Source organism: Pseudomonas sp. v388, assembly GCF_003935425.1.
Classification (GTDB): Bacteria; Pseudomonadota; Gammaproteobacteria; order Pseudomonadales; family Pseudomonadaceae; genus Aquipseudomonas.
Genome location: NZ_RHQN01000004.1, coordinates 344,994 through 402,664, shown reverse-complemented (window position 1 = coordinate 402,664; position 57,671 = coordinate 344,994). Strand labels below are relative to the sequence as shown.

49 protein-coding genes and 2 pseudogenes (2 of these 51 cut by a window edge) are annotated in these 57,671 nt (G+C 60.5%); 31 read left to right on the top strand and 20 right to left on the bottom strand.

Annotated elements, in window-relative coordinates; translation table 11 throughout:
- Positions 1 to 207: the final stretch of a ferritin-like domain-containing protein gene (locus tag EGJ27_RS12450; protein WP_125831042.1), read on the top strand. The gene continues 321 nt to the left of window position 1, outside the view; the window shows 207 of its 528 coding nt (coding positions 322–528); its start codon lies off the left edge, out of view; its stop codon occupies positions 205 to 207.
- 52 nt (positions 208 to 259) lie between these two features.
- Here the strand turns inward: EGJ27_RS12450 and EGJ27_RS12445 are convergent, their stop codons facing one another.
- A complete protein-coding gene (locus EGJ27_RS12445) occupies positions 260 to 1,165 on the bottom strand; it encodes a LysR family transcriptional regulator (protein ID WP_125831041.1) in 906 nt (301 codons plus the stop codon).
- Positions 1,166 to 1,300: 135 nt separating this feature from the next.
- Here EGJ27_RS12445 and EGJ27_RS12440 point away from each other — a divergent pair, with 135 nt between their 5' ends.
- The 3 genes from EGJ27_RS12440 to EGJ27_RS12430 are packed head-to-tail and all read left to right on the top strand — an operon-like array spanning position 1,301 to position 4,875.
- Positions 1,301 to 2,191: an NAD(P)-dependent oxidoreductase gene (locus EGJ27_RS12440; RefSeq protein WP_125831040.1), complete on the top strand. Its 891-nt coding sequence runs from the start codon at positions 1,301 to 1,303 to the stop codon at positions 2,189 to 2,191.
- Positions 2,192 to 2,194: 3 nt separating this feature from the next.
- The gene (locus EGJ27_RS12435; RefSeq protein WP_125831039.1) at positions 2,195 to 3,712 is read left to right on the top strand and encodes an aldehyde dehydrogenase family protein; all 1,518 of its coding nucleotides are present in this window, start codon (positions 2,195 to 2,197) and stop codon (positions 3,710 to 3,712) included.
- Positions 3,713 to 3,717: 5 nt separating this feature from the next.
- A complete protein-coding gene (locus tag EGJ27_RS12430) occupies positions 3,718 to 4,875 on the top strand; it encodes a M20 aminoacylase family protein (RefSeq protein ID WP_125831038.1) in 1,158 nt (385 codons plus the stop codon).
- Between the two features lie 173 nt (positions 4,876 to 5,048).
- Here EGJ27_RS12430 and EGJ27_RS12425 read toward each other — a convergent pair whose 3' ends face one another.
- Entirely contained in the window at positions 5,049 to 6,425 is a 1,377-nt protein-coding gene (locus EGJ27_RS12425) for an L-serine ammonia-lyase (protein ID WP_125831037.1), read from the bottom strand.
- 127 nt (positions 6,426 to 6,552) lie between these two features.
- Between EGJ27_RS12425 and EGJ27_RS12420 the strand changes: the two genes are divergently transcribed.
- Positions 6,553 to 7,470 carry a LysR substrate-binding domain-containing protein gene (locus EGJ27_RS12420; RefSeq protein WP_125831036.1) on the top strand — a complete coding sequence of 306 codons (918 nt, stop codon included), beginning with the start codon at positions 6,553 to 6,555 and terminating at the stop codon, positions 7,468 to 7,470.
- A 122-nt stretch (positions 7,471 to 7,592) separates the two neighbouring features.
- On the opposite strand, the gene EGJ27_RS12415 is transcribed toward EGJ27_RS12420, so the two are convergent.
- The 4 genes from EGJ27_RS12415 to EGJ27_RS12395 all read right to left on the bottom strand — a co-directional run bounded on the left by EGJ27_RS12415 (position 7,593) and on the right by EGJ27_RS12395 (position 13,096).
- Positions 7,593 to 8,921, bottom strand: coding sequence for a DUF3100 domain-containing protein (locus EGJ27_RS12415; RefSeq protein ID WP_125831035.1), 1,329 nt, complete (start codon positions 8,919 to 8,921; stop codon positions 7,593 to 7,595).
- A 459-nt stretch (positions 8,922 to 9,380) separates the two neighbouring features.
- On the bottom strand, positions 9,381 to 10,778 hold the full coding sequence (locus EGJ27_RS12405; RefSeq protein ID WP_125831033.1) for a VOC family protein: 1,398 nt from the start codon (positions 10,776 to 10,778) through the stop codon (positions 9,381 to 9,383).
- A gap of 38 nt (positions 10,779 to 10,816) precedes the next feature.
- Positions 10,817 to 12,097 carry an aspartate aminotransferase family protein gene (locus EGJ27_RS12400; RefSeq protein ID WP_256672789.1) on the bottom strand — a complete coding sequence of 427 codons (1,281 nt, stop codon included), beginning with the start codon at positions 12,095 to 12,097 and terminating at the stop codon, positions 10,817 to 10,819.
- A 105-nt stretch (positions 12,098 to 12,202) separates the two neighbouring features.
- Positions 12,203 to 13,096, bottom strand: coding sequence for a LysR substrate-binding domain-containing protein (locus tag EGJ27_RS12395; protein WP_125831032.1), 894 nt, complete (start codon positions 13,094 to 13,096; stop codon positions 12,203 to 12,205).
- Between the two features lie 145 nt (positions 13,097 to 13,241).
- On the opposite strand from EGJ27_RS12395, the gene EGJ27_RS12390 reads away from it, so the two are divergent.
- The 6 genes and pseudogenes from EGJ27_RS12390 to EGJ27_RS12370 all read left to right on the top strand — a co-directional run.
- Positions 13,242 to 14,732, top strand: a complete 1,491-nt coding sequence (locus EGJ27_RS12390; protein WP_125831031.1) for an aldehyde dehydrogenase family protein — start codon at positions 13,242 to 13,244, stop codon at positions 14,730 to 14,732.
- Positions 14,733 to 14,812: 80 nt separating this feature from the next.
- Positions 14,813 to 16,099: an FAD-binding oxidoreductase gene (locus tag EGJ27_RS12385; RefSeq protein WP_125831030.1), complete on the top strand. Its 1,287-nt coding sequence runs from the start codon at positions 14,813 to 14,815 to the stop codon at positions 16,097 to 16,099.
- 251 nt (positions 16,100 to 16,350) lie between these two features.
- Entirely contained in the window at positions 16,351 to 17,766 is a 1,416-nt protein-coding gene (locus EGJ27_RS12380) for an amino acid permease (RefSeq protein WP_125831029.1), read from the top strand.
- Positions 17,767 to 18,017: 251 nt separating this feature from the next.
- Complete coding sequence (locus EGJ27_RS12375; protein ID WP_125831028.1) at positions 18,018 to 18,632, top strand: biliverdin-producing heme oxygenase; 615 nt, start codon at positions 18,018 to 18,020, stop codon at positions 18,630 to 18,632.
- Positions 18,629 to 18,925, top strand: a pseudogene (locus EGJ27_RS25330) (histidine kinase); the annotation flags it as partial. The gene EGJ27_RS12375 and the pseudogene EGJ27_RS25330, both read left to right, overlap by 4 nt.
- A pseudogene (locus EGJ27_RS12370) lies at positions 18,920 to 20,863 on the top strand (ATP-binding protein); the annotation flags it as partial. The pseudogenes EGJ27_RS25330 and EGJ27_RS12370, both read left to right, overlap by 6 nt.
- A gap of 59 nt (positions 20,864 to 20,922) precedes the next feature.
- Here EGJ27_RS12370 and EGJ27_RS12365 read toward each other — a convergent pair.
- The 7 genes from EGJ27_RS12365 to ppnN form a co-directional block, all read right to left on the bottom strand.
- Positions 20,923 to 21,663 (bottom strand): permease, encoded by a 741-nt coding sequence (locus EGJ27_RS12365; protein WP_125831026.1) that lies wholly within the window; start codon positions 21,661 to 21,663, stop codon positions 20,923 to 20,925.
- Complete coding sequence (locus EGJ27_RS12360) at positions 21,660 to 22,190, bottom strand: hypothetical protein (protein WP_125831025.1); 531 nt, start codon at positions 22,188 to 22,190, stop codon at positions 21,660 to 21,662. Before EGJ27_RS12360 ends, EGJ27_RS12365 begins: the two co-directional genes overlap by 4 nt.
- A complete protein-coding gene (locus EGJ27_RS12355) occupies positions 22,190 to 22,930 on the bottom strand; it encodes a permease (protein WP_125831024.1) in 741 nt (246 codons plus the stop codon). The genes EGJ27_RS12360 and EGJ27_RS12355 overlap by 1 nt, the downstream gene beginning before the upstream one ends.
- Positions 22,927 to 26,310 carry a T6SS effector BTH_I2691 family protein gene (locus EGJ27_RS12350; protein ID WP_125831023.1) on the bottom strand — a complete coding sequence of 1,128 codons (3,384 nt, stop codon included), beginning with the start codon at positions 26,308 to 26,310 and terminating at the stop codon, positions 22,927 to 22,929. The genes EGJ27_RS12355 and EGJ27_RS12350 overlap by 4 nt, the downstream gene beginning before the upstream one ends.
- A gap of 314 nt (positions 26,311 to 26,624) precedes the next feature.
- On the bottom strand, positions 26,625 to 27,095 hold the full coding sequence (locus tag EGJ27_RS12345) for a DUF6644 family protein (RefSeq protein ID WP_125831022.1): 471 nt from the start codon (positions 27,093 to 27,095) through the stop codon (positions 26,625 to 26,627).
- Complete coding sequence (locus EGJ27_RS12340) at positions 27,095 to 27,445, bottom strand: DUF6152 family protein (RefSeq protein ID WP_125831021.1); 351 nt, start codon at positions 27,443 to 27,445, stop codon at positions 27,095 to 27,097. Before EGJ27_RS12340 ends, EGJ27_RS12345 begins: the two co-directional genes overlap by 1 nt.
- A 134-nt stretch (positions 27,446 to 27,579) precedes the next feature.
- The gene (ppnN, locus tag EGJ27_RS12335) at positions 27,580 to 28,953 is read right to left on the bottom strand and encodes a nucleotide 5'-monophosphate nucleosidase PpnN (protein ID WP_125831020.1); all 1,374 of its coding nucleotides are present in this window, start codon (positions 28,951 to 28,953) and stop codon (positions 27,580 to 27,582) included.
- 466 nt (positions 28,954 to 29,419) lie between these two features.
- Here ppnN and EGJ27_RS12330 point away from each other — a divergent pair, with 466 nt between their 5' ends.
- From EGJ27_RS12330 to EGJ27_RS12320, 3 genes are all read left to right on the top strand, one after another.
- Positions 29,420 to 30,094, top strand: a complete 675-nt coding sequence (locus tag EGJ27_RS12330) for a TIGR04211 family SH3 domain-containing protein (RefSeq protein WP_125831019.1) — start codon at positions 29,420 to 29,422, stop codon at positions 30,092 to 30,094.
- Positions 30,095 to 30,491: 397 nt separating this feature from the next.
- Positions 30,492 to 32,093: a tetratricopeptide repeat-containing response regulator gene (locus tag EGJ27_RS12325; RefSeq protein ID WP_125831018.1), complete on the top strand. Its 1,602-nt coding sequence runs from the start codon at positions 30,492 to 30,494 to the stop codon at positions 32,091 to 32,093.
- A complete protein-coding gene (locus tag EGJ27_RS12320; protein ID WP_125831017.1) occupies positions 32,090 to 32,782 on the top strand; it encodes a sensor histidine kinase KdpD in 693 nt (230 codons plus the stop codon). Before EGJ27_RS12325 ends, EGJ27_RS12320 begins: the two co-directional genes overlap by 4 nt.
- A gap of 93 nt (positions 32,783 to 32,875) precedes the next feature.
- On the opposite strand, the gene EGJ27_RS12315 is transcribed toward EGJ27_RS12320, so the two are convergent.
- Together EGJ27_RS12315 and EGJ27_RS12310 are read right to left on the bottom strand one after the other, a co-directional pair.
- Positions 32,876 to 33,556, bottom strand: coding sequence for a class I SAM-dependent methyltransferase (locus EGJ27_RS12315; protein ID WP_218568054.1), 681 nt, complete (start codon positions 33,554 to 33,556; stop codon positions 32,876 to 32,878).
- 52 nt (positions 33,557 to 33,608) lie between these two features.
- Positions 33,609 to 34,541, bottom strand: a complete 933-nt coding sequence (locus EGJ27_RS12310) for a methyltransferase domain-containing protein (RefSeq protein WP_256672785.1) — start codon at positions 34,539 to 34,541, stop codon at positions 33,609 to 33,611.
- A 348-nt stretch (positions 34,542 to 34,889) separates the two neighbouring features.
- On the opposite strand from EGJ27_RS12310, the gene EGJ27_RS12305 reads away from it, so the two are divergent.
- Together EGJ27_RS12305 and EGJ27_RS12300 are read left to right on the top strand one after the other, a co-directional pair.
- Positions 34,890 to 36,131 carry a glutamine synthetase family protein gene (locus EGJ27_RS12305; RefSeq protein WP_177523016.1) on the top strand — a complete coding sequence of 414 codons (1,242 nt, stop codon included), beginning with the start codon at positions 34,890 to 34,892 and terminating at the stop codon, positions 36,129 to 36,131.
- Positions 36,132 to 36,203: 72 nt separating this feature from the next.
- Entirely contained in the window at positions 36,204 to 37,550 is a 1,347-nt protein-coding gene (locus EGJ27_RS12300; RefSeq protein ID WP_177523010.1) for an MFS transporter, read from the top strand.
- Positions 37,551 to 37,695: 145 nt separating this feature from the next.
- Here EGJ27_RS12300 and EGJ27_RS12295 read toward each other — a convergent pair whose 3' ends face one another.
- From EGJ27_RS12295 to flgA, 4 genes are all read right to left on the bottom strand, one after another.
- Positions 37,696 to 38,442: a flagellar brake protein gene (locus EGJ27_RS12295; RefSeq protein ID WP_125831015.1), complete on the bottom strand. Its 747-nt coding sequence runs from the start codon at positions 38,440 to 38,442 to the stop codon at positions 37,696 to 37,698.
- Between the two features lie 82 nt (positions 38,443 to 38,524).
- A complete protein-coding gene (locus tag EGJ27_RS12290) occupies positions 38,525 to 38,992 on the bottom strand; it encodes a flagella synthesis protein FlgN (protein ID WP_125831014.1) in 468 nt (155 codons plus the stop codon).
- Between the two features lie 50 nt (positions 38,993 to 39,042).
- On the bottom strand, positions 39,043 to 39,351 hold the full coding sequence (flgM, locus tag EGJ27_RS12285; protein ID WP_125831013.1) for a flagellar biosynthesis anti-sigma factor FlgM: 309 nt from the start codon (positions 39,349 to 39,351) through the stop codon (positions 39,043 to 39,045).
- A 161-nt stretch (positions 39,352 to 39,512) separates the two neighbouring features.
- Entirely contained in the window at positions 39,513 to 40,271 is a 759-nt protein-coding gene (gene flgA / locus EGJ27_RS12280; RefSeq protein ID WP_125831012.1) for a flagellar basal body P-ring formation chaperone FlgA, read from the bottom strand.
- 78 nt (positions 40,272 to 40,349) lie between these two features.
- Between flgA and EGJ27_RS12275 the strand changes: the two genes are divergently transcribed.
- The 7 genes from EGJ27_RS12275 to EGJ27_RS12245 all read left to right on the top strand — a co-directional run bounded on the left by EGJ27_RS12275 (position 40,350) and on the right by EGJ27_RS12245 (position 47,537).
- A complete protein-coding gene (locus tag EGJ27_RS12275; RefSeq protein WP_125831011.1) occupies positions 40,350 to 41,282 on the top strand; it encodes a chemotaxis protein CheV in 933 nt (310 codons plus the stop codon).
- A gap of 49 nt (positions 41,283 to 41,331) precedes the next feature.
- Entirely contained in the window at positions 41,332 to 42,159 is an 828-nt protein-coding gene (gene cheR / locus EGJ27_RS12270; RefSeq protein WP_177523009.1) for a protein-glutamate O-methyltransferase CheR, read from the top strand.
- 391 nt (positions 42,160 to 42,550) lie between these two features.
- Positions 42,551 to 42,958, top strand: coding sequence for a flagellar basal body rod protein FlgB (gene flgB, locus EGJ27_RS12265; RefSeq protein WP_125831009.1), 408 nt, complete (start codon positions 42,551 to 42,553; stop codon positions 42,956 to 42,958).
- A gap of 3 nt (positions 42,959 to 42,961) precedes the next feature.
- Complete coding sequence (gene flgC / locus EGJ27_RS12260) at positions 42,962 to 43,402, top strand: flagellar basal body rod protein FlgC (protein ID WP_125831008.1); 441 nt, start codon at positions 42,962 to 42,964, stop codon at positions 43,400 to 43,402.
- 15 nt (positions 43,403 to 43,417) lie between these two features.
- A complete protein-coding gene (locus tag EGJ27_RS12255) occupies positions 43,418 to 44,101 on the top strand; it encodes a flagellar hook assembly protein FlgD (protein WP_125831007.1) in 684 nt (227 codons plus the stop codon).
- 28 nt (positions 44,102 to 44,129) lie between these two features.
- On the top strand, positions 44,130 to 45,470 hold the full coding sequence (flgE, locus tag EGJ27_RS12250; protein WP_125831006.1) for a flagellar hook protein FlgE: 1,341 nt from the start codon (positions 44,130 to 44,132) through the stop codon (positions 45,468 to 45,470).
- Between the two features lie 267 nt (positions 45,471 to 45,737).
- Positions 45,738 to 47,537 (top strand): flagellar hook-basal body complex protein, encoded by a 1,800-nt coding sequence (locus tag EGJ27_RS12245; protein WP_125831005.1) that lies wholly within the window; start codon positions 45,738 to 45,740, stop codon positions 47,535 to 47,537.
- A 149-nt stretch (positions 47,538 to 47,686) separates the two neighbouring features.
- On the opposite strand, the gene EGJ27_RS12240 is transcribed toward EGJ27_RS12245, so the two are convergent.
- The gene (locus EGJ27_RS12240; protein WP_125831004.1) at positions 47,687 to 47,869 is read right to left on the bottom strand and encodes a hypothetical protein; all 183 of its coding nucleotides are present in this window, start codon (positions 47,867 to 47,869) and stop codon (positions 47,687 to 47,689) included.
- A gap of 299 nt (positions 47,870 to 48,168) precedes the next feature.
- Between EGJ27_RS12240 and EGJ27_RS12235 the strand changes: the two genes are divergently transcribed.
- From EGJ27_RS12235 to EGJ27_RS12200, 8 genes are all read left to right on the top strand, one after another.
- A complete protein-coding gene (locus EGJ27_RS12235; protein WP_125831003.1) occupies positions 48,169 to 48,909 on the top strand; it encodes a flagellar basal body rod protein FlgF in 741 nt (246 codons plus the stop codon).
- A 46-nt stretch (positions 48,910 to 48,955) separates the two neighbouring features.
- Positions 48,956 to 49,744 (top strand): flagellar basal-body rod protein FlgG, encoded by a 789-nt coding sequence (gene flgG, locus EGJ27_RS12230; RefSeq protein ID WP_125831002.1) that lies wholly within the window; start codon positions 48,956 to 48,958, stop codon positions 49,742 to 49,744.
- A gap of 70 nt (positions 49,745 to 49,814) precedes the next feature.
- Entirely contained in the window at positions 49,815 to 50,528 is a 714-nt protein-coding gene (gene flgH / locus EGJ27_RS12225; protein WP_125831001.1) for a flagellar basal body L-ring protein FlgH, read from the top strand.
- Positions 50,529 to 50,541: 13 nt separating this feature from the next.
- Positions 50,542 to 51,651 (top strand): flagellar basal body P-ring protein FlgI, encoded by a 1,110-nt coding sequence (locus EGJ27_RS12220; protein ID WP_125831000.1) that lies wholly within the window; start codon positions 50,542 to 50,544, stop codon positions 51,649 to 51,651.
- 10 nt (positions 51,652 to 51,661) lie between these two features.
- On the top strand, positions 51,662 to 52,891 hold the full coding sequence (gene flgJ / locus EGJ27_RS12215) for a flagellar assembly peptidoglycan hydrolase FlgJ (protein ID WP_125830999.1): 1,230 nt from the start codon (positions 51,662 to 51,664) through the stop codon (positions 52,889 to 52,891).
- A gap of 10 nt (positions 52,892 to 52,901) precedes the next feature.
- Entirely contained in the window at positions 52,902 to 54,959 is a 2,058-nt protein-coding gene (gene flgK, locus EGJ27_RS12210) for a flagellar hook-associated protein FlgK (RefSeq protein ID WP_125830998.1), read from the top strand.
- A gap of 13 nt (positions 54,960 to 54,972) precedes the next feature.
- On the top strand, positions 54,973 to 56,574 hold the full coding sequence (locus EGJ27_RS12205) for a flagellar hook-associated protein 3 (RefSeq protein ID WP_125830997.1): 1,602 nt from the start codon (positions 54,973 to 54,975) through the stop codon (positions 56,572 to 56,574).
- Between the two features lie 88 nt (positions 56,575 to 56,662).
- Positions 56,663 to 57,671 carry the start of a glycosyltransferase gene (locus tag EGJ27_RS12200; RefSeq protein ID WP_125830996.1) on the top strand. The gene runs 2,570 nt beyond the window's last position, so the window shows 1,009 of its 3,579 coding nt (coding positions 1–1,009); it begins with the start codon at positions 56,663 to 56,665; the stop codon falls past the right edge of the window.

Genomic DNA, 57,671 nt, shown 5'->3' with positions numbered 1-57,671 from the left:
GCCGCCTGCCAGAAGGTCGAGCACTATGAAATTGCCGGCTACGGCACGCTGATCGCCATGGCGCGGCATCTGGGCATGGACGACGCGGCGGACTTGTTGGGTGAAACCCTGGCGGAAGAAAAGGCCGCCGACGAGAAACTCACCGCGATTGCCGAGCAGGGCGGCAATCAGGCCGCGACCCTGCTCGACGAGGAAGACGAGCAATAACCCGAAGGTCGAGCACCGGCCCGCTGCAACGGCGGGTTGATGCTCGCTGGGCTCAGCTTCTGAACGCCGTCATGTCGTGCAGCAACATCCCCATCAAGCGATTGGCGCCGACACTGAGCTGGCGGCCCAGGCGGCTGATCAGGTGTGTCTGCGGGCTGCTGAACACTTGATTCTGCAACGGCAACGCCAACAGTTTACCGGCCTTGATTTCTTCCTCGACCACGAACGTCGGCAGCAGGGTAATGCCGCCTTGCATGGCGAAGTGCTTGAGCATGGCGAAAGTGCTGCAGGTCAGCACCGGTCGTACCGAAACGCCCAGTTGATGTTCTGCTTCCAGGAGAATCTGGCGGATACCGTAGGACACCGCCGGCAACGCCAGTTGATAGCGATCCAGGCTCTCGAGTTCGACGGGGCCCGGCTCCTGTGCCAGCGGATGATTCGGGGCGGTGATGACGCACACCGGTTGGCGCTGATGGGCGTGAGAGCGGATCTTCGGGTCTGCCGCCGGGTTGAATACCAGGCCGATATGCGCTTCATCCTCCACCACTTGGCGGATCACTTCGTTGCTGCCGCAGACGTTCACGGTCAGCTCGATCCTGGGGTACAGCGCGGAAAACCGGGCCAGCGGCTGGGCGAGGCTTTCCAGGAAGCCTTCGCCGGACACCAGTGTCACCGAACCGCTGTGCAAGCCGCGCAGCGCCTGGATCGAATCGAGCAGGTCTTCTTGCTGAGTCAGACGCTGGCGGTAATAGCCCAGGACCTTGTCGCCGGCTTCGGTGGGCTTCACGCCGCGCCGATGGCGCTCCAGCAGCGGTGAGCCCAGCTCCTGCTCCAGTTGCGCGATCTGCCGGCTGACGGCCGAAGGCGCAACGTTCAGAAAATCCGCCGCAGCGCGCACGCTGCCCAGGCGCACTGCCTCGTAGAAATACAGAATTCGACGATCTTGAACCAGGCTCATGGGCTTCCTGTGTTGCGATAAAGGCAACGGAAATTCGATTTCGAGATTATTGCTGAGCGGCTAGAGCGCTGTCCATACTCGGAGCAACAGCCATTGGCCGGCGTGCCATAGACCTCCGAGCGGGAAATGACAGACATGACGTTGAAAGTAGGTGTGATCGGGTTGGGCAACATGGGCGGCGGGATGGCCGCGACGTTGGCGAGCAAGGGCTTTGATGTCAGCGGCTTCGACCTCTCCGAAGCGGCGCTGACGCAGGCGCAGGCCAAGGGCGTCAAGCCGGTGGCTGATCGCGCGCAGCTGATCCAGAACGTCGACGTCCTGATCCTGTCGCTGCCCAAGGCCGAACACGTCGAAGCGGTCTGCCTGGACGAAGGCGGTATCAGCGATTTGGGCCGTAAGGGCCTGATCGTCGTCGACACCACCACCTCCACGCCGGAAATGAGTCGTCAGGTCGCGGCCCAACTGCTCAAGACCGGCGTCGCGTTCATCGACGCACCGGTTTCCGGCGGCCCGAAAGGCGCGGCCACCGGCACCATGTCCATGGTGATCGGTGCCGAAGACGCCGACCTGGCTCGCGTCATGCCAATCCTTGAAGGCATGAGCGGGACCCGCGTACATGTCGGCCGTTGCGGTGCCGGCAATGTCGCCAAGATCGCCAACAACATGCTCGCCGCCTGCCACCTGATCAGCACTGCCGAAGCCGTCGCCATGGCCGCCAAGGCCGGTGTCGATCCGGAAAAACTGCTGCAAGGCCTTAACGCCGGTTCCGGCCGCAGCGGCGCCACTCAAGTGATGTTTCCGACCTGGGTACTGAACAAAGCCTACGATTCGGGCTTCACCATGGGCTTGATGCGCAAGGACGTCGGCCTGGCCAGCGACCTGGCGGACAGCCTCGACATGGACCTGCCGCTGTCGCGTGTCGTCGCCCAATTGTGGAAAGCCAGCAGCGAAACCCTGGCGGATAACCAAGACTTCTGCGCAATCGTGCAGCGTACCGATGCCAAACTGTTTGGCCGTGGAGAATAAGCGATGAGCACCGCAAACCTGCTGGAACTGATGCGTCCTTATTGGGGTGACCGCAGCGTGGTCGCCAGTTATGTCGGCGGCGAGTTCGTCGAAGGTCACGGCGCGCCGGTGCAAGTGCGCAACGCCCATGACGACAGCCTGCAACTGAGCTATCCCGACGCGGACGACTCGCTGGTCGAGCTGGCCGACAAGGCCGCCAAGGCTGCGCAGACGCAATGGTGGGCGCTCACCGCCCAGGCTCGCGGCCGCGCCATGTATCAAGTCGGCAACCTGGTTCGTGAAGAGCTGGAAAACCTGGCGCAGATCGAATCCCTGACCGCCAACAAGCCGATCCGCGATGCGCGGGTGGAAGTGCTCAAGGTCGCCGAGATGTTCGAGTACTACGCCGGTTGGGCGGACAAGCTGCACGGCGAAGTCATTCCCGTGCCTACCAGCCATCTCAACTACGTGACCTACGAACCGCTGGGCACTGTGTTGCAGATCACCCCGTGGAACGCGCCGATCTTCACCTGCGGCTGGCAGATCGCTCCGGCCATCGCCGCCGGCAACGCGGTGATCATCAAGCCTTCGGAACTGACCGCGCTCAGTTCGCTGGTGGTGGGCGTGCTGGTCGAGCGTGCCGGTGTGCCGAAAGGCCTGGTCAACGTGGTGGCCGGCTTCGGGCATAGCATTGGCCAGGCGTTTATCGCCAAGGCCGATATACGCAAAGTGGTGTTTGTCGGTTCGCCGGCAACAGGCCGTCACATCGCGGTCGCAGCGGCACAACGCTGCATTCCGGCAGTGCTGGAGCTGGGCGGCAAGTCGGCCAACATCGTGTTTGAAGACGCGGACCTGGAAGTCGCCCTGCGCGGCGCTCAGGCTGCGATCTTCTCCGGTGCCGGGCAGAGCTGCGTATCCGGTTCGCGCCTGCTGGTGCAGGAATCGATCTTCGAGAAATTCACCAAGGCGCTGGCCGTTGCCGCCACGCAATTCAAGGTCGGCGACCCGAGCGATCCGGAAACCCAGATCGGCCCGATCAACAACGCCAAGCAGTACAACCATGTGAAAGCCATGGTCGAAGGCGCGTTGAAGGATGGCGCCAAACTGGTAGGCGACAACGCCGACCCAATCCCGAACAAGCCTGGCTACTACGTCAACCCCACCGTGCTGGCCGGTAACAACGCTTTGTACTGTGCCCAGGAAGAAATCTTCGGCCCGGTGGTGGTCGCGATTCCGTTCAAGGACGAAGAAGACGCGATCCGCATCGCCAACGACAGTCGCTTCGGCCTGGCCGGTGGCGTGTGGACCCGTGATGTCGGCCGCGCTCATCGCGTTGCCAGACAAGTGCGTGCCGGAACCTTCTGGATCAACGGTTATAAAACCATCCACGTCAGCTCGCCATTTGGCGGTTACGGCGAGAGCGGCTATGGTCGTTCTTCGGGCCTGGACGCGCTGCGCGAATACAGCGAAGTGAAAAGCGTCTGGGTGGAAACCGCCGCCAAGCCGGCTGCCAGCTTCGGTTATGGCGCGAGCCTGGAGTGATCGACATGACGATTTCGCGAACACTGATCGAAGACGCCACGCTCTGGCGCCGTACCCTGCACGCGGCGCCGGAGCTGGGTTTCCAGGAGCAGCAGACCTCCGACAAGGTCGCCAGCCTGCTGCACAGCTTCGGCATCGAGGTCCATCGCGGCCTCGGTGGCACCGGCGTGGTGGGTACATTGCGCACCGGCGATGGCCCGACCATCGGCATTCGTGCCGACATGGACGCGCTGCCGATTCAGGAATTGGGCGACAGCCCGCACAAATCGGCACACAAAGGCTGCATGCATGCCTGCGGCCATGACGGCCACACCGCGATTCTGCTGGCGACCGCCAGGCATCTGGCCGAGACACGACGCTTTCGCGGCACCGTGCATTTCGTCTTCCAGCCGGCCGAGGAAAATCTCGGCGGCGCACAGCGGATGATCGAGGACGGGCTGTTCGAGCGGTTCCCGATGGAAGCCATCTACGGTCTGCACAACTGGCCGGGCGTCCCGGCCGGGCAGGTGGTGATCAATCCGGGGCCGATGATGGCTTCGCTGGACACCTTTGAAATCACCCTGACCGGCAAAGGCAGCCACGCCGCCATGCCGGACCGTGGCTTCGATCCGATCGTGGCTGGTGCCGAACTGGTGCTGGGTCTACAGACCATCGTTTCCCGGCGCCTGTCGCCGCTGGACTCAGCGGTGGTCAGCGTCACGCAGTTCAATGCCGGCGAAGCCATCAACGTGCTGCCGGAAACCGCCGTGTTGCGCGGCACCGTGCGCTGCCTGCAAACGCCAGTGCGCGCCAAGGTTCAGCAGTTGATCGGCGAGTTCGTCGAGCGTCTGCCGACGGCGTTCGGCGTGCGTGGCGAGCTGGTCTACAACGTGGGTTATCCGGTGACGGAAAACCACGTCGAAGCGGCCGGCACCATCCGCCGCGCTGCGGTGGCGGCGGTGGGCGAAGCCAACGTGCAATGGGGCTGCAACCCGTCCATGGCCTCTGAAGACTTCGCCTTCATGCTGCATGCGTGTCCGGGTGCTTACATCTGGATGGGCGTCGACGGCGAAAAACCATCGGCCGCGCTGCACAACCCGTACTACGACTTCAACGACCAGGTGATCGAACCGGGTGTTGCGGTGTGGACGTCGTTGGTGGAGCAGTGTTTGCCGGTGGGCTAAGCATCCACTCTCCGTGGGAGGCAGCGTGCTGGCGACAGGGCCGGCATGCTTGAAATCTAAATGCCGAGGGTCGCGAGCAAGCTCCCTCCCACAGGTCCGGCGTCAATGCTGATTCTGCTTTACCGCCTTCGCCAGCAAGCTGGCGATCTGGCGCAAAGCGGCTGTCCGGCGGGTCAACATTCGATGAATTTGACCGCCAGCCCGCCTCGCGAGGTTTCCTTGTATTTGTCATGCATATCCGCGCCGGTGTCGCGCATGGTGCGGATGGCGTGGTCCAGGGAGATGAAGTGCTCGCCGTCGCCACGCAAGGCCATCTGTGCTGCGTTGATCGCCTTCACCGCCGCAATCGCATTGCGCTCGATGCACGGCACCTGAACCAGGCCGCCTACCGGGTCGCAGGTCAGTCCGAGGTTATGCTCCAGACCGATCTCTGCTGCGTTTTCAACCTGTTCGGGCGTCGCGCCGAGGATTTCCGCCAGGCCCGCCGCCGCCATGGCGCAGGCCGATCCCACTTCACCTTGGCAACCGACTTCCGCACCGGAAATCGAAGCGTTCTTCTTGCACAGAATGCCTACTGCCGCCGCGCTCAGGAAGAACCGCACCACGTCGTCGTCATTGGCGGCAGGGTTGAACTTCATGAAGTAATGCAGCACCGCCGGCACGATGCCCGCCGCGCCATTGGTAGGCGCCGTGACCATGCGGCCGCCGGCGGCATTTTCTTCGTTGACCGCCAGGGCAAACAGGTTGACCCATTCCATGGCGCTCAATGTCGAGCCGATCACGTTGGGGTTATCAAGGTTCTGCAAACTCTGGTGCAAACGATAGGCGCGGCGACGCACGTTCAACCCGCCCGGCAGAATCCCGGTCTCGGTCAGGCCCTTGGCGACACAGGCGCGCATGGCTTCCCAGATGACCAGGATCTTCTCGCGGATTTCCTCTTCGCTGCGCCAGGCCTTTTCGTTGGCCATCATCAGGTCGGAGATGCTCAAGCCGTGGGTCTTGCACAGCCGCAGCAACTGGGCGCCGCTGGAGAAATCGTAAGGCAGGACGGTATCGTCGTTATCCAGCACGCCGCTGGCCGCCTGGGCCGCGTCGATCACGAAACCGCCGCCGACCGAATAGTAGGTCTGCTCATGAATCTCACCGGACTGACCATAAGCGCACAAGGTCATGCCATTGGGGTGATAGGGCAGGCTTTCGTCCAGCAGACACATGTCCCGGTCCCAGACAAAATTGATCTCGTGCTCGCCACCCAACATCAGCTTGCCGTCGGCCAGCAGCGCGTCGATGCGCGGGTTCACTTGCGCCGGGTCGATGCGGTCCGGCCATTCGCCCATCAGGCCCATCACCGTGGCGCGGTCGCTGCCGTGGCCGATGCCGGTGGCTGAAAGAGAACCGTACAATCGCACCTCGATCCGTTCTACGCTACGCAGCCGGTCATGGTCGCGCAGCTCGGTTACAAACAGCACGCCGGCGCGCATCGGGCCGACGGTGTGGGAACTGGACGGCCCGATGCCGATTTTGAACATGTCGAAGACGCTGATGGCCATCACGGAGGTCCTTCAAATGAGATGATGCAGGGGAGCTGTAACTCCTTCTTTCTGGCCTTCATATTTGGCTCGCGTCATGCAAACGACAAACGATTGTTCCTATGCAACGCTTTAGCGGAACTCCTCAATGAGCAGAATCTTCAACGCACAGATGCACGCCTGGCTTCAGGTGTTCGCTTGCGCGGCCCGGCATTTGTCCTTCACCCGTTGTGCCGAAGAGCTGCACGTCACCCCCGGCGCCATCAGCCAGCAGATGCGCCAGCTTGAAGAGCGCCTGGGGTTCGCGCTGTTCCATCGGGTCGGGCGCGGGCTGGAACTGACTGCCGAAGGGCAGCGCCTGGCGTTCGTCGCCAACGAAGTGCAGAGCCGCATCAGCGATGAACTGCGCCTGTTGTATTCAGGCAGGATCGGCGGCGTGTTCAAGCTGCGCTGCATTCCTTCGTTCCTCAGCAAATGGCTGATGCCGCGGCTGCCGCGTCTGCAGGAAGCGTTTCCGGATATCCAGCTGCGCATCATCGCCGAAGACAGCAGCGGCTCGTTGCGCGATGACGATTTCGACCTGGCCATCGACCTGAACGACGGTAGCTATCCAGGCCTGATGACCACGTCCTTGCTGGAAGAAGAGTTGTTCCCGGTGTGTTCCCCGCGTTTACTGGAAGGCCGGCCGCCGCTGGATGCGCCGAGCCAACTGGTGCATTTCCCGTTGTTGCACGACATCACCGCGTGGCGCGGCAGTTATGAATACGCCGAGTGGGAGTTCTACCTGACGGCCATCGGTGCTGACGGGATCGACGTACGGCGCGGCCATACCTTCAACCGCAATCACCTGACCATCGAGGCGGCACGAATGGGCATGGGCGTGGCGATTGCCCGCAAGGCGCTGATTACCGATGAGCTGGAGCAGGGCTCGCTGATCGTGCCGTTCGGCTACCCGATCAAGGCCAAGAAGAAATACGTGCTGGCGTACCGCGAAGGCGCACTGAGCACGCCTTCGCGGCGTGCCGTGCATGACTGGCTGGTGATGATGGCGCAAGAGGGTTTGTAGAGGTTGTAGGTTTTTTGTGGGAGGGAGCTTGCTCGCGACTAGCGGTTTATCAGTCACGCATGAGGTGCCTGATTCACCGCTGTCGCCGGCAAGCTGCCTCCCACAGTCAGAGCTCGCCGAACTCAGTGAAACGCCTCGGCAATCAGCACCGCGCCAATGAACGTACCCAGGTTGGCCAGGAACGACACCAGCACGATGCGCCAGCCCAGTCGGCGGAAGGCCGGGAGGTCTTTGGCCACCGACAGACCGGCGAAGGCCAGCATCGGCGTGATCACCGCCAGCATGTTGATCGAATTGGACAGTCGGGTGATTTCCGCGGCCCATGGGCAGGCGGGCGAGGTGAGGAACATCGCCACCAGCGACACCATGCACACCGCCGGGATCTTGCGACGCAGCAGGGTGCACAGGGCTTCACCGGCGAATGCGCAGAAGATCATGATCGCCATGCCGGTGAAGGCATCGGCGGATAACGTCTTGTAGCCCACATAATTGGCGATCAGCGCCAGCGCACCCGCTGCAATCCAGGCACTGACTTTCCCGGCCCAGCCCAGCTCGGGCACATCAAGTGAGACATCCTTGTGGCTGATTTCTTCGGTGCCGATGGAGGCCTTGGTGGTGCGGCCAATCAGCGGTTCCAGTACCCGGTAACCCCAGACCGCCAATGGCAGCGAGATAAACAAGGTGAAGTAGGTGCCGATGGTGGTGGTGATCAGGTTCGACGCAGCGGCCAGGGTCATGACTTCCTTGGCGACTTCTGGCGTCTGCTGCGCGGCGATGGCACCCGCGGCGGCAGCCATCATGCTGCCTGAACCAATCCCCGAGCCCATCGCCAGCGAGTTGGGATGAAAGATACCCAGGCTGGTGATGAAACCGGCAACGATGGCGATGAACAGCGCGCCGAACAGTGTGCCGGTCAGGTACTCCGCCAAGACGCCGCGACCTTCAGGGGAATCCATGCCGTAGCGTTCGCCGATGATCGCCAGGCTTGGCTCGCGACCGACCGAAAACGTGGCGCCGATGGCTTCGCGCTTGATGCCCAGCATCAGCGCAACCGGCAGACCGAGGATCACGGTGCCGACGAAGTGACCGAACTCCTGGAACATCAAGGCCCAGCCGGAGGCGAACACCACCGGCAGCGAACCGCCGACCACCAGGCCGAGTTTGGCGATGAACACCAGCAGCGCCGGTTGCAGAATGGACGCCGAACGCAGTTGCGTACGATGGTCGATGCCGATGGCGCCGGGCAGGCGTTTGCTGGCGATGCCGATCATCGCGCCCAGCAGCAGTGCCCAGACCATGGGCAACAGCACGACTTTGCCGGGGCCGAGCGGAATGCTGATGGCGCCGATCGTTTCGGCGAGGATCAGAATGACCGCCGCCCAGATATACAGTTTCACGGTCGAAGAGACCGCCCGTGTATCGCCTGCGACGGTAGCGGGTGAGTAGTGCATGTTGATCCCCTTGCCTGCTGAATGACCTTGCGGCCGTTCGTTCGTTGTTGTGTTTTTCAGGTGAGCGCGGTTAAGCACTCAGGGCAGTACGGAAGTTTTAAGCGTGGCTGTTTTTATAGTGAGGGGAATGCTTCGCCAGGGCTGCTTCGAACCCTTTGGGCGACCATCGCAGGCCTTATTCTACGGGCTGAGCCCGTGGAAAAACGACCGATCCGGAATTCACCTTCGATCGCAGTATGCATATCGGCAGGTCGCACACCAATATTGCGAATTTTGTTTATCGTTGCGTTTTTCAGAACACAGAAATGTTGTCGTGGGAGCGGACCGAGCGGCGCTCCCACGGGTTTGACGCAAGTCCTGTGGGAGGGAGCTTGCTCGCGACGGCGTCAGCACATCCACAACAGATTCGTGCCTGTAATTTCGTCGTCGCGAGCAAGCTCCCTCTTACAAGAAATGTGGCTACAGTTCCAACGCTTCCAGCCTCAACACCTCGGCGCATTGCGCGACCGAGCGCTGTTGGGTGTCGGCGTAGAGCTTCAGTTCATTAATGGTCGTACGGCCCAGCGCTCGCTGAAAGTCTTCCTGATTGGAGTCGGTCGCGTAATGGGATTGGGCGTCGTCTCCCAGGTTGGACTGAAAGATGCCCGCCGCGCTGACCGGCAGGAAGTCTTCGTACACCAATGGCTCGAATCGCACATGCCCGGCTTCTATCAACTGCTCCAGATCTGCAGGCAGATGCCCGCGTGCCGCTAAGCCTCGTTCGGTGGGGAAGTAACGGAAATACGCCAGACCTTCAGTGCGCATGTCTGCGTAGCTGTCGGGGAACGCCTTGAAGCTCTGCTCCAGCAACCCTGCGTAGCGCACGGCGTTGCCTTCGTTGGGAAACTCGCCCAGCGCATCCCGAGCACTGTTGAGCAACTGGTCGTACAGCTCGCGGCCCTTGGGCGTCAGCGCCGCGCCGCGTTGTTCGATCTCGCCGAAGCGTGCGGAGTGGCTGCCTGACTCATTGCCGGATTGGCCGACAAACGTGATCGCTTCCTCCAGCGCCTTGAAACTGGTCTGGCGCAGCAGGATCGGGCAATGACGCCGCGGCGGGCCTTCGACCACGGCCTTGGGCGTAATGCCTTTGCCGGGCATCTGCGCCTGAACCCGGTCGATGTCCAGGGTGCGCGGGGTCAGGTGGTTGATGTGCGGCCCTCTGAACGCCACCACGTCGGCGACCAGTCGGTGCTGAGCGTTGAGCTGCTTGTACTCGTCCAGCGACACGGTGGCGGTGCTGTGCCAGCGGAACGTCTCCAACGCCTGTTGAATGAAGTCCGCGGCGTCGGATTCGTTCAGACCACCATCCGCTTCATGCTTCTCGATCAGCTCGATGGCCCGTGGCGTGAAAATCGCGCGTTTGCTCAGTACCGATTCGGCGAACTCGCGCAGGCCGGCGCTTTCGATCAGTTCCAGGCGCAGGAGTGAGGTGAAGACACGAAACGGGCTGACTTGCAGCGCCTGTTCATGGACCGCGCGAAATGCCGTGGAATGCACCGGCACGCCGGCCGGCGTCAGGTCGTAATAGCCTACCGGTTGCATGCCCATCACCGCGAACAGACGGGCGAGGGTGGACAGCTCTTGCGCGGTGCCGACCCGGATCGCGCCATGGCGCTCCATGTCCAGACGCTGGATTTCACCAGTGCGGGTCAGGCTGTCCCGCACCTGGCCGTCGTGGCTCATGACCTCGTCGTTGACCTCGGCCACCAGCTCCATCAGCTTGCCGTACAGCGGCACTTCTTGTTTGTACATCTGCGACATGGCGCGGGAAAACCCGGCTCGGATCTCATCACGATTGGCGAATCTTGCTGTGTTCATCTGGATCGTTTCTCCGCACAAATTCCAGGGATGTTCAGTCAGCCCAGCGCCTTCAGGCAATGCTCGAAGATATCCAGGCCTTCATTCAGCACATCAGGCTCGATGGTCAACGGAATCAGCAGGCGAATGATGTGCCGCGACTTGCCGCTGGGCATCAATAACAGCCCGGCGTCCCGTGCGGACGACAGCAGTTGCGCCAGTTGCTGCGGTGCAGGCTTGCCTTGGGGGTCGGCCAGTTCGATGCCGCGCATGCAGCCCACGCCGGTCAGCCGGCCCAGCCATGGAGAAAGGTTTTGCGCCTGCCATTGGTTGTAGCGCGAAACGATGGCGTTTTCCTGCAACTCGCCCCAGGACGACAGGTTCTCGTCGCTCATCTGCGCCAGCGAAGCCAGGCCGGCGGCGCAGGCGATGGGGTTGCCGGAATAGGTGCCGCCCAGGCCGCCTTTGGGCAAGGTGTCCAGCAGCGCTTTACGACCGACCACCGCGCCCAGCGGCACGCCGCCGGCAATGCTTTTGCCCAGCAGAATCAGGTCCGGCTCGATGCCCAATCGGCTGAACGCGAAGCGCTGGCCGCTGCGGCCGAAACCGGACTGGATTTCGTCAGCAATCAGCACGATGCCGTGATTGTCGCAAAAGGCCCGCAAGACCTTGGCGAAATCCGGCTCCAAGGCCAGAAAACCGCCTTCGCCCTGAACCGGTTCGAAGATGAAACAGGCTACATCGTTGACGTCGATCTCGACACTGAACAGCCGCTCCAGCGCCTGCAGCGCTTGCTCGCTGGTAACGCCGTTATCCGCGCTGGGAAAGGGAATGTGATAGACCGGCCCCGGCAGCACGCCGACCTTCTGTTTATAAGGCGCGACTTTGCCGTTGAGATTCAGCGTCGCCAGGGTGCGACCATGAAACCCGCCATCGAAGGCGATGACCGCCGTTTTGCCGGTGGCGCCGCGAACGATCTTCAACGCGTTTTCCGCCGCTTCCGCACCGCTGTTGGTCAGCATGCCGCTCACCGGGTAATTGACCGGAATGAAGCGGGTCAGTTGCTCGATGAATGCCCGGTAAGGCGCATGGGGTGTGGCGTTGAAGCAGTAGTGGGTCAGCTTGCCGGCCTGCTCGCGTATGGCCTCGACCACCTGCGGGTTGCAATGCCCCAGATTCAGCACGCCGATGCCGCCGACGAAATCGATGTAGCGCTTGCCGGCGGTGTCCCAGACTTCAGCGTTCCGGCCATGGGACAGCGTGATCGGGTGAACGAACGAGATGGACTCGCTGAGGGATGAGTTCCGAGACGAGTCGGGCGCGGACATGGGCGAAGGCATGACGTAATCCTGCTGGCTGGCGTTGCCGCTATCTAAGCGAACAACGCCGTGCCCCCGCAAACGAAATAAAATCGCCGAGTCATTCCAATAATTCGGGATGTCAGCTTATGGGCGAGCGGCAACCCGCTGGATGATCCAGTCCACGAACGCGCGAACCTTGGGCACCTGGGCGGCGTGTTCGGCGTGGGCGAGAAAGTGCGAGCCTTCACTCTGCATCGGGTGATCCCAGGCGATGACCAGCTTGCCTTCGGCCAGTTCGTCGCTGACCAGATAACGCGGCACCAGCGCAATCCCGCAACCGGCTTGCGCTGCCCGAATGCACATATAGAAAGTGTCGAAGCGCGGGCCGTGATAGCTGTTCTGGGAATGCAGATTCTGTTCGAGAAACCACTCGTGCCACGCTTCCGGGCGCGAAGTGCATTGCAGCAGCGTGTGGCCGGTCAGGGCTTCGGCGCTGGCTGCCGGGCCGCGCAGCAGATCCGGCGCGCAGACCGGAATCACTTCCTCTTTGAACAGTTCGATGCAGGTCGCGCCGGGCCAGGTGCCTTGGCCGAAGAAGAACGCAATATCCGCCTTGGCCCGCACCAGATCGAAGGGTTCCAGCTCGCTGCGAATGTCCAGGTGAATGCCTGGATTGCGGCCGCCGAAGCCCTTGAGATTGGGCACCAGCCAGCGGTCGCCGAAGGTCGGCTGGGTGGCGATCTTCAGCACTTCTGTTTCGCCGCCGTAAGTGAGAATGTAGCGGCTCGACATGTCGACCTGGATCAGGATCTTGTTGACCTCGGCCATATACAGCTCACCGGCGGGCGTCAGGTGCAGGCGACGGCGAACGCGCTGGAACAGTGGATGGCAAAGCATCTCTTCAAGCTGCGCGACCTGCTTGCTCACCGCGCTCTGGGTCAGGTGCAGTTCCTGGGCCGCGCGGGTGAAGCTCAAGTGGCGGGCCGCTGCCTCGAAACACTGCAGCGCGGTCGTCGAGGGCATCAAACGCTTGGACATGAGGCTTTACCGGGTGCAAGACGCATAAGTTCATTCCATATCGGAATCATGTTTTTCTAAATGGTCGTTTGTGACAAGGGCTGCGGCGGATCAATACTGACCCACATCAATGATTTCAACCAGTGGAATACGCAGGAGAATCAACATGGTTGCCGAGTTGCTCGCAAGCCTGGGCGTGGCGAAAAGCGCTTACGCTGAAGGGACTTATCCGGTCCACACCCCCATCGATGGCAGCCGGATCGCTTCCGTCACGCTGCAGGACAAGGCGCAGGTGACCGCCAGCATCGATCGCGCCCACGCCGCCTTTCTGAAATGGCGTAGCGTACCGGCTCCGCGTCGTGGCGAGCTGGTGCGAATTTTTGGCGAGGTGCTGCGCGAACATAAGGCGGCGCTTGGCGAGCTGGTGTCCATCGAGGCCGGCAAGATCACTCAGGAAGGCCTGGGCGAAGTTCAGGAAATGATCGACATCTGCGATTTCGCGGTCGGTCTGTCCCGTCAGCTGTACGGCCTGACCATCGCCTCGGAGCGTCCCGGTCACCATATGCGGGAAACCTGGCATCCACTGGGCGTGGTCGGCGTGATCAGCGCCTTCAACTTCCCGGTGGCCGTCTGGGCCTGGAATACCACGCTGGCGCTGGTCTGCGGCAATCCGGTGATCTGGAAACCGTCGGAAAAGACCCCGCTCACCGCACTGGCCAGCCAGGCGCTGTTCGACAAGGCGCTGAAGATTTTCGGCGACGCACCTGAAGGTCTCGCGCAATTGATCATTGGTGATCGCCAGGCTGGTGAAGCATTGGTCGATGACCCGCGTGTTGCCCTGGTCAGCGCCACTGGCAGCACCCGCATGGGCCGCGAAGTCGGGCCGCGGGTCGCCGGGCGTTTCGGGCGCAGCATCCTGGAACTGGGCGGCAACAACGCGATGATCCTGGCACCGAGTGCCGATCTGGACCTGGCGGTGCGCGGCATTCTGTTCAGCGCCGTCGGTACTGCCGGCCAGCGTTGCACTACCTTGCGTCGTTTGATCGTGCATCGTTCGGTCAAGGACGAAGTCGTGGCGCGGGTGAAGGCTGCCTACGGCAAAGTGCGGGTCGGCGACCCGCGCGAAGGTAATCTGATCGGCCCGCTGATCGACCAGCAGGCGTTTGCGGCGATGCAGGATGCGCTGACCCGTGCGCGTGACGAAGGCGGCCAGGTGTTCGGCGGCGAGCGTCAGTTGCAGGATCAATACCCCGACGGTTACTACGTCACCCCGGCCATCATCGAGATGCCGAGCCAGAGCGACGTGGTGCGTCACGAAACCTTTGCGCCGATTCTCTATGTGCTGGCTTATGACGAGTTCGAAGAAGCGCTGTGCTTGAATAACGAGGTGCCGCAAGGTCTCTCGTCGTGCATCTTCACCACCGACCTGCGCGAAGCTGAAGCCTTCCAGAGCGCGGCCGGCAGCGACTGCGGCATCGCCAACGTCAACATCGGCACCAGCGGCGCGGAAATCGGCGGCGCGTTCGGCGGCGAGAAGGAAACCGGCGGCGGTCGTGAATCCGGCTCCGATGCCTGGAAAGCCTACATGCGCCGCCAGACCAACACCGTCAACTATTCCCGCGAGCTGCCGCTGGCGCAGGGCATCGTGTTCGACTGAGCGCCTTTTTGCGATCCGGCCTGCGCGCCGGGTCCGCGACACACACCTCACTGACAGGCATCGGGTCTGGAGTTTCTTGAATGGCGCAATTGGCTCAAGGTTGTCTCTGGGAACAGCTGACACCGCAACGCCCGGACAGCCCAAGGCTTTCGGGTGAACGTACGGCGGACGTGTGCATCGTCGGCGGTGGTTTTACCGGGCTCTCGGCTGCCCTGCGTCTGCTTGAAGGCGGCAAAACCGTATGTGTGGTCGAAGCGCACCAGGTGGGGCACGGCGGTTCGGGGCGCAATGTCGGGCTGGTCAACGCCGGCACCTGGGTGGCACCGGACGATCTGGAAGCGGTGCTGGGCAGCGCCGAGGCAACTCGCCTGAATACCGCACTGGGCGGCGCGCCCGCGCTGGTGTTCGACACCATCGAAAAGTACGGCATCGACTGCCAGCACACCCGCACCGGCAATCTGCACATGGCCCACAACGCCAAAGGCGTGGCGGACCTGCGCAGCCGCGCCGAACAGTGGCAACGTCGCGGCGCCAATCTTGAACTACTGACCGGCAAGGCCTGTGAAGAGGCGTGCGGCACCGACAAGGTCGAGGCCGCGTTGCTCGACCATCGCGCCGGAACGCTGAACCCGATGGCTTATGTCTCGGGCATGGCGTTCAACGTAGTGGCGCGTGGCGGCGAGCTGTACGGCCACTCGCCGGTCACCGGGCTGCAACGCACCGAGGATGGCTGGAAGGTCTCCACCGACAGCGGCAGCGTGCGCGCCGAAAAGGTGGTCATCGCGTCCAATGCCTACACCGAAGGAGACTGGACCGACGTCAAGGACCACATTTTCGCCGGTTACTATTACCAAGTGGCCTCCACGCCACTGACCGGCGCCGCTCAGCAGGCGATCCTGCCCGGTGGTCAGGGTTCGTGGGACACCCGCACGGTGTTGAGCAGCATTCGTCGCGACGCCCATGGACGGTTATTGCTTGGCAGCCTGGGCAACGCCGGTCACTACCCGCTGTGGTTCATTCGCCGATGGGCCGACCGTATCCAGCAGCACTACTTCCCGCAATTGGGCAAGGTGGAATGGGAATGCACCTGGACCGGCCGTATCGGTTTCACGCCGGACCATCTGTTGCGCCTGTTCGAACCGGCGCCTGGTCTGCTGGCGGCTACCGGGTTCAACGGTCGCGGAGTGACCACCGGAACGCTGGTAGGCAAATGCTTCGCCGACTATCTGTTGACCAACGATGCCAGGGCCTTGCCGGTAAACTTCACCAGCAGCCGCAAAGTGACCGGGAGCGGGTTGCGCACCCTGGCCTATGACGCCGGCTTCACCCTGTATCACGCCGGACAGTGTTTGCGCGTGGTGCTTTGAGCCGCAGCGCTTATCCCAAAACTAATAAAGAAAAGCCATAAAACAATAAATCTCCTGTTCGTTTCAGCTGCCGTCCGAAATCAATACAAGGAACTCCAAATGGCCAGTTATTCACTTGCCCGGCTTTGCCGTGGCCGCCGTTCTTCACGCTTTACACGCCGCTATCTTGCGAACTCCATCCACGGGTAAGCCCATAAGCGGTGATACAGCCGCGCCTATAACAACGCTTATTTCCACGTTGAGGTGTGAACATGGTCTCTCAAAAAAACAACGGGCAACGGTCCCTGAAGCACGGCCTGACCTCGCGCCAGGTCTCGATGATTTCCATTGCCGGCATCATTGGCGCGGGGTTGTTCATCGGCTCGTCCAATGCCATTGCCACGGCGGGTCCGGCCATTCTGATTTCCTACGGCATCGCCGGGCTTCTGGTGCTGCTGGTCATGCGCATGCTGGGGGAGATGGCCATCGCCAATCCCAACAGCGGCTCGTTCTCGACCTACGCCGGTCAGGCCATCGGCCCGTGGGCCGGTTTCACCATCGGCTGGCTGTACTGGTGGTTCTGGGTGCTGATCATCCCGGTCGAAGCCATTGCCGGAGCCGATATCCTGCACGCCTGGATGCCCGGCGTGCCTTCCTGGCTGTTCGCCTTTCTGATCATGATCATCCTGGCCGGGACCAATCTGGTCAGCGTCAAGAATTTCGGGGAGTTCGAGTATTGGTTCGCGCTGGTCAAGGTGATTGCCATTGTGGCCTTCATTCTGGTCTGCGGCTCGGCATTGCTGGGGTTCTGGCCACTGGCTGAAACCTCCGGGGTGCAGCAGTTGTGGCAAAGCGGCGGCTTCATGCCCAACGGCTTCGGCGCTGTGCTTGGCGGTGTGTTGATCACCATCTTCTCGTTCTTCGGCGCGGAAATCGTCACCATCGCGGCTGACGAAACTGCGAACCCCAAGGAGAAAATCCGCAAGGCCACCAATCTGGTGGTGTATCGCATCGCGATCTTCTACGTCTTCTCGATTTTCTGCATCGTCTCGCTGGTGGCATGGGACGATCCCCGGCTGTTGCAGGTAGGTTCCTTTCAACGAGCGCTGGAAATCCTCAACGTGCCGGGCGCCAAGCTGATGGTCGACGTGGTGGTGTTCGTCGCGGTGACCAGTTGCATGAATTCGGGCCTGTATACCGCGTCGCGCATGCTCTATTCCCTGGGCGCGCGGGGCGAAGCGCCAACGGCGATCAAGCGTATTTCCGGCAGCGGCGTGCCAACCGTCGCGGTGCTGCTTTCGACCCTGGCCGGTTTCGTCGGCTGTTTCGTCAACTACGCATTCCCCGGCAAGGTTTTCGGTTTCCTGCTGTCCACTACCGGCGCCATCGCGTTGCTGGTCTATCTGGTGATCGCCGTCTCGCAACTGCGTATGCGAGCGATGCTGGAGAAAAATGGCCATGTCCTGACCTTCAAGATGTGGCTGTTTCCCTGGCTGACATGGTTCGTCATCGCCCTGATCAGCCTCGTGCTGGGCTACATGCTGATCAGCCCCAACTATCGGTACGAAACGCTGATGACGGCGGGCGTGACCGGCGTGATCCTGGTGATAGCCCTGTTGCGGCGAAAGCGGGCCGCGGGCGTTTACGGTCAGATCGGTGGTTATCAACCCGGTGCTGCGGCTGACTGATCAGCGCAATCCGAATGGATGGCAGGGGTTGGCGCGCCAGCCTGTTTTTGGCCGACGTTCTCGGGGAAGAGGCGGAATTAGCCGACACAAGAGTTAAAGTTTTGCGTCGACAGGTTTTCAGTCGAGCAACTTTCTGTATGATCGGACGCTTTGGAACAGTCTTTCGATAAAGCGCTTTCCATCAATCTTTCGGTTTTGCCGAAGTTCGCTGGGACGCGTTTTTCGCAGACTTTTCTCGAGAACTCTACTGCATGTTGGCAACACCTGCTCCTGCTACCTCGGCACCTCTGCTGCCGGCCCTGCGCTTGGCGACAAGGGAATTGCATATCGGCATGGAAAAACGCATGCCGTTTTTCACGCCGAGCCTGAACCCTGCGCTCTACCTTCGACTGCTTCAGGCCTACTACGGTTTTTATCAGCCGCTGGAAGCGCTGCTGACTGCCAGCGCGTTGATGCCGGACGAGCTGCTGCCTCAAGAGCGGGTCAAGCTTCCTGCACTGGTGCAGGATTTGTACGCGTTGGGCATGAGCGACGTGGATATCGCCCAACTGCCGCGATGCCGGAGTCTCCCCGTCGTCGACTCGCCCGGCGCCTGCCTCGGTGTGATGTATGTGCTGGAGGGCGCTACGCTCGGTGGCCAGTTGCTGCGCCGTGAAGTGCATGCGCGCATGGGCCTGGACGAGCGCAGCGGCGCGGCTTTTCTCGACGTCTACGGCGATGCAACCGGTCGGCGCTGGAAAGCCTTTCTCAATCATCTGGACGGCGTGCCGCGGGAGGCCGAACTCATCGAGGCCGCTGCCCACGCAGCCCACTCCACATTTGCAAGCTTCGAGCGCTGGCTCGACAGTCGGAAGGTGCTGGTATGAGCCAACTCGATAAAGACGCGTTCGAAACCCTGCTCGCCAATTGCGCCGATGAGCCCATTCAGTTTCCCGGTGCGATCCAGCCCCATGGCCTGTTGTTCACGCTGTCTGAGCCCGACTGGACGGTGCAGCAGGTCAGCGCCAATGTCCGGACATGGCTTGGGGTCGCGGCAGAACGGGTAATCGGCCAGCCCTTGCAGCAGGTGCTGGGAAGCGAACGGGTCGAGTCGATCCGCAAACTGGACACCGAGTCGGCGTTGAACGAGGCAGAGCAGCTGCTGATCGACTTCGATGGCGTGGCGTTCGAGGTCCTGCTGCATCGTCACCAGAGCGTGCTGGTGCTGGAACTGGAAGTCCAGGAGCAGCACGCCCAGGGCCGTGATCGCGAGGGCACCCGTCATATGGGGCGCATGCTGCGCCAGTTGCAGGCGGCCAAGGATCTGGAATCGCTGTACCAGATCAGCGTTCGTGAGATCCAGAAGCTGACCGGCTACGACCGGGTGCTGATCTATCGCTTCGCCGAAGAAGGCCATGGTCAGGTGATCGCCGAAGCCTCCGCGCCCGCCATGGAACTGTTCAACGGCCTGTTCTTCCCGGCGTCCGACATTCCCGAGCAGGCTCGCGAGCTGTATCGCCGCAATTGGCTGCGGATCATTCCCGATGCCGAGTACACGCCGGTGCCGTTGGTGCCACAGCTGCGGCCGGACACTGGTCAGCCGCTGGACCTGAGTTTTTCGACCCTGCGCAGCGTGTCGCCGATTCACTGCCAGTACATGAAAAACATGGGCGTGCGGTCGTCCATGAGCGTGTCATTGCTCCAGGGTGACAAGCTTTGGGGCCTGATCAGTTGCGGACACCGCACCCCGCTCTACGTTTCTCATGAATTGCGCAGCGCCTGCCAGGCGCTGGGCCAGGTTCTGTCGTTGCAGATCAGCGCGATGGAAGCTTTGGAAGTCAGCCGCCAGCGCGACGCCAAGGTGCAGACCCTCGCGCAGCTGAACGCGTCGATGGTTGCTGCCGATGAGGACGTTTTCGATGGACTGGTCGCCGAGCCGCAGACGTTGATGGATCTGGTGGGCGCCCAGGGCGTGGCGATCATCGAAGGTCCGACCCTGCATCGGTTCGGCCGGTGCCCTGAAATCGCTCAGGTACGCGAGCTGCATCGCTGGTTGATGGCCCGTGCCGAGCCGGTGTTCGCCAGCCACCAGCTGTCGAGTCTGTACCCGCCGGCCGAGGCGTTCCAGCAGGTGGCCAGCGGCGTTCTGGCCCTGAGCCTGCCCAAGCCTGTGGATAACGGCGTGCTGTGGTTCCGCCCCGAGGTCAAGGAAACCATCCAGTGGAGCGGCGACCCGAACAAGCCGCTGAACCTGGAAGACTCCGATGCCGGATTACGTCTACGGCCGCGTACTTCGTTCGAGATCTGGAAGGTCGAGATGGCGGGCATCGCCGCCAGGTGGAGCCACGGCGATATCTTCGCGGCCAGCGACCTGCGTCGCTCGGCCCTCGAAGACGACCTGGCCCGTCAGGTACGCCGCGAACAGCAGGCGGTCCGCGCCCGTGATGAGCTGGTGGCCGTGGTTTCCCACGATCTGCGCAACCCGATGACGGTGATCTCGATGCTCTGCGGCATGATGCAGAAGTCGTTCAGCTCCGACGGCCCGCACACTTCGCGGCGCATCGCGTCGGCCATCGACACCATGCAGCATGCCGCCAGCCGCATGAACGTGCTGCTGGAAGACTTGCTCGACACGTCCAAGATCGAAGCCGGGCGCTACACCATTACCCCGCAGTCGCTGGACGTCAGCCAGATCTTCGAAGAGGCGTATTCGCTGCTGGCGCCACTGGCCATGGACAAGGCCATCGACATCTCCTTTCGTGCCGAACCCGACCTCAAGGTGCTGGCCGATCCCGAGAGGCTATTTCAGGTGCTGTCGAACCTGATCGGCAACGCCATCAAGTTCACCCCCAAACAGGGCAGCATCGACGTGGCGGCCATGCCCAACGGCGACGAAGTCGTGTTCACCGTGCGCGACTCCGGCGAAGGCATTCCAGCGGAGCAACTGCCGCACATCTTCGACCGCTACTGGACCGTCAAGGAAGGCAACCCCACCGGCACCGGCCTGGGGTTGTACATCTCCCAAGGCATCGTCAAGGCGCACGGCGGGGTGCTGACGGCTGAAAGCCAGGTCGGGCAGGGCAGCGAGTTTCGGTTTACGGTGCCGGTGGCTGATTGAACAGTTGGTTAGCCCCGGCCATTTGCTCAGGGCATAACCAGTCACTGTACTGGCTCGCATCAAATGAGCGACTCGTTCCACTTCTTCTCGGTGTATTGCGCCGTGGCCGGCAATACGCTGTGCAAGAACGCCAGATACTCTTCGAACAGTTCATCATTAGGCAGGCGTGCCTCAAAACCCAAGGTCGGGTCGTCTACGTGAGCGACGATGAATCGTCGTTTACGGTCGACGGTGACGAAGTTGTATTCGTGCCAGGGCAGGCTGGTTTCGCGTTTTATCGGGACTTTCCAGTTCAGAAGTCGGATTCCCGCCATTAGAGCGATGCCGCCGGGGCCGAGCAGAAATAACAGAGAGCCGCTCATCAAGCCCATGAGTAGTAAAAGGAATATGCCAAAGTAAGTGAAGATTTTACAAAATGTCTTCGCGTGTTTGGAAGAGTACTGTGCATAAACCAGTCTTGCGTTTGTGTTGTATATCGTGTACCGGTAATTTGTTTTTTGCCGGCTTGCTTTGATAAAAAGGCTGCATCCTGCAGCGCCGATTATTATGGTTGACAACAGGGATTCATGATCTTTTTTGAATATGTCCCAAGACATGTAGATTACGGTGGATAGCATTAAGGATGTTAAGGTTGCCAAGAGGACTGCAAATAGAAGCAGGTCTTTTGGAGAGCCTGCTATTGATTTAATGGACCATTTCAATGCTGTTGTTCTTTGGTTTGAACCGACGTAGGTGTGCGATAGGTTGTTTATCTCGCACTGTGTTTTCTGAGTCGTTCCATCGCTCGTTGAACGCGTCATGCTGGCACCTCTAATTTCAATGAACCGGTACGAGGCAAAGCCTTTACCTCCAGTTGAACAGGTAATAGCCCGTCTATAGTGATCTCTGCGTCTCGGCTCGACTCGATTTGGTAGAGGTATCCGGTGTCCTCCGAGTCGGGAACAACAAGGTCCTTTGGGAACCAGATTTGCAGTTCGACAAAGCCAGCCTGTTTTTCAAGCGGGACCCAGGTTTGCCAGACGATGTCTTCTTCGGGCGGTGTGGATGGAAAACATAAGTCGTTTGGGTTATGAGGTGGCCGTTCATTTGTGACGGAACCAAAAGAGGCGGTATTCCGAAATTGGCCATAGTCCAGGAAATATGTATCCAGGTTGGCGCTGCTCTTCTCAACCGTCATGAAGCTCAAAGGGCGTTCGCTGCTTATGATGTTCAGTTCAATCGACCGACCCCGCAGATTATGGGGCAGCAGGATTTGTATCCTGATTGAACAGTTGGTTAGCCCCGGCCATTTGCTCGGGGCATAACCAGTCACTGTACTGGCTCGCATCAAATGAGCGACTCGTTCCACTTCTTCTCGGTGTATTGCGCCGTGGCCGGCAATACGCTGTGCAAGAACGCCAGATACTCTTCGAACAGTTCATCATTAGGCAGGCGTGCCTCAAAACCCAAGGTCGGGTCGTCTACGTGAGTGACGATGAATCGTCGTTTACGGTCGACGGTGACGAAGTTGTATTCGTGCCAGGGCAGGCTGGTTTCGCGTTTTATCGGGACTTTCCAGTTCAGAAGTCGGATGGCGGCCATTAGAGCGATGCCGCCGGGGCCGAGCAGAAATAACAGAGAGCCGCTCATCAGACCCATTAACAGCAGCAGGAATATGCAGATGAAGGCATAGATCTTACAAAATGTCTTCGCATGTTTGGAAAAGTGTTGTGCATAAACCAGTCTTGCGTTTGTGTTGTATATTGTGTACCGGTAATTTGTTTTTTGCCGGCTTGCTTTGATAAAAAAGCTGCATCCTGCAGCGCCGATTATGATAGTTGTTAGCATGTATTCATGATCGTTTTTTAATGTTTCCCAAGACATGTAGAACATGGTGGATAACATTAATGATGTTAGGATTGTCATGAGGACTGCAAATAGAAATAGATCTTTTGGAGAGCCTGCTATTGATCTAATGGACCATTTCAACGCTGTTGTTTTTGGTTTTGAATCGACGTGGGTGTGCGAGAGATGGTTTATCTCGCACTGTTTTTTCTGATTTGGTCCATCGCTCGTTGAACGCGTCATGCTGGCACCTCTAATTTCATTGAACCGGTACGAGGCAAAGTCTTTACCTCAAGTTGAACAGGTAATAGCCCGTCTACAGTGATCTCTGCGTCTCGGCTCGACTCGATTTGGTAGAGGTATCCGGTGTCCTCCGAGTCGGGAACAACAAGGTCCTTGGGGAACCAGATTTGCAGTTCGACAAAACCAGCCTGTTTTTCAAGCGGGACCCACGTTTGCCAGACGATGTCTTCTTCAGGCGGTGTGGGTGGAAAACATAAGTCGTTTGGATTACGGGGTGGCCGTTCATTTGTGACGGAACCAAAAGAGGCGGTACTTCGAAATTGGCCATAGTTCAGGAAATATGTATCCAGGTTGGCGCTGCTCTTCTCAACCGTCATGATGCTCAAAGGGCGTTCGCTGCTTATGATGTTCAGTTCAATCGACCGACCTCGCAGATTATGGGGCAACAGAATTTGTATCCATGCGCCGTTTTGCGCCGGGATTCGTACGATGCCTCTGTTAATGACTAATAGATTTTCGTATTGGAACGTCTGCTTTACCAGGACAGTCGGGCTAAGTGCTATTTTCAGAAAGTGGCGCTGTTCTTCGGCTGCCCCTTCCGGAGTGTCGGGGTAACGGCTTCCATTCGAAATTGACCAACAGCATCTGCGTAGCCACAGCCCCACACTGTCTTGCTTTAAGTGGTTGAGCAGCATGGTACTGAAAAGATAAATAACTCCTATCGCGGATAAGACGCCGAGCATCCAGGCACTCATTACGGCTGCAGCGATGGCTTTCGGCAGGATGCCGGCGGTCAGGTAAGCTAACGCCCCAAGTCCCATCAGAGCGACGGCACCTGATTTGACCCAGAGGAGAGCTTTCTCTTGCGGAGTTTGTGCGTTTTTGATGTCTTGCCATAGGTCTACCCATTCCAACACCGCCCCCGCCACCCCAAATGCCCCCATTGCCACCATTCCCGCTCGAAACCCGCGAACCGCATCGGCCCACACCGGATTTCCGCGCGCTGCCCAATACGAAGACGAGCGCTCCAGGATGGTGACGGTCTTACCCCCTGCCACTAACGGTTGTGCGGCTTGAATCACCGCCCAAGGCGCAGTGACGTACACGCCCATCAGCAGGTTGACAGTGTAGGCCAATCCATAGCCGACCTTGATGATATCGCGCTCGCTGAAATCCCCGTCGCGGGTCAGGTCTGCGTAGAGGAAAGCGGTGTTGATTAAGTTGAACATGATCACCCCCCAGGTGATCCCTGTGGCCCCGTCCATCTTCTGGCGTCCGATCCAGTTATTGGCGGTGGCTTGCCAGCGCTCGAACGGCTGACCTGACTGAAGGAAGGTTCGGACCTCATTGCTTATCAGTTGAGCGTATTGCCTGTCCTGGAAGTCCAGCAGCGCCGGGATTTTCAGATAATGCAGTTGCAGGGTTTCATTGAGTTGCTGTAACTGGCGGGTCAGGCTCCGACGGTCGTACCCGCCGGTGGTTGGATATTGCCAGCTGCGCTGCAGACCTCGAATCTTGTGGTCCAGCACACGGTTTTCGCGTTTCCAGGTTTTCAGGCGGTTGCCGACCTCGGCATCGATGGCAAGGCGCTGCGGCGAGTTGGACAACACCCGGCCGATCATCAGCGTGCGGATCAGGGCCGTGAGGTTCTGGTGTGCGCCTTTGACGCGTCGGCTGTCCATCGGCAGCCAGGCCATGAGGATGGTTTCGGCAATGCCCTTGCCTTCGCCGGCAGCGAGTTCGCTCAGGGCGCTGAAAGTCTCGCGTACCGCCTGCTTGAGCAGCTTCATCCAGGCCGAGTCGGCAACGCTGGGGTGATTTAGCACGGAATTCAACTCACCAGCACGTGTAGCAAGGTTGGTGTAGTCATTGAGGCCATTGAGCAACCGGTCGGCGTCCTGATGCAGCGCGTCCTTGAGCCCGGCGGAAAAACCGTAGCGCATCGTGCCGAACAGGCTGGTAGCCGTCTCTTCCTGCTCCAGTAGCCATTCGTGGGTATGCGCGTCCTGAGCGAGAATTATCAACAGCTCGCTCATGATGCTTTGCAGATAGAGCAGGCTGCCGGGGTTGGCGGTGTCGATGAACACGACGCCGGGGTCCACCCCGATGTAGTCCGCCCACTGGATCAGATCGGCCTGGCTGTCACGAACCGCTTGGGTCAGAAGATCGCCTGCAGGCTGATGCCTGGCGATGTAGGCACGCGCCCCTTCAAGATCGATCTCGCGCCGCCATTTGGCCCGCTGTTCCCAGAAGGTGTAGTCCTGGTCGGAGAGAATGGTGCCGTATCTGGCCTGCAGCGCTTCTTTCATTTCCCGGCTCTGTAGCGAGACCGGGGTCATCAGCGCATCGCCGCGCAGGGAGCTTGCCAGCTGTTCGGATTCTTCCGTCAGCCGGCGTTCAAGACAGGCATCCACTTCGCCCAGATAACGCTGGGTCAGCACCACATCGTTGCTGACCGCTGCCGGCAGATTGTCCGGGTTGTCGCTGCTGGCGCACAGGTTGGTGACGGTTTTGGCTGTCCCGGCTTTATGCCCGTGTTCGTCCTGCCACGCGCGCAAGGCAGCCTGGTCGGCCGCCAGTTGCAGGCCCAGATCGGTGAGCATGGCCAACGGGTCATCCAGCGCGACGAGCAGTGCGCTGTCTTTGTCGGGGACGCTGCCCAGCCAATACACGTCGGCTCCCGCTGGCGCACAACCCGCTGCGCTGTAGGCTGCTTCGGCATTGCCGTTGGTGGTCGGCACCGAGGAATCATCGAAGCGGCCGTCCTGCTTTACGTTCTCACGATCGACGTCGGCCACCGCTTCTGCGATCCGGCTGAGGGGCAAAGTGCCGGGCTCTGCCATGGTGGTGCAATAGGCTGCGAGGTCCAGCGGCTGCATCCAGCGGGCACGGCTGTCGGCATTGGAACGCATGTGCTCACACAACCCCCAGGTCCATTGTCGAGGCGAGAAGCCAAGGTGCAGCCGGTTCATGCGCGGATAGAGCAGGAACGGCTTGGGATCGGCGGCGCCGCTTCGCTGGTCGTTGCCCACCTGCGCGTCAGTCCAGACAATGCGCGCCAGTGTGGAATCGGAGGCGCTCACGGCGTATTCATGGAAGGTGCCGGCGGTTTCATCGTAAACGTAGAGATAGCCGTCGTAGAGCTGACGCAGGGTATAGGTGCGGCTGCGCAGCGTTGGCAAGTCAGCCCAGACGCCTGAGGCCGGCAACGGTTTCAGGGTCTGGCAATCGACATCGTAGCGAGAGCGATCCAGTGCGTAGCGCACTGGAACGATGGCGACCTCGGCGCCTTTGAAAGGGCAAAGACTGGTGGCGGTCGCCGGCGTCTTGGCAAAAAGCGTGGCGCGTCGTTGTTCTGGACTTCCGTTCTTTTGGTTCATGCCGGCTCTCCTTGTCGAGCGGGTGGATCATCGAACGGACGCGCTGTAACAAGAACTATGCCATTAGATTATTTCCCTTTGTAATCAATGAGTTATTGAATTGTCGCGTAGCGACTAGGGGGTTTTGGCCGTGAAATCATGGGAAAAGTGCGCAAGAACTTGCACACCCTGCGCAAGTTTTTGCGCAGTGGGTTCGGGAGTCTTGCTTCACAAGGCGTGGACAGACATTGGGCGGGGTTTGCCGACTTTTTACTGTGCAAGATTTTGCGCAGCAGGCCGGCCTGTCGGTGTCCGTGGTCGGACTGCAGTGGCCGTCAGGTGTACGCCAACAATCGTCCGCACAAAATGACGCTCACCCATAGCAGCATCGATATCAGCGCCTGGAATCTTGCGAGTGCCGGCGCTGTGGTTTCCGTGTTCCAGCGCTCCACCGAACGGTAGACGCCGATGTGGAACCACGCGGCGTTGGCTGCGGCGAGGGCGATCAGGCCCAGCTTGAGGATGAACACCTGGTTGCCGACAAAGTCCTGAGGCTGGGTTGCGAACATCAGCAGCCCCGCCGGGACGATCAGCAGCAACGCCGCCAGCGCCCATGGCAACAGGTGACGCGCCAGGGCGCTGACGGGAAGCATCCTGGACCAGCCCAGCACCCGCAGGTCGAACAACGTGATGGCGCCGACCAGCACCGCGAAGCCGACGATGTGTACCACTTCGACGATGGGGTAGAGCCAGATCTCGCTGCGCATGGCCTGGCTCAACGGCAAGCTTTCGAGCCAGTCCAGCATCAGCGCAACTCGACCGTCTTGCCGGCGATGATGATGCGCTCGGCGCGCAGCTCTTCAGGCTTGTTGCGGTTGGGGTAGCCGGTGACTTCGGCGTCGTTGCCTACGGCGAGCATGTCCTTGGTCAGCCCGCGGTTTTCCATCCGCGAGGGCGGAGCCAATACCACGGTCCAGGTTTTGTTCTTGGTCCTGAGTCGAATTTCGCCGTGGGGGTTGGCGTAGCTGGACTCCTCGATGGTGCCGTTGAGGTTCAGGACATTGCCGGTGTCGTATTCGCTCCAGCCGTGATGGGCGAATGCGGCCGAGGCAATGAGCAGGGACGACAGACCGATACAGCGGATCATGGATTTCATGGCACAGGATCTCTTGTTGGGAATGATCGATGTGCCTAAGTGAATCAGCTGGGCGGAGAAGGGGAGGGCCGTCGGACGAACGGCCACTGCCTGACTGTCGCAGAATCTGTAGGAGCCACCGGGGCGCGGCGGTCTCAGGTCACAACCTGATAACACGGCACATACGCCGCGCCGCCCGGCAGTTTCATGCGGTGCTGCTCGACAAAGGCCTGTAGCAGCTTGTCCAGCGGGCGCATGATGCTCGGGTCGCCGTGGATCTGATACGGGCCGTGTTCCTCGATCAGGCGGATGCCCTTGTCCTTGACGTTGCCGGCGACGATTCCGGAAAACGCGCGGCGCAGATTGGCGGCCAGTTCGTGGGACGGCAGCTGATGATTGAGTTGCAGCTGCGCCATGTTTTCGTGGGTCGGATCGAACGGATGCTGGAAGCCTTCTTCGATCTTGAGCAGCCAGTTGAAGTGAAAGGCATCGTTACGCTCGCGGCGGAACTGCTTCACCTGCTTCAACCCTTGCGACATGTGCCGCGCCACTTCGGCCGGGTTGTCGATGATGATTTCGTAATGACGCTGCGCCGCTTCGCCCAGGGTGGCGCCGACAAAGGCATGCAACTGTTGCAGGTACGGCTCGGTGCTTTTCGGTCCGGTCAGCACCACCGGGAACGGCACATCCTTGTTGTCCGGGTGCATCAGGATGCCCAGCAGGTAGAGAAATTCTTCAGCGGTGCCGGCGCCGCCGGGGAAGATGATGATGCCATGGCCGACACGCACGAACGCTTCCAGGCGCTTTTCGATGTCCGGCAGGATTACCAGCTCGTTGACGATCGGGTTGGGCGCCTCGGCGGCGATGATGCCCGGCTCGGTCAGGCCCAGGTAGCGGCCGCCGGTGATGCGTTGCTTGGCGTGGGCGATGGTCGCGCCTTTCATCGGGCCTTTCATTACGCCCGGACCGCAGCCGGTGCAGATGTCCAGGCTGCGCAGGCCCAGCTCATGGCCGACCTTCTTGGTGTATTTGTACTCTTCGGTGTTGATCGAATGACCGCCCCAGCAGACCACCATTTTCGGCTCGACACCGGCACGCAGCGTGCGGGCATTGCGCAACAGGTGGAACACGTAGTCGGTGATGCCTTGCGAGTTGCTCAGGTCGATGCGCTGGCTGTCCAGCTCGCTTTCGGTATAGACGATGTCGCGCAGGGCGCTGAACAGCATCTCGCGGGTACTGGCAATCATCTCGCCATCGACGAAGGCATCGGCCGGCGCGTTGAGCAGTTCCAGGCGCACCCCACGGTCCTGCTGATGGATACGGACTTCGAAGTTCTCGTAGGCTTCGAGAATGGTCTTGGCGTTGTCGACATGGGCGCCGGTATTGAGGATGGCCAGGGCGCACTGGCGAAAGAGGGTATAGATACTGCCTGAACCGGCAGCGCTCAGTTGCTGCACTTCGCGTTGGGAAAGGGTTTCGAGGCTGCCTTTAGGGCTGACCGAGGCGTTAATCACTTGTCTTGGGATCATTCTATTTTCCATTAGAGCGACACAGCCCGCGCTTGGCGCCGGCTGCATCAGGATGGTGAGCATCGGGGACGTTCACGCCTGGCTGTCATTTTCTACAGCACTGTGGCGGGAAAGCAATCGCCGGGCACCTTTGCGCTGCGGTGATCGGGGCTGGCGCTCGATCAAGAGTAGCCCCAACGGCTCAATCCTTTGCCGCGCCAGTCGGCCGGTGACATGCCGGGCGGCTGATTTTTGACGCTAACCGGGCCCGATAATGAACCTGACCCCGATCACAGGGTCTGTTAGCTGATGGACTGACAGGACGGCCAGTGAGGCATTTCCATCCGGGTCGTTGCAACGCTGTTCAATGGCAGACCGCCTGCCCGGGCAGGAGTTGCATGAAAAACTGCGGTTTACACGCAGGCCCATCGTTAGCTGGCCCGGTCATCGGGGCCTTTTTTCATTTTCAGATAAAGACAATCACGCCATGCCATCTCATCTTTGCGCACTTCTTTCCCGTGCTCCCGGCCTCTTCATTGCCCCGCGCCGCGTGTTCGGCGCGATTTTTTTCGGTGCCATGCTTGCCGCCCTCACACCCGTCAATGCGCAGGCCGCCGAAGGCGAACGCTGGGTCAGTGACAGCCTTACCACCTATGTACGCAGCGGTCCGACCGACGGCCATCGCATCGTCGGCACGTTGAAGTCCGGGCAGAAGGTCGAGCTGCTGACCACCTCGGGCAACTACAGCCAGATTCGCGCTGAAAGCGGCAGCACCGTATGGATCCCCAGCGCCGATCTTCAGGAAGCACCGGGCCAGGCGGAGCGTGTCCCGCAACTGACCCAACAGGTCGCCGACCTCACGGCGCAGCTCGCGGATATCGACAACACCTGGAAAACCCGCGTCCAGGGCATGCAGGAAACCCTCGATTCGCGCAAGAAGCTGGTGGATGAACTGGAAGCCCGCACCCAGTCGTTGAACGCCGAACTGGCTGACACTCAGGCAGAGTTGCGTACCACTCAGGCGCGCCTGGGTGACGAGAACAAACAGGTCATGATGCGCTATATGGTGTACGGCGGCAGCATCGCCGGTGCCGGCCTGCTGGTGGGCCTGATCCTGCCGGCGCTGACCAGTCGCCGCAAGAAGAACGACGGCTGGGTCTGACCAGGCACTTTCCCGGCCGCTGGCCGGGAAGGCCGGCTGTATTCCCCACGCGTCGATTCATGGCGCGTCTTTCTGCCGACCGGCTCTGGTCCGGCAGGTTCTCTCGGACGCCAGCGGCGCCTGCGCATTCGATTCATCTCTCAGATTGCCAGTGCTGCGCTGGCCCAGCTGTCCGCTTAGTTCAGGTTTCGCTCTATAGTTTCTCCGGCTGCGGTCGAAAAACTTGGAGTTCCCGGCAACTTGCAGCGACGGACCATCTGCTCCGGCCACTGAACATCATTTGGTAGCGAGTTGCCATAGGTCAAGATGCGCGCGCCCTCGAAGGCCGTGCGCTTGGGTCCGGCCCTTGCCTGACCCGGATATCTACTATTTCACCCTTTCCTGCATAGGATTCTGGATGCTGGCGTATAACCAAAAAAGCTTTCTGATCGTTGATGATTTTTCCGATTTCCGCAGCTCGGTCAGGTCGATGCTGCGCGAGTTGGGCGTCAAGGAAGTGGATACCGCCGACACCGGCGAGCAGGCGCTGCGCATGTGCTCGCAAAAGCGTTATGACTTCGTGCTGCACGACTTCAACCTGGGTGACGGTCGCAAGAATGGCCAGCAAGTGCTGGAAGACCTGATGGTCGAGCGGCTGTTGAGCTACGAAAGTGTGTTCATCATGGTCACGGCCGAAAACAGCCAGGCCATGGTCATGAGTGCCCTGGAATGGGAGCCGGACGGCTACCTGACCAAGCCGTTCAACCGCGCGGGCCTTGCGCAGCGACTGGAAAAACTGGTGCAGCGCAAGACGATGCTCAAGCCGATCCTGCAGGCGCTGGACCGCCGCAAGCCCGCCGAGGTGCTGCTCGCCTGCAACAAGCTGATTCAGCAGGACCCGCGCTTCGCGCCATTGTGCCTGCGCTACAAGGCCGACGCGCTGCGCGACCTCAAGCAGAATGAACCGCTGGAAGCGTTCCTCAAGGGCATCCTTGCCGATCGTGCCACGCCCTGGGCGTATGGCGCGCTGGGCAATCTGCTGCTCAAGCGCGGCAAGACTTCCGAGGCTCAGGCGGTATACGAACAGGCGATCAAGGCGTTCCCCACCATGCCGGCGTTGTTCGACGGCCTGGCCGACGTGCTGGTGGCGCGTGGCGAACTCAAGCATGCCCAGAGCGTACTGGAGAGCGCGGTGCGTCTGTCGCCGCTGGCGGTGCGGCGGCAGAAGCTGCTGGGCAAGCTGGCGCTGAGCAACGAAGATTTCGAAACGTCTTCCAAGGCCTTCCGTCAGGCGGTCTCGCAAGGGCAGCACTCACGCTTCAAAGACCCGGAAACCAATCTGGGCCTGGCGCATGCGCTGATCAGCAAGGGCGGCGACGCCGGGCTGGACGCGCGCGCCAGGGTCGAGATCAACAACGCGCTGGGCGATGTTGCCAAGGAGCACACGGCCGACGAAGGGCTGCAAGTCCGCACCCGCCTGATGAAGGCGGCGAGCCTGCAGCATTCCGATCCGGAAGCCGCCGCCAAGCTGACCGAGCAGGCGATGGCCCGGATGGAGGGCATGGAGCAGTTTCTGGGGGCCGAAGCCGCACTGGTGGTCGCCGCGCAACTCAAGCAGCTTGGCCAGGAAGAGGCCGGTGCCGGGGTGCTGAAAAACTGTGCGGAAGTCTACGGTGACGATCCGGCGATCATGAAAAGCGTAGCCAGCATGACCGACGATCCCGCCATTCTCGGCGTCAACAAGGCGGCCATCGATTTCAACCTGCAAGGTGTGCGCAGCTACAAGGCCGGCAACCTGACCGAGGCACAGGATTTCTTCCGTCGCGGCCTGGCGTTGCAACCCAGGAACATCAGTATTGCGTTGAACATGGCGCAATCGCTGCTGCACCCCGGACAGAACCTGGGTGAAGCCGGGCTTGAAGAATGCCGGGCGTGCCTCAAGTCGGTCGGCAAGATTGCCGACAGCGATCCACGCTACGAGCGTTACCGCAAACTCAAGGAAAAGGCGTTTGGCGCATGAGTGACACAGAGCCGGGACTGGATTTTTCCATGGTGATCGCCTCCACCGTGCATGACATGAAAAACTCGCTGGCAACCCTGACCCAGGCTCACAGCCAGTGGTTGTCGCGCCTCCCTGAACAGCACCGCGAGACGCCGGAGAACGGCGTCATCGAGTATGAATTCGCCAGCCTCAACGGCATGCTGGTGCAACTGCTGGGGCTCTACAAACTGGGCGTCAACCAGTTGCCGCTGCGTCCTGACTACCACGAGCTGGATGACTTCATCGAGGCGCAGCTGGCTCATCACCAGGAGGTGCTCGACAGCCGTGGCATTGCCGCCGATGTCGAAGTCGACCACCTGAGCCCGCTGGGTTTTTTCGACCGTGAACTGATCGGCTCGGTGGTGGCCAACATCATCGTCAACGCCATCCGCTTCGCCCGCGAGAAAATCCTCGTGACGCTGGGGGATGATCAAGGTCAGCTGAAAATATCCATCAACGACGACGGCCCGGGCTATCCGGCGCACATGATCGAGCACCAGACCGACTATGTACTGGGGATCAATCAGGGCAGCGGCAGTACCGGGCTGGGCCTGTACTTCGCGTCGCACATTGCCAGGCTGCATGCCCGCAACGGTGTCGAGGGACGCATCGAAATTGCCAACGGCGGGGAATTGGGCGGCGGGTTGTTCAGTATCTATCTGCCTTGAACCGACGCTGACGACAGAGGTTTTTTTGACGCCCGCCTGATGCATCGATGATTCGATGCATCAGGCGGGCGTTTTGCGTTGCCGTGCCTTCGGTTAGCGGACGTCGACGTTGAGCAGGCGGGTCGCGAGATTCCTGACGCTGGTCTGCGGCGCCTTTTTCACCGGGATCGAGCCGCGCTGGAAGACCACGACACTGTCGTAGTAACTGATGCAGAAGGTGAAGCGAGTCATGAAGGTCGGCGCGATCTGTCCACGGGAATGGTCCGCGTTCAGGTCGTCGATGAAGCTCTTGCTGATGTTGATGAAGGTGTCGGGGTTGTCCTTGCCGCCGCCGTATTCAGGCCAGTAGGCCGTGTGCAGATCCTCGACGATGTAGATGCCGTTTTTCGGCAGGGTCGGATACAGCAATTCGAACGTCTGGGTGATGTGGTCCATCCGGTGGCTGCCGTCGTCCAGCACGATGTCGAACGGGCCGAATTCGTCGAGCAGCTTCTGGAGAAACTCGGGGTCCGACTGATCGCCGATGCGAATGTGGACGCCGTCTTCCTCCATGCTCTGGCACTCAGGGTTGATATCGATCCCGACGATGGTCGCCAGCGGGCCGAAGAAGCGTTTCCACATCTGCAGGGAGCCGCCTTTGGAAACGCCGATTTCCAGCACCGTGATGGTCTTGTTGCGCCATTCGCTCAAGTGCTTTTCGTAGATCGGAAAGTAGTGCGTCCATTTGTGGATCAGGCGATCGTCATTCGTTAGAAAATCTTGCCAAAGGTTCATCCGGTACTCCATGTGCAACGGCGCAGGCCTGTCACTGATTTTGGGGGCAATGTCACAGAACGGGATTGGCGTAGACAACGCCCGACCAGTCGAAGAACTCTTTGCGGAAAGCTTCGTTCTCTGGCTCGATGATGAGCGCCTGACGAAGAAACTCGACCGCTTCGTGGTTATCGCCCAGTTCACGGGACAGGTGGCCGGCCAGGTGCAGCTTGACCGGGTCGAAGAAGTTGAACGACAGCGAAATCTTCAGCATGGCCAGCGCTTCACCCAGGCGACCCGCTTCCCAGGCGCCGAACAGGTCGCGAGCGAAGCTGTCGTCATCGGGCCACACCGACTCTGCCAGCTTTTCATATTTGCGCAGCACGATGGTGTGCCCGTTGCCTACCTTGCTGTCGGTTTCCTCGAAACTCTCGATCAGCCAGCGACCCAGGTGGTGCTGGTTGAGGTAGTTGACGACCCGCAGCATGCTTTGCAGGGAAAACACCTGGTAGTGATCGCGCCAGGTCTGCGCAGGCATATCGGCCATGCTCAACTTGTTTTCGTAAGCGGCAATCATTTCTTCCAGCGTAGTCAGCCGGCGGAACCGGTCTTCCTGAGCGGCGATGCGCTTGGGGAAGATGCAGAAGAACACACCGAAATTCTTCAGCGCGCGCTCCGACTCGATGAGTGCGGCGAAGGTGTTGGGATCGTGCTCGATGACGTGGGAGCTGACCAGGTAATCCAGGCTGGAATCGGGTTTGGGGATGTTCTGGAAGTCACCGATCAGGTCGACCCTGGCCATCTGGCCGTTGGAGTGATCGACATAGTTGGCCTGGTAACGCTGGTAGTCGAGCAGGTCGCGCTCGAACATGTAATCGACTCCGTCACTGGGAGACAGGTTGGGGCAGTCTGTCAGATAGAACGAGTTATGAATCGAGGCACCGAGCTCCAGGCCCTCGCCGACGCAATATTTGTAGGCGAGGGGCATGCCGTGAGTACGAAACATAGTTGCTCCTTGAGTGACGGAAATTTGAACTTCAAGTGTTTTTAGCAGTAATCGTGCCACCGCCTGCCGCCTGGCCGGGTGTGATGCAGGCTGTGCGACATTGGCTGGTCTGGAAACGTCAGGTCCGGACGTTCTTTTTCCAGGTGCCGCTTCCTGACCTTGGTCGCGCTTGAAATAGAACGACAGGGATGCGTATGTTGTAGGTCTCGCCGCCGGACGGCTTGAACGACGATCAAGGATTGAGCAATGACCAGCAATGACTCCCTTTGGCCGACACCGGCGTTGCAAGGTGTCGATCAAGTGGAATGCGTGACGCCCGACCTGAACGGCGTGCCGCGTGGCAAGGTGATGACCGCCGAAGGCTTCCTGCAAGGACGGCGCCTGCAACTGGCGCGCGGGGTTCTGTTGCAATGCATCATGGGCGGCTACCCGGCGTCGCGCTTTTATGGCAGTGACGATGGCGACGTGGCAATGATTGCCGACCCGCAACAGCTTCATCGACTGCCGTGGAGCGAGCCGCCGCGTGCGCTGGCGATCTGCGACACCCACGAACTCAGTGGCGAGCCTTGCGGGTTGTCCACGCGGGCCTTGCTCAAGGCTGTCATCGGCCGTTATGCAGCGCGTGGGCTGGCGCCGGTGGTGGCCACCGAACTTGAGTTTTTCGTGTTCGCGCCCAACCCTGATCCGTTCCAGCCATTTGCCGCGCCGGTGGGCCTCGATGGACGCCGGGAACAGGGGTATTCGGCGTTCAGTGTCGGTTCCCATAACGGTCTGCGACCATTCTTTACCGAGGTCTATGCCGCCATGGCGGCGCTGGGCCTGCCGCGCGATACCTTCATGCATGAGATGGGCATCAGCCAGTTCGAGATCAACCTGCTGCATGGCGATCCGCTGCTGCTGGCCGACCAGACGTTTCTGTTCAAGCACCTGCTCAAGGAAGTCGCGCTCAAGCACGGCCTGAACGTGGTGTGCATGGCCAAGCCGTTGGCGCACACGCCGGGCAGTTCCATGCACATTCACCAGAGTGTGGTGGATGCCGCATCCGGGAAGAACGTGTTCAGTGGCGATGATGGTGAGCCTACCGACACCTTCAGTCATTTCATTGGCGGTCAGCAGGCCTGCATGGCGGATTTCACTGCGCTGTTTGCGCCGAACGTCAATTCCTACCAGCGGCTCTGCCACCCGTACGCCTCGCCCAACAATGCCTGCTGGTCGCTGGACAATCGCGCTGCAGGACTGCGAGTGCCGGCCAGCGATCCGGTCGCCAGGCGCGTGGAAAACCGTCTGCCCGGTGCCGATGCCAATCCCTACCTGGCCATTGCCGCTAGCCTGGCGGCGGGGTTGTACGGCATCGAGCATCGAATCGAACCCGACGCTGCGGTGCAGGGCGAGATCGAGGTGCCCGACGCGCTGACCTTGCCCTGCACCTTGCACGCGGCCCTTGAACGTCTCAAGCGCAGCGAGCTGGCCAAGGAACTGTTTGGTCATGAGTTCATCGAAGGTTACGTCGCTTCCAAGTCCCTGGAGCTGACCAGCTTCTTCGACGAGATCACTCCATGGGAACGGCGCGTGCTGGCCGCCCAGGTCTAGGCTTCACTTCACCTCCTTTGAACCGTCGTTCTGGCGCAGCCCATCGGGCAACGCCTTATTTCTGGAAAATCGATGCGCCAAATCTGGAAATCCTTTCGAGCCTTGTATTTCGCCTCGCTGATGATGTTGATCGGTTCAGGCCTGTTGAGTACGTATCTGGCGCTGCGTCTGGCGGCCGACCAGGTCGACAGCCTGTGGGTCGGTGCGCTGATGGCCGCCAACTATTTCGGTCTGGTGCTGGGCGGCAAGATCGGCCACCGCCTGATCGGGCGAGTCGGGCATATCCGGGCCTACGCGACCTGTGCCGGGATCGTCGGCGCCGCCGTGCTCGGTCACGGCCTGATCAGCTGGCTGCCGGCCTGGCTGATACTGCGGGTGATCGTCGGACTGGGGATGATGTGTCAGTACATGGTCATTGAAAGCTGGCTGAACGAGCAGGCCGCGGCCAAGCAGCGCGGCATGGTGTTCAGCGGCTACATGATTGCCTCGTACCTCGGCCTGGTGCTGGGCCAGTTGGTGCTGGTGATTCATCCGGGGCTGGGGCCGGAGCTGCTGATGCTGGTGGCACTGTGTTTTGCCTTGTGCCTGGTGCCGGTCGCCATGACCCGCAGCATTCACCCGGCGCCCTTGCATCCGGCACCGTTGGAGCCACGCTTCTTCATGCAGCGGGTTCCGCAGTCGCTCACTGCGGTTCTGGGCGCGGGATTGATCATGGGCGCGTTTTACGGCTTGGCGCCGGTGTACGCCGCGGATCAGGGACTGACTACCAAGCAGGTCGGTCTGTTCATGGGCTTCTGCATCATGGCCGGGTTTGTCGTGCAGTGGCCGTTGGGGCTGCTTTCGGATCGCTATGACCGGGCGATTCTGATGCGCATCTTTGCCGGTGCGCTGGTGGCCGCATCGTTGCCTTTGGCCGTGCTGCCTCAGGTGCCGGTGGTGATGTTGTTCTGCGTCGGCTTCCTGGCGTCGCTGATGCAGTTCTGCCTGTATCCGCTGGCGGTCGCGTTCGCCAACGACCACGTCGAAGCCGAGCGTCGGGTATCCCTGACCGCGATGCTTTTGATGACCTACGGCATCGGCGCCAGCATCGGCCCGCTGGTGGCCGGCGTGATCATGAAGACGCTGGGCGGGCACATGCTGTACGCCTTCATTTGCACCGCCGGCGTCGTGCTGGTGTTGCTGATCCGGCCCAGGGCCGTTACCCACGAGCACCAGGTGGAAAATGCACCGCTGCAGCACGTGGCCATGCCAGACAGCATGTCCAGTTCACCGTTGGTGGTGGCGCTGGACCCACGTGTGGATGAACAGGTGGTGCAGGATCAGATGCAGAACACGGTCGAGCCTGAAGGGGAGGCGGTGGATGAAATGGCGGCAGACGCGCCGCTGGCCGAGCATGAGGAAGAAACCCGGCCTGCGTGAGGCAATACTACGGAAAACCTGCGGGCAATCATGTGGTAGCTGACTTATCCGCGGAGGCGTCTGTACAGGCAAAAATGATGTAGCGCCTGATCATGCCTCTTCGCGGACAAGCGGAGCGCCGCCCGGTCCTACAACCAGGAGCGGATCAGAAATCGTCGTCTTTATCGAAACGACGTGCTTCACGTTGCAACTGGTAGACGAAACGCTCTACCTGACGCTGCACCAGCCCGCTCATGTTATGGAAGCGCACGCCGGCGAAGGTGGTGTTGACCCTTTCTTCGAAATGCAGATGGCGCAGTTCGACCGGGGCGGTCATGTCACCGAAGGGCAGCCTGGCAATGAAGCGTTCGTAGACTTGCCCCAGTTGCAGACGGTCCGAGATATCGCCTTCGAAACGAAGCTTGCAGCCGGTGGCGGAGATGTCCAGCAGTTTGCCGGAGAGGGTGAACTTGATTCGGTCGCCGCCTATTTCGACGTCGACCAGTTGGGCCAGTTTGAGAGCGGCCCGGAATGCGTTGCGGCGCTGGTGATAAACCACTTCGGTGGGGAGCGAGCCGCGATAGAGACGCTGGCCGTCGACATCGACGATGTCCATCTGCTCGCTGCTTTCCCAGGCGATCCGCACGCCGTCGTGAAAGCCTTCGACCCGGAAGGGTTCGCCGTTGGCCAGAAAGCGTTCCCCGTCACGGGGAATCATTTCGTCGAGCGCAAGCACGTTGCCGTCGCGCTCGACTTCGATCAGATAACTTTGAAAACGCTGGGAGCGCTCATGAAAGGTGATGATCAAAGGATCATGGCTTTCCAGGAGCAACCGCAAGTTGGCGGCAATTTCCAAAGGTGTGTTCAGGACCTTTGGGGGCTGCGGAGCATCATCCGCGCTTGAGCCATTCACTTTTTTCCATCTCCAGGCAAAATACTACGGCAACGCAACAACAGGCATTCTGCCACTACGCAAGAAACCTTGATACAGGGAATTACGCCTGACTGAGCGGACGTGGCTTCGCGCGCCCGGCGGTCGAACCGCGAGCGTCGTAAAGCGTCGGCGTGTCGCCGCCATTCAGAATGCGTAGCTGGTGAGCGGTATTCACCTGCTGCAACTGGATCAGACTGCCATTTTGCTCATTGAGGGACTGACATTCGGCGATCAGGGCGCTCAGCTCATCACCGGCAGCGAGCAGCTGGTCGCCCACGTCCGACTGATGTGCCAGCAACCGCAGGCCTTCACGGTTGGCCGGCAGGCCGATGCTGCTCAGCACCTGGCTGCGCTTGCGGCCGTGCTGTTCGAGCAGAATCACCAATGCGTGTTTCTGCGCCAGCACGTGCTCCATTTCCAGCATGTCGCGGCCATGCAGAACCACGGACTCGGCCTGCAGCAATTCGAGCAGGCGCCGGGCCGGGACCATGTCGTCGGTCATCATTTGAAGCAAAGTAGTGTCGTGCATCGCATGCTCTGGTTTTTCAAGCGTCCAGAAGATCCAGCGCGAGCGTAGGGCTAGCGTTGGGATTCAAAGTTAAGCATTTTGCTCGCAACACGGTTGCTGTCGACTGTGTAGGTGCCGTCGGCAATCGCTTGTTTCAGTTCCGCTACGCGTGCGCTGTTGACGACCGGCAGATCGCCCAACTTATCAGTGATTGTCTGCAACTTTTGAGCCTCACTGCTCAGGTGAACGGTCTCTCCGGTGCTTTTTACGTCTGCCGGGGCGCTGATGGATGCTGGAGCATCGGTCTTGCCTGTGCTGCCGGTACGCGAAGTACCCGCAACGGACTGCGAATTATTGAGACGACTGAAGTCTATGACCATGATGAAAAACCTCTAGGTGTTTGGACGCTTGCCTTGTTTTCGGCCAATTCCGAAATAACTTTAGGCAACGAAATGAGAAAGCGTCACAAAGACGCCCGATCACCGTCGGACATTCACCGCAGTCTAGAAACATCGCACCTTTCGCGCCAGCACCATCGTGTTCACATAGAGACTTCCACCTGTCCTGGTCCGGTGATGTTGGCTTTGATCACCCGGTTGGAATTGAGGTTCTTCACCCGTATCTGTTCGTTGAAACTGCCGTCACTCATCGCTTCGCCCGGCATGCGCACCGCCAGGCTTCCGGTGCGGGCGATGATCACCACCTGATCACCCTTGCGCACCATGGCCGGTTGTTCGAGTGCGACCGGGGTCAGCACCTGATCGATGACCATTGGTCGGAGAACCTTTTGGCCCACGGCCTGATCGATCGAGGCCAGAAAACCCAGGCCCAGGGTGCCGACATCGCGTTCGCGCATCGCCACATCCTCTGCCATTACCACTGCATCGCGCTTGAGCGGGCGGATCGCGGTCACTACATTTCGGTATAGCAAGACTTGTGCCGGAATGAACACAGACCACGGGGAAGAGCCTTCGCAGCGTACCCGGACGCTCACCCGGCCGATCGGGCGGGGCGAGTGAAGCTCGGCTGTCAAATCCTTGTCGCAGAATGCCATGCGGGTACGAGGGTCCAGTTGCTTGACCTGGATTTCGTAACGGCCCTCGATCTGGTTGCTCGTCAAATACTCTTCCACAGTGAACTCAAGAAACCCTTGAGTGACGCCGATAAGCTGTTCAGGCAGTGTGAAGTTCTCGGCACGGCTGAAACTGATCGTGGTCGAAACACACAGCAATGCGATAGCGCACAGTGTTCTGCGGATAGCTGTAGCGATGTGTCGAAAAATTGTCGTCGTAGCGTTCATGACGTATACAGAGCAAGGCCCGTGCCGCTTACCAGATTCGGTGTGTGGATAATGGTCGCTAAAGGTTAGGGGGTCGGCATGGCGGGTGTAATGGATTCGGTAAACCAGCGTACTCAGCTGGTAGGACAGAATCGCCTGGAGCTGCTTTTGTTCCGTCTCGACGGCAAGCAGCTTTACGGAATCAATGTGTTCAAGGTGAAAGAAGTACTGCAGTGCCCCAAGCTGACCGTCATGCCCAAGTCGAGTCCGATCGTGCGCGGCGTCGCGAGTATTCGCGGCGGCACCATCCCGATCATGGACCTGGCAATGGCGACCGGCTCGACGGGTATGATCTCGCTGGTCAATTCCTTCGTGATCATCACTGAGTACAACACCAAGGTTCAGGGATTCCTGGTGCATTCGGTCGAACGCATCGTGAACATGAACTGGGAAGAGATTCATCCGCCACCCAAAGGAACCGGGCGCGATCATTATCTGACTGCTGTGACGCGGGTCGATAATCAGTTGGTGGAAATCATCGACGTCGAGAAGATTCTCGCGGAGGTCGCGCCGATTTCCGAAGAAGTGTCGGTGGGTGTGATCGACGAAGAGGTCCATCACAAAGCGGTTTCGCTGCGTGTACTGACGGTCGACGATTCATCGGTGGCACGCAAGCAGGTCAGTCGTTGCCTGGAAACGGTCGGTGTAGAAGTGACCGCGCTGAACGATGGTCGACAGGCGCTGGACTACCTGCGCAAGCTGGTCGATGAGGGCAAGAAGCCCGAAGAAGAATTTCTGATGATGATTTCCGACATTGAAATGCCGGAAATGGATGGCTATACCCTAACAGCTGCGATACGCAACGACCCGCGTATGCAGAAATTGCACATCACCTTGCACACGTCCCTTTCGGGGGTGTTCAACCAGGCGATGGTCAAGAAAGTCGGTGCTGATGACTTCCTCGCAAAATTTCGACCTGATGACCTCGCGGCCAGGGTCGTAGCGCGGATCAAAGCGGCAGATATTAGCTAGTAGCCAGGGGCTTCGTTCCTGGTGGTTCACATGATTGAGAGGCGGCACCTTGTCTACGGGTAATTTGGATTTTGAGCAGTTCCGGGTCTTTCTGGAAAAAGCCTGTGGCATTTTGCTGGGGGAAAACAAGCAGTACCTGGTGTCCAGCCGTCTCAACAAGCTGATGGAGCAACAGAGCATCAAGTCGCTTGGCGAGCTGGTCCAGCGTATTCAGACTCAGCCCCGCAGTGGTCTGCGCGAGCAGGTTGTCGATGCGATGACCACCAATGAAACCCTGTGGTTTCGTGACACCTATCCATTTGAGGTGCTCAAGAACAGAGTGTTGCCCGAGGCCATCAAGGCCGCTCCAGGCCAGCGCCTGCGCATCTGGTCGGCGGCGTGCTCGTCGGGCCAGGAACCGTACTCGCTGTCCATGAGCATCGACGAGTTCGAGCGCAGCAATCCGGGCCAGCTCAAGGCCGGTGCGCAAATTGTCGCGACCGATCTGTCGGGTGCGATGCTCAACAATTGCAAGACCGGCGAATACGACAGCCTGGCCATCGGCCGTGGTCTGTCGCCGGAACGCCTGCAGCGCTACTTCGATGTGAAAAGTCCGGGTCGCTGGGCGATCAAGGCGCCGATCAAGAGTCGTGTCGAATTCCGCTCGTTCAACCTGCTCGACAGCTACGCCAGCCTGGGCAAGTTCGACATGGTGTTCTGCCGCAACGTGCTGATCTACTTCTCTGCCGAGGTGAAGAAGGACATCCTGCTGCGCATCCACGGCACGCTCAAGCCGGGCGGTTACCTGTTCCTGGGCGCATCGGAAGCCCTCAACGGTCTGCCGGATCACTATCAGATGGTCCAGTGCAGCCCGGGCATCATCTATAAGGCCAAATGACAGCCAGCGATGTTCAAGAAAAAAGAGACCTTCGGGTCTCTTTTTTTTGGCTGCAAGCCGCGGTTCTGTGGGATACAACGGGCGGCGATCCGCCTTGCCGGTGAAGGCGCTGCAAGGTCCCGAAACCTGTTTTGTCAGAAGTGCCGCCTTTGCCAGCAAGCTGGTTCCTACACAGGCGCGGCAAGGCGAAGGGCAGGGTGGCGGCAATGGCAAAAAAACGGCACTTGCCTTGCCGCTTTGCCACGATTAAGCGGAAATGCCTTGCCGCTTTTCTGGCATTGCCGCTTCGCCATCGGCTGAAAGCCCCGTAAACACGGCATATCACAACCTGGCACGCCGATTGCTTTGTCACTGCTACGAAAATCAGGTCAACCGGTAAAGGTTTCCCGACATGAGCATCAGCTTCGATAAAGCGTTAGGCATACATGAAAAGGCCCTCGGGTTCCGGGCGCAGCGTGCAGAGGTGTTGGCCAACAACATTTCCAACGCCGATACCCCCAACTACAAGGCCCGCGATCTGGACTTCTCGTCGGTGCTGGCTGCCGAAAACGACAAGGCCCAGAACGGTCGCTTCGCGTTGAACAAGACCAACAGCCGTCATATCGAAGCTGAAGGCATGGACAACCAGGAAGGCAGCCTGCTGTACCGCACGCCGTCTTCGCCGTCGCTTGACCAGAACACTGTCGACTCCCAGGTCGAACAGGCCAATTACACCGAGAACGCGATGGGCTTCCAGGCCAGTTTCACGCTGCTCAACAGCAAGTTCAAAGGGCTGGTTTCAGCTCTTCGCGGAGAATAATCCATGTCCCTCGCCAATGTATTCAATATTGCCGGCAGCGCCATGAGTGCTCAGACCACGCGTTTGAACACCACGTCCAGCAATATCGCCAACGCCGAGACCGTGTCCTCGAGCATGGACCAGACCTACCGTGCCCGTCACCCGGTGTTCGCCACCGTGTTCCAGGGTCAGCAGGGCAGTGGCGGTTCGCTGTTCGAAGAGCAGGGTCAGGCCGGCCAGGGTGTGCAGGTGACCGGGATCATCGAAGACAGCTCCAACCTCGAAGCGCGCTACGAGCCCAATCATCCTTCGGCTGACAAGGACGGGTATGTGTTTTACCCCAACGTCAACGTCGTGGAAGAAATGGCCGACATGATTTCCGCCAGTCGTTCGTTCCAGACCAACGTGGAAATCATGAACACCGCTAAAACCATGATGCAGAAGGTCCTGACCCTGGGTCAGTGATAAAGGGCGAATCCAATGGCCGTTGAAAACGATGTATCGACGAGTTTCATAAACAAGCTGCAGAACCCGACTCCGACCACGACCGACTCCACCGGTACGCTGGGCAAGGATGCGTTCCTGCAACTGCTCGTCACCCAGATGAAAAACCAGAACCCGCTGGACCCGCAGGACAACACGCAGTTCGTTGCCCAGCTGGCCCAGTTCAGCAGCCTGGAAAGCATGCAGAACCTGACCTCGACCGTGGACTCGATCGCATCGAGCTACCAGTCGTCCCAGGCGCTGCAGGCCTCTTCGCTGGTCGGTCGTTCGGTGATCATCGATGCCGGTTCTACCACCGTCGACACCAGCAAAGGCATGACCGGTACGGTTGTCGTGCCCGCGGCTTCCAGCCTCACCACCGTCAAGGTGTATGACGCTCAGGCCAACCTGGTCAAGACCATCGACCTGGGCGCGAAAACCGCCGGCGGCAACAGCAGCTTCGCCTGGGACGGCACGCTCGAGGATGGCACCGTGGCGCCGTCGGGCAACTACAGCTTCGCGGCCAGCGCCACCATCGAAGGCACCAACACGGCGCTGACCACTTACCTGCCGGCCACGGTCAGCAGCGTGACTCTGGGCGTCAACGGCGCCGAAACCACCTTGAACCTGGCCAGCGGCACTTCTGTTGCGTTGTCCAAAGTACAGACCATCGGAATTTAGAGCCGGCTAAACGGCGAGGGAGTGTTACATGTCTTTCAATATCGGCCTTAGCGGGCTCTATGCAGCAAACAAAAGCCTCGACGTTACCGGCAACAACATTGCCAACGTAGCGACCACCGGCTTCAAATCGTCGCGCACCGAATTCGCTGACCAATACGCGCAGTCGATTCGCGGCACTTCGGGCCAGACCAACGTCGGCAGCGGCGTCTCGACTGCCGCGGTGTCCCAGCAGTTCTCCCAGGGCAACCTGACCACCGGCACTGCAAACAGCCTGGACCTTGCCATCAACGGCAACGGTTTCTTCATGCTCAGCAACAACGGCGAGAAGCTCTACACCCGTGCCGGTGCATTCCACACCGACAAGGAAGGCTACGTCGTCAACAGCGCCGGCATGAAGCTGCAGGGCTACAACGTCGATGCCAACGGCAGCGTCGTGACCGGCGCCCTGAGCGATCTGCGCGTCGACTCGTCGAACCTGGAGCCCAAGGCCACCAGCGCGATCACCAACGTCGCCAACCTGAACTCCACCACCGCGCTGCCTACGGTGACCACGTTCGATCCGACCGACACCAAGAGCTACAACGTCAAGTACAGCACGCCTACCTACGACACCCAGGGTAACGCGCACACGCTTGACCAGTATTTCGTGAAAACCGGCACCAACACCTGGTCCATGTACTCGCTGATGGATGGCCGCAGCATCAGCAACCCGGCTTCCACCACGCCGGACCAGAACAATCTGACCTTCAACTCGTCGGGTGCCCTGGTGGTCGCGGCCAACACCGATCCAACCGCTGCCCAGCCACCGACCAGCAGCGCCAACATCACGTTCAACACCGACGGCACCTTCACAGTCGCCAACTGGGTGCCGGCCGTGCAGGTTGGCAGCGGTACGACCACCAGCTGGGAAGCCAACGGCGCCACCGGTTCCAACATCAAGCTGAACATGGCCGGCATCACTCAGACCGCTTCGGTATCGGGCCTGATCAGCCAGGACCAGGACGGCTACGCCACCGGCCAGCTCAGCGCGATGAGCGTCGATGCGACCGGTAACCTGTTCGCCACTTACACCAACGGCAAATCCCAGGTGATCGGCCAGGTGTCGTTGACCAACTTCGCCAACGTGCAGGGTCTGGCGCAGGCGGGCGGCACCAACTGGCGCGAGACGTTCGCTTCGGGCGTGCCGGTCAGCGGTACTCCCGAGTCCGGCACTCTGGGTTACGTGACCGGTCAGGCGCTGGAAGATTCCAACGTCGACCTGACCATGGAGCTAGTGAACCTGATCAAGGCGCAGAGCAACTACCAGGCGAACGCCAAGACCATCTCCACCCAGAGCACCATCATGCAGACCACCATTCAGATGACCTGATAACCGGTTTGTACAAAAAGCCCGCAGCGATGCGGGCTTTTTTGTGGGCGGCATTTCAAGGAGGTTTCGGGTTTCTTGATCTGTTTAACCTTTTGAAAACAAATAGAAAAATCCCACTTTTGATCTAGAAAATTCCTACTTTGATTGGTGTGAGAATCAGGTTCGTGCTCACGGACCGTTCAATGCGATTCAGCAATGAGCGGTTGGTGAATCACAAGACTATTCACGAACCAATGAACTGGCCGGTTATCCGGCTCGGGAGTTTTCATGTCATTCAATATTGCATTGGGCGGGCTGCGTGCCGCTCACAAGCGACTTGAAGTGGCGGGCAACAACATCGCCAACGTCGGTACGGTCGGGTTCAAATCCTCGCGGGCAGAGTTCTCCGCCCTGTATTCGTCGGCGCGCCTGGGCAGCGGGCGGGACGCGGTAGGCGACGGCGTTCGGCTGGCCAACGTCAGCCAGAACTTCAATGCGGGGGACGTTTTCTCCAGTCAAGGACACCCGCTGGACATGCGCATCCAGGGCAACGGGTTTTTCGTGGTCAGTGATCGAGGGTCGGTGGGTTATACCCGGGCCGGGGCCTTCGTCAAGGATGCCAATGACTTCATCGTCGACAGCCACGGTCGTCGCCTGCAAGGCTATGGTGCCAATTCCCAGGGAGACATCGTAGCCGGAGTGCGTACTGACCTGAAGATCGACACGTCCAACCTGGCGCCCAAGGCCACCAGTGAGATCGGCCAGGTCATCAACCTGGGCTCGGCAACGCCGTCGCTCGCGACCCTGCCGCTGTTCAATCCCGCGGACCCCTCGACCTACACCAAGGTCATCACCCGTACCATCCAGGACGCCGGGGTGGCGGCCGTACCGGCGGTAACGGGCGCCGGCGGGGCGGTCGTCACTCCGGCCAGACCGGCCGTGCCGCCCGCCGACCATGAGCTGAAGCAGTATTTCGTCAAGACCGCCGACGATCAGTGGAACGTCTATGTCACGGTCGACGGCCTCAGCCCGACCGATCCGGCTTCCCATACACCGTTGCAATGGTCCATGGTCAAGCGTCCCGACGGAACCCTGGTGTATACCGGCGGCAGCCAGCACATCAAGAAACTGTCCGACACCGAATTCAGCCTGACCCGCTGGGTGCCGGCACAGCAACAGGGTGGCGTGTGGAAACCCGGCCCTGCGGCCAGTGGCGGGCCGGTGTCGTTGCCGCTCAGCGACGGTGGCGTCAATGGGGTCGATGAGCGTGACCCGGTGATGGACAGGCCGGTGCCGCTGTTCCGGCCGGCGGACGCCGAGTCCTACAGCACCGTGTTTTCCAGCAAGATTTTCGATTCCCAGGGCAACGAACATGAGCTCAAACAGTATTTCGTCAAGGATGGGGTGAACAGTTGGCAGATGCACTTACTGATCAACGACCGCAATCCGATGGATGCGCAGCGCACCGAGCCATACACCGCCAGTTTTCTGTTCAATGCCGACGGAACGGTCAGCTCCATGGCCGGTGGATCTGGACTGGAACTGGACAACCAGACCCTGACCCTCAAGGGCTGGGTACCGTCGCGACTGGTCGATGCCGGCAAGAGCACTGCCCGCTGGATCACCAATGGCGCGGTGGCCAATCCGGAGGGTATCCGGATCGACATGAGTCGGCTTTCGCAGCACAACGCCGAGACCGCGCGCTCTTCGTTGCAGGTGGACGGTCATTCGCCAGGCTTGCTGTCCGGGATGAGCATCGATGCCAGCGGTACGATTCGGGCCAGTTTCAGCAATGGTCTGTACCGCAATATCGGCCAGGTGATGCTTGCCCAGTTCGCCAACGAGCAAGGGCTGCAGCCGCAAAGCGACAGCCGCTGGACTGAAACCATCGAGTCGGGCGCGGCTGTCTATGGCACGCCGGGTGCCGGCAGTCTGGGCTCGATCATCGAACAGTCGCTGGAAGGCTCCAACGTCAAGCTGACCGAGGAACTGATCGAACTGATCCAGGCGCAAACCGCGTACCAGGCCAACTCCAAGGTGATATCAACCGAAGGCACGCTGATGCAGACGATTATTCAGGCGACGTGAGTGCGTCGTCTGTGCCTGCCTCTTCGCCAGCAAGCTGGCTCCCACGGTTGCAGGACGCAGCCTGCTGCGAATGTAGCGCGCAGAGCACCTGCCTGTGGGAGCCCACTTGCTGGCGAGGGCTTACCTGGGGGCGACGCAAATATGTAGCGTTAAATCGAACAGTCGGACTTCACAAAGCTGCCATTCATTTTCACCCAGCCCGGCCCCGGGCTGGTCTGGGCGCAAACGATGCGGTCGTCGCCCTGCCATTTGTAGTAGCGCGCAGGCGCGGCGACGGCGCAGGTGATCAGAAGGCCGGCAAACAGTGCCAGAAGCCAGCGGTGCAAACCCATGAAAACATTCCTTCTACAGAGCGGCAAAGCCGGGCCGATAAATGCCGCAGCACGATACGCCAAGCAATAGCCTTGCCAGCCACCGGATGCAGTTTTTTTGGCGTTGAGTCGCCTCGCGCATGCGTCGAGCGGCAGTCCTCCGCCGCGCGGACTGTCGTCGCCCTGGGTTGCCGATCCCCAAGCCCCTGAAATCGCGGCCCCGCGCGCTGTTTGTATCAAGCCTGACAAGTTGGACCAATAATTGCTTAACCCCTTGCGAACAGCTACAGGCGGCAAGCGTCTGTCGGAGGAGGATTACTGTGGACAAGTTGCTTTACGTCGCCATGAGCGGTGCATCTGAAAACGCCCAGGCGCAGAAGGTTCATGCCAACAACCTGGCAAACGTCTCTACCAACGGCTTCATGCGAGATCTGCAGCAGGCCCGCTCGATGCCGGTGTTTGGCGAGGTCATGCCATCGCGTGCCTATGCCATGGGCGAGCGTCCGGGTACTGACTTCTCCGGCGGCGCCATGGTTCAGACCGGCCGTGAACTGGACATCGCCATCAAGGGCAATGGCTGGATCGCGGTGCAGACGGCCGATGGCGGCGAGGCTTATACCCGCAGTTCCGGCATGAATATCGACGCGTTGGGCGTATTGCGCGACGGCAGCGGTTTGCCGGTTATGGGCAATGGCGGTCCTATCGCCGTGCCGCCACAGCAGCAGATCGAGATCGGCGCCGACGGCACCATCAGTATCCGCTCTTCGGGCGAGAGCCCGCAGGTGATGGCCCAGGTCGACCGCATCAAGCTGGTCAACCCGGACCCGAACACCATGGAAAAAGGCCCCGATGGCCTGATCCACACCAAGAGCGGCCAGCCGGCTGCGGCCGACGCCAATGTGCAGGTCGAGTCCGGCTTTCTGCAGGCGAGCAACGTCAATGCCGTCGAGGAAATGACCTCGGTGCTGAACCTGGCTCGTCAGTTCGAACTGCACGTCAAGATGATGAAGACCGCCGAAGAAGACGACCAGGCCATGGCTCGCGTCTTGCAGATTGGCTAACCATTGATAGCTTGCGCCGACAAACCGGCGCTTGAGGAGAAAACACATGCTTCCTGCACTGTACGTTGCCAAGACTGGTCTGGCCGCTCAAGACACCAACCTGACCACCATTTCCAACAACCTGGCGAACGTGTCGACCACAGGTTTCAAGAGCGATCGCGCCGAGTTCCAGGACCTGCTCTACCAGATCAAGCGTCAGCCGGGCGCGCAGTCCACTCAGGACAGCGAGCTGCCATCGGGTCTGCAACTGGGTACCGGTGTGCGCATCGTCGGCACCCAGAAGAACTTCACCGCCGGCAGCCTGCAGACCACCAACAACCCGTTGGACCTGGCGGTGAACGGTCGTGGTTTCTTCCAGATCACTCAGCCTGACGGCACCGTGGCCTACAGCCGCGACGGTACGTTCCACCTCGACGCCAACGGCCAGATCGTGACCGCCAACGGCTACGCGCTGGAGCCGGCCATTGTCGTGCCGCAGAACGCCCAGACTTTCACCGTGGGCCAGGACGGTACAGTGTCGATCACGCTGCCGGGCGCTGCCGCCACGCCGCAGATCATCGGCAACATCCAGACTGCTGACTTCATCAACCCGGCCGGTCTGCAAGCCATCGGCGGCAACCTGTACCTGGAAACCGGCTCCAGCGGCGCGCCGCAGATCGGCACTCCGGGCCTCAACGGCCTGGGCCCGACTCTGCAGAACACCCTGGAAAACTCCAACGTCAGCACCGTTGAAGAACTGGTCAACATGATCACCACCCAGCGCGCCTACGAGATGAACTCCAAAGTGATCTCCACCGCTGACCAGATGCTGCAGAACCTGACTCAGAACCTGTAACGACCTGATCCATCTGCTCAATCCTGTGGGGCGCCGCAAGCGCCGGCTACACCGAGAGGTTTTTTGTGTAATGAAACGCCCAAGTATCCTGCGTTTTTCGGTATCGATCGTTTCCCTGTGTGGCGTTGCCATGCTGGCCGGTTGCGTGGCGCCTGCCGCGCGCCCCAACGATCCTTACTACGCTCCGGTATTGCCGCGCACGCCCATGTCGGCGGCCGCGAATAATGGCGCTATCTACCAGGCAGGTTTCGAGCAGAATCTTTACGGCGACCGCAAGGCGTTCCGGGTCGGCGACATCATCACCATCACCTTGTCCGAGCGCATGGCCGCCAGCAAGGCCGCCAGCTCCGCGCTGAGCAAGGACAGCAGCAACAGCATCGGCCTGACCTCGCTGTTCGGCTCGGGCCTGACCACCAACAACCCGATCGGCGGCAACGACCTGAGCCTCAATGCCGGTTACTCGGGCTCGCGTGAGAACTCCGGCGACGGCAAGGCCGCGCAAAGCAACAGCCTGACCGGCTCGGTCACCGTGACCGTGGCCGACGTGCTGCCCAACGGCATCCTGGCGGTGCGCGGCGAGAAATGGATGACGCTGAACACCGGTGACGAACTGGTGCGTATTGCTGGCCTGATTCGTGCAGATGACATTGCAACTGACAATACTGTGTCGTCCACCCGTATCGCCGATGCCCGCATCACCTATTCAGGGACCGGAGCATTCGCCGATACCAGCCAGCCTGGCTGGTTCGACCGGTTCTTCCTCAGCCCGTTGTTCCCTTTCTGATCGCGGGATAGACATGACCAAGCTCAAGCAACTGATAGCGGCCACCTTGTTGTTGACCGCAGCGTTCGGCGTCCACGCCGAGCGTCTGAAGGATATCGCCAGCATTTCCGGCGTCCGGGCCAACCAATTGATCGGCTACGGCCTGGTCGTGGGGCTTAACGGCACGGGTGACCAGACCACCCAGACGCCGTTCACCCTGCAGACCTTCAACAACATGCTGTCGCAGTTCGGTATCAAGGTGCCGGCCGGTTCCGGCACCGTGCAGCTCAAGAACGTGGCGGCGGTGGCGGTCTATGCCGACTTGCCGGCGTTCGCCAAGCCTGGTCAGACCGTCGACATCACTGTGTCCTCGATCGGTAACTCCAAGAGCCTGCGCGGCGGCAGCCTGCTGATGACCCCGCTCAAGGGTGTCGACGGCAACGTTTACGCCATCGCTCAGGGCAACCTGGTGGTCGGTGGTTTTGACGCTGAAGGCCGTGACGGCTCGAAGATCACCGTCAACGTTCCGTCGTCCGGACGGATTCCTGGCGGTGCGTCGGTAGAACGTGCGGTGCCGAGCGGCTTCAACCAGGGCAACACCCTGACCCTGAACCTGAACCGTTCCGATTTCACCACCGCCAAGCGCGTGGTGGACAAGATCAACGACATGCTTGGCCCTGGCGTCGCTCAAGCGCTGGATGGCGGTTCGGTGCGCGTCACCGCGCCCCTGGATCCGGGTCAGCGCGTCGATTACCTGTCGATCCTGGAAAACCTGGAAATCGATCCGGGGCAGACGGCGGCCAAGGTCATCATCAACTCGCGTACCGGCACCATCGTCATCGGCCAGAACGTCAAGGTGTCGCCTGCTGCGGTCACCCACGGCAGCCTGACCGTGACCATCACCGAAGACCCGATCGTCAGCCAGCCGGGCGCATTGTCCGGCGGCCAGACTGCTGTTGTGCCGCGCTCGCGGGTCAACGCCGAGCAGGAGCTGCACCCGATGTTCAAGTTCGGTCCCGGCACCACGCTTGACGAGATCGTGCGTGCGGTCAACCAGGTGGGCGCGGCTCCCGGTGACCTGATGGCGATTCTTGAAGCATTGAAACAGGCCGGTGCGTTGCAGGCCGACCTGATCGTTATCTGAGGACTTGAGCATGGATATGCCTAAGGGCGGAATTTCCACTGCGGCCGATTCGGGTGCCTACACCGATATCAACCGGCTGGCTGCGCTGAAGCACGGCGACAAGGACAGCAAGGAGAACCTCAAGAAGGTTGCCCAGGAGTTCGAGTCGCTGTTCGTCAGCCAGATGCTCAAGGCCATGCGTTCGGCCAACGAAGTGCTGGCCAAGGACAACCCGATGAATACTGCCGAAAGCCGGCAGTATCAGGATATGTATGACCAGCAGTTGGCGGTGACCCTGTCGACGCGCGGCAACGGTATCGGTTTGCAGGATGTGCTGATGCGTCAGCTCTCCAAGGACAAGGGCATCAATCATGCAGCGGCGGCCGAAGCTCCGGCGGCCACTGCCGATGCGGCTGCACCCAAGACCGGTCTGGCGAGCAGTGTCTATCAACGTCCGCTGTGGGCCACTCGTTCGGCTGCGGCCGATCAGGCTGCCGGTACGGCGGCGGTGGACGGGCGCAACGACATGGCGGCGCTCAACGCCCGGCGTCTGTCGTTGCCCAGCAAACTCACCGATCGTCTGCTGGCCGGCATCGTGCCGTCCGCCGCCACCCACGTCGCCAAGGCACCTGCGCTTGCCTCGCAGACAGCGGGCGCTACCGATGGCAATGGCGACTGGACAATGGACCCCAATCTGGCGCCTGCGCCGGAGCGTGTGCGCTCCATGGCCCAGCCGCCGCTCGCGCCTGCCAAGAAAGCCTTCGGCAATGCCGATCAGTTCGTGGCCACCATGTTGCCGCTGGCCAAGGAAGCCGCCGCGCGAATCGGCGTCGATCCGGTCATGCTGGTGGCCCAGGCTGCGCTGGAAACCGGCTGGGGCAAATCCATCATGCGTTCCCAGGACGGCAGCAGCAGCCACAACCTGTTCGGCATCAAGGCGATGGGCAGCTGGAAGGGTGCCGAAGCGCGCGCCATCACCAGTGAGTTCCGCGACGGCAAGATGGTCAAGGAGACGGCAGACTTCCGTTCCTACGACTCGTATGCCGACAGTTTCCATGACCTGGTCAGCCTGTTGCAGAACAACAATCGTTATAAAGAAGTGATCAATTCGGCCGATAAACCGGAACAGTTTGTAAAAGAGTTGCAGAAGGCCGGCTACGCCACTGACCCGGACTATGCCAGCAAGATCTCGCAGATCGCGAAACAGATGAAGAGTTACCAGACTTACGCCGCTGCTGCGGGCTCTTCCACGACTTTATAAGGTTTTAATCATGTCGCTGATTTCAATTGGGCTCTCGGGCATTACCGCCAGTAATGCCGCGATCAATACCATCGGTAACAACACGGCCAACGTGGATACCGCTGGATACTCGCGTCAGCAGGTAATGACCACGGCTTCGGCGCAGATCAATATCGGTTTGGGTGTCGGCTACATCGGCACCGGGACCACGCTGTCCGACGTGCGTCGGATCTACAACAGCTACCTTGACGCCCAATTGCAGTCCAGCACCGCGCTGAGTGCCGACGCCGCCGCTTATGCCGGCCAGGCGAGCAAGACCGATACGCTGCTGTCCGACAGCACCTCGGGCGTTGCCGCGCAACTGACCAAATTCTTCACCGACCTGCAGGCCATCGCGACCAACCCGACCCAGTCGGCCGAGCGCTCGACGTTCCTGACCCAGGCGTCGGCCCTGGCGGCGCGCTTCAATTCCGTGTCCGCCCAGTTGGCCTCGCAGAACGACAACGTCAATGCTCAGCTGACCACCTACACCGGGCAGGTCAACGAGCTGACCACCACCATCGCCAGCCTTAACAAGCAGATCACCCAGGCCTCGGCCGGCAATACGTCGCCCAACAGCCTGCTCGACTCGCGCAACGAAGCGGTGCGCAAGCTCAACGAGCTGGTCGGTGTGAAAGTGGTCGAGAACAATGGCAACTACGACATCTACACCGGCACCGGGCAGTCCCTGGTCAGCGGCGGTACGTCGTACAAGATGTCGGCGGCGCCAAGCGAAGCCGATCCGTTGCAATACAACGTGCAGATCACCTACGGCCAGACCCAGACCGACGTGACCACCGTGGTCACCGGCGGCGCCATCGGCGGTCTGCTGCGTTATCGTTCCGAAGTGCTGGTGCCGTCGACCAATGAGCTGAGCCGCGTGGCGATGGTCATGAATGACCAGATCAACACCCAGCTGAGCCAGGGCATCGACAGCAAGGGCAACTTCGGCACCGCGCTGTTCAACAACATCAACGGCGCCGAGCAGATTACCCAGCGCAGCGTCGGCAACTCGACCAACAGCGCCGGCTCCGGCAACCTGAACGTGACCATCAAGGACACCGGCAAGCTGGAGGCCAGCGATTACGAAGTCACGTTCAGCGACGCAGACAACTACACCGTGCGCCGCCTGCCCAATGGCGAAAGCATCGGTTCGGGCAAGCTGAGCGACAACCCGCCCAAGGAATTCGAAGGCTTCACCATGAGCCTCAACGGCTCGGCGGTGGCGGCCGGCGACAGCTTCAAGGTGACTCCGACGCGCAATGGCGCATCGGGCATGTCCGTGGCGTTGACCGATCCCAAGGATATCGCGGCTGCCGCGCCGTTGACCGCAGCGGCAGGCGCGAGCAACTCGGGCACCGGTGGTTTCACCCAGCCGGTCCTGACCACCCAGACTGACATCTACAACCCGACCAAAAAGCTCGACCTGCAGAACGCGCTCAAGGATTCGACGCCGATGCGTCTGGTCATGGGCGCCGCTACCAATGGCGTGCAGAGCTATCAGCTGCTCAACGCCCAGGGCGCCGCCGTTACCGACAAGGATGGCAACGCCATCACCGGTACGATCATCCAGGGCCAGAGCAACAGCCTGAAATTCAGCGTGGGCTACACCGATACCTCCACCACGCCGAGCAGTGCGACTGCCTTCGATTTCGAAATGAAGGTTTCCGGTACGCCGCTGGTCAATGACACGTTCTCGATCAGCCTGACCGGCGCGGGCTCTTCCGATAACCGCAACGCCACCGCAGCGGTTGCCTTGCAGACCGCCAAGACCGTGGGTGTGACCAACGGCGGGGTGGGCACCAGCCTGTCCGGCGCCTACGCCGACCTGACCTCGGCGGTCGGCACCCGTGCGGCCCAGGGCAAGAGCGACGTGACCGCCACCACCGCCGTCCTGACCCAGGCCAAGTCGGCTCGGGACTCGGTTTCCGGTGTGTCCCTGGACGAAGAAGCCGCCAACCTGATCAAGTATCAGCAGTACTACACCGCGTCGTCGCAGATCATCAAGGCGGCGCAGACCATTTTCAGCACGCTGATCAACAGCCTTTAAGGAGTCGTGAGCCATGCGTATTTCCACTACCCAGTTCTACGAAGCCTCGACCTCTAACTATCAGCGCAGCTATTCGAACATCCTCAAGACCAGCCAGGAAATCTCCAGCGGCGTGAAGCTCAACACCGCTGCGGATGATCCGGTCGGGGCTGCCCGTGTATTGCAACTGGCACAGCAGAATTCGATGCTGACCCAGTACGCCTCCAACATCGGCACCATCAACACCAACATCACCAACGCCGAAACGGCGTTGAGCAGCATCCGTGAATCGATGCAGGCCGCGCGCGAGCTGATCGTCAAGGTCAATAACGGTTCGTACACCGACAAGGACCGGGTGTCCACCGCCGACGAACTCAAGGCGCTGCAAAGCCAGATCCTGGGCCTGATGAACAGTCAGGATTCCAACGGCCAGTACATGTTCTCCGGCTCCAAGTCGTCGACACCGCCGTATTCGCTGAATGCCGACGGTACCTACAGCTACAACGGTGACCAGACCGCCCTGACACTGGCAGTGGGGGACGGCTTGTCCCTGGCCGCGAACGTCACCGGCTTCGAAGCCTTCGAGCAGGCGGTGAACACCACCCGCACCTCGTCGACGCTGACATCGCCTGCCACCGAAGACGGCAAGGTCAGCCTGTCCGGCGGTCTGGTGAAGTCCAGCAACACTTACAACGACAGCTACCAGAGCGGCGAGCCGTACTCGCTTACCTTCATCAGCGCCACCGAGTTCCGCATCACTGACGGCGCTACGCCGCCTAACGATGTGACCGTGGATGCGTCCAACGCCGGCAAGGTCAGCTACACCGGTTTTGATGACCAGACATTCACCTTCCGTGGCGTCGAACTCAAGCTCAACGTCAACCTGTCGGATGCCGAGAAGGCGACTGCCGCGGCTGCGAACACGGCGTTGACCGGTCGTTCCTATCAGCTGGCCTCGACGCCGGACAGCATCACCGTGGCGCGCAGCCCGGGCAACCCATCCGCCACCACCGTCAGCAGCGCTGCGGTAGGGACGTCGGCTGCGGACCTGACCGCCTACAACAACGTTTTCCCGACCACCGGCGCAGTGCTCAAGTACTCCAGCACTGATGGTTACCAGCTGTTCGCGTCGCCTTATGCGGCCGGCAATGCCCCGGTCGCCGCCGGTGTGGTGACCGGTTCGACGGTCAAGGCGGCGGGTGTGGAATTCACCATCGCCGGCGGTCCGCCTGCCGATGGTGACACCTTCCTGGTCCAGGGCGGCACGCACCAGACCGAGAACATTCTCAATACCCTGACCAACGTGATCAACGTACTGAACACCAAGACCGACGGTGATCTGGTCGCCACGCAGAAACTCAACTCGGCGCTGACCTCGGCGCTGGGCAACGTGACTAGCAGCCTGGAACAGGTCTCCACGGCAATCTCCGCCGGTGGTGCTCGTCAGGTTGCGGCTTCGGCGCAAAGCACGACCAACGATCTGCTCAAGGACAACAACACTCTGGAGCAGGATGGCTATGTCAAGGCCGATACCATCGAAGCCACTACCCGTCTGACCTTGCAGAAGACTATGCTGGAAGCGTCCCAAATGGTATTCACCCAGCTGTCCCGGTTGAATCTGTTCAGCCAGCTGTAAGCCTGACGCTCAGCGCAGGTCGTCTTTTCTTTAGCGGTGAGGGGAGCCGGTCGACTGGCTGGTTTCCCGCCGGCAGTGAGTCCGTACTGTGAATTCAGCTCCCCTTGTCAGCATCGTCATTCCCGCATTCAACCCTGCCTTCTTCCGCTCTGCGCTGCAGAGCGCGCTCGATCAAAGCTACGAGCCTTTGGAAATCATCGTCTGCGACGATTGCCGGAGTGGCGAAATCAAGGCCCTGTTCGACGAACTGGTGCCGGCCGGCAGTGACAAGGCGCGCTATGTGGCCAACCCTCAGCGCCTGGGCCTGCAGGGCAACGTGCTCAAGTGCGTGCAAGAGGCGCAGGGCGAGTTCGTCAAGATCCTGTGTGACGATGACCGGCTCTACGCACCCTGTGTCGCCATGCAGGCGGCAGCGCTGCAGCGCTATCCCGACGTCGGGCTGGTGGTCTCGCGCCGTCATCTGGTTGACGCCGACGACTGCGTACTGCCGCAGCGCATCGAGAACGTGGGCCTGGCCCCGTACGACGCGATCTACAAGGGCGAAGACATGCTCGGCGTCTTTGAAAAGACGCTGCGCAATTATCTGGGCGGCTTCAGTGGTGCGCTGCTGCGCAAGGCGGATCTGGACCAGTACCTGCCGGCGCTGACCCAGCCTGGGCAGGGTTTCGTCGCGGTTCTGGATTTTGCGCTGTTCATCTGCCTTATGCGGCGCAGCAACCTGATCGTGCTGTACGGCATCAACAACATCGAGCGCCTGCATCCGGCGCGCTTGAGCAGCCAGCCGGACATCGGCGGTCAGGCCCAGCAGGAATGGGACTGGCTGGAACAGATGATCAAGGCCCGCAGCGGTGAACAGGCGCCGGCATCAGGCTACGTTCGCTTTCTGCCGCTGCGCAAGGCCGGCGATCAGCCCCACGACTGGGATGAGGTGGGCATGTACAACCTCATGGCATCGCGCCAGGGGGTCATGCGCAATCGAGTCGGCACAGCGGTCGACAGCTATTCGCAGGTGTATGCCGAGTGGTTGCGGATACGCACCTTCAAGCCGCAGCAAAAGAAGCTGCTGGAACGCCGGATCGACAGCTGGCCGTCGCAGC

Coding starts and splice junctions, on each gene's coding strand:
- EGJ27_RS12445 (WP_125831041.1), bottom strand. CDS start 1,165: ATGAGCCTGGTTCAAGATCGTCGAATTCTGTATTTCTACGAGGCAGTG.
- EGJ27_RS12440 (WP_125831040.1), top strand. CDS start 1,301: ATGACGTTGAAAGTAGGTGTGATCGGGTTGGGCAACATGGGCGGCGGG.
- EGJ27_RS12435 (WP_125831039.1), top strand. CDS start 2,195: ATGAGCACCGCAAACCTGCTGGAACTGATGCGTCCTTATTGGGGTGAC.
- EGJ27_RS12430 (WP_125831038.1), top strand. CDS start 3,718: ATGACGATTTCGCGAACACTGATCGAAGACGCCACGCTCTGGCGCCGT.
- EGJ27_RS12425 (WP_125831037.1), bottom strand. CDS start 6,425: ATGGCCATCAGCGTCTTCGACATGTTCAAAATCGGCATCGGGCCGTCC.
- EGJ27_RS12420 (WP_125831036.1), top strand. CDS start 6,553: ATGAGCAGAATCTTCAACGCACAGATGCACGCCTGGCTTCAGGTGTTC.
- EGJ27_RS12415 (WP_125831035.1), bottom strand. CDS start 8,921: ATGCACTACTCACCCGCTACCGTCGCAGGCGATACACGGGCGGTCTCT.
- EGJ27_RS12405 (WP_125831033.1), bottom strand. CDS start 10,778: ATGAACACAGCAAGATTCGCCAATCGTGATGAGATCCGAGCCGGGTTT.
- EGJ27_RS12400 (WP_256672789.1), bottom strand. CDS start 12,097: ATGCCTTCGCCCATGTCCGCGCCCGACTCGTCTCGGAACTCATCCCTC.
- EGJ27_RS12395 (WP_125831032.1), bottom strand. CDS start 13,096: ATGTCCAAGCGTTTGATGCCCTCGACGACCGCGCTGCAGTGTTTCGAG.
- EGJ27_RS12390 (WP_125831031.1), top strand. CDS start 13,242: ATGGTTGCCGAGTTGCTCGCAAGCCTGGGCGTGGCGAAAAGCGCTTAC.
- EGJ27_RS12385 (WP_125831030.1), top strand. CDS start 14,813: ATGGCGCAATTGGCTCAAGGTTGTCTCTGGGAACAGCTGACACCGCAA.
- EGJ27_RS12380 (WP_125831029.1), top strand. CDS start 16,351: ATGGTCTCTCAAAAAAACAACGGGCAACGGTCCCTGAAGCACGGCCTG.
- EGJ27_RS12375 (WP_125831028.1), top strand. CDS start 18,018: ATGTTGGCAACACCTGCTCCTGCTACCTCGGCACCTCTGCTGCCGGCC.
- EGJ27_RS12365 (WP_125831026.1), bottom strand. CDS start 21,663: ATGACGCGTTCAACGAGCGATGGAACGACTCAGAAAACACAGTGCGAG.
- EGJ27_RS12360 (WP_125831025.1), bottom strand. CDS start 22,190: ATGCGAGCCAGTACAGTGACTGGTTATGCCCCGAGCAAATGGCCGGGG.
- EGJ27_RS12355 (WP_125831024.1), bottom strand. CDS start 22,930: ATGACGCGTTCAACGAGCGATGGACCAAATCAGAAAAAACAGTGCGAG.
- EGJ27_RS12350 (WP_125831023.1), bottom strand. CDS start 26,310: ATGAACCAAAAGAACGGAAGTCCAGAACAACGACGCGCCACGCTTTTT.
- EGJ27_RS12345 (WP_125831022.1), bottom strand. CDS start 27,095: ATGCTGGACTGGCTCGAAAGCTTGCCGTTGAGCCAGGCCATGCGCAGC.
- EGJ27_RS12340 (WP_125831021.1), bottom strand. CDS start 27,445: ATGAAATCCATGATCCGCTGTATCGGTCTGTCGTCCCTGCTCATTGCC.
- ppnN (WP_125831020.1), bottom strand. CDS start 28,953: ATGATCCCAAGACAAGTGATTAACGCCTCGGTCAGCCCTAAAGGCAGC.
- EGJ27_RS12330 (WP_125831019.1), top strand. CDS start 29,420: ATGCCATCTCATCTTTGCGCACTTCTTTCCCGTGCTCCCGGCCTCTTC.
- EGJ27_RS12325 (WP_125831018.1), top strand. CDS start 30,492: ATGCTGGCGTATAACCAAAAAAGCTTTCTGATCGTTGATGATTTTTCC.
- EGJ27_RS12320 (WP_125831017.1), top strand. CDS start 32,090: ATGAGTGACACAGAGCCGGGACTGGATTTTTCCATGGTGATCGCCTCC.
- EGJ27_RS12315 (WP_218568054.1), bottom strand. CDS start 33,556: ATGAACCTTTGGCAAGATTTTCTAACGAATGACGATCGCCTGATCCAC.
- EGJ27_RS12310 (WP_256672785.1), bottom strand. CDS start 34,541: ATGTTTCGTACTCACGGCATGCCCCTCGCCTACAAATATTGCGTCGGC.
- EGJ27_RS12305 (WP_177523016.1), top strand. CDS start 34,890: ATGACCGCCGAAGGCTTCCTGCAAGGACGGCGCCTGCAACTGGCGCGC.
- EGJ27_RS12300 (WP_177523010.1), top strand. CDS start 36,204: ATGCGCCAAATCTGGAAATCCTTTCGAGCCTTGTATTTCGCCTCGCTG.
- EGJ27_RS12290 (WP_125831014.1), bottom strand. CDS start 38,992: ATGCACGACACTACTTTGCTTCAAATGATGACCGACGACATGGTCCCG.
- flgM (WP_125831013.1), bottom strand. CDS start 39,351: ATGGTCATAGACTTCAGTCGTCTCAATAATTCGCAGTCCGTTGCGGGT.
- flgA (WP_125831012.1), bottom strand. CDS start 40,271: ATGAACGCTACGACGACAATTTTTCGACACATCGCTACAGCTATCCGC.
- EGJ27_RS12275 (WP_125831011.1), top strand. CDS start 40,350: ATGGCGGGTGTAATGGATTCGGTAAACCAGCGTACTCAGCTGGTAGGA.
- flgB (WP_125831009.1), top strand. CDS start 42,551: ATGAGCATCAGCTTCGATAAAGCGTTAGGCATACATGAAAAGGCCCTC.
- flgC (WP_125831008.1), top strand. CDS start 42,962: ATGTCCCTCGCCAATGTATTCAATATTGCCGGCAGCGCCATGAGTGCT.
- EGJ27_RS12255 (WP_125831007.1), top strand. CDS start 43,418: ATGGCCGTTGAAAACGATGTATCGACGAGTTTCATAAACAAGCTGCAG.
- flgE (WP_125831006.1), top strand. CDS start 44,130: ATGTCTTTCAATATCGGCCTTAGCGGGCTCTATGCAGCAAACAAAAGC.
- EGJ27_RS12245 (WP_125831005.1), top strand. CDS start 45,738: ATGTCATTCAATATTGCATTGGGCGGGCTGCGTGCCGCTCACAAGCGA.
- EGJ27_RS12240 (WP_125831004.1), bottom strand. CDS start 47,869: ATGGGTTTGCACCGCTGGCTTCTGGCACTGTTTGCCGGCCTTCTGATC.
- flgG (WP_125831002.1), top strand. CDS start 48,956: ATGCTTCCTGCACTGTACGTTGCCAAGACTGGTCTGGCCGCTCAAGAC.
- flgH (WP_125831001.1), top strand. CDS start 49,815: ATGAAACGCCCAAGTATCCTGCGTTTTTCGGTATCGATCGTTTCCCTG.
- EGJ27_RS12220 (WP_125831000.1), top strand. CDS start 50,542: ATGACCAAGCTCAAGCAACTGATAGCGGCCACCTTGTTGTTGACCGCA.
- flgJ (WP_125830999.1), top strand. CDS start 51,662: ATGGATATGCCTAAGGGCGGAATTTCCACTGCGGCCGATTCGGGTGCC.
- flgK (WP_125830998.1), top strand. CDS start 52,902: ATGTCGCTGATTTCAATTGGGCTCTCGGGCATTACCGCCAGTAATGCC.
- EGJ27_RS12205 (WP_125830997.1), top strand. CDS start 54,973: ATGCGTATTTCCACTACCCAGTTCTACGAAGCCTCGACCTCTAACTAT.